54 protein-coding genes and 1 pseudogene (1 of these 55 cut by a window edge) are annotated in these 56,047 nt (G+C 59.4%); 32 read left to right on the top strand and 23 right to left on the bottom strand.

The window, feature by feature from the left end; genetic code table 11:
- Together KGB03_RS16450 and KGB03_RS16445 are read right to left on the bottom strand one after the other, a co-directional pair.
- Positions 1-770, bottom strand: the 5' end (the start) of a protein-coding gene (locus tag KGB03_RS16450; protein WP_223527637.1) for an ABC transporter substrate-binding protein. 856 nt of this gene lie to the left of the window's left edge; 770 of the gene's 1,626 nt are visible here — the first part of the coding sequence; it begins with the start codon at positions 768-770; its stop codon lies beyond the left edge, outside the window.
- Between the two features lie 647 nt (positions 771-1,417).
- Complete coding sequence (locus KGB03_RS16445; protein WP_223527635.1) at positions 1,418-2,134, bottom strand: SIMPL domain-containing protein; 717 nt, start codon at positions 2,132-2,134, stop codon at positions 1,418-1,420.
- 377 nt (positions 2,135-2,511) lie between these two features.
- On the opposite strand from KGB03_RS16445, the gene KGB03_RS16440 reads away from it, so the two are divergent.
- The 3 genes from KGB03_RS16440 (at position 2,512) to KGB03_RS16430 (ending at position 6,152) form a co-directional block, all read left to right on the top strand.
- Positions 2,512-3,774, top strand: coding sequence for an ATP-binding protein (locus tag KGB03_RS16440; RefSeq protein ID WP_111450428.1), 1,263 nt, complete (start codon positions 2,512-2,514; stop codon positions 3,772-3,774).
- A complete protein-coding gene (locus KGB03_RS16435; RefSeq protein ID WP_007942792.1) occupies positions 3,767-4,327 on the top strand; it encodes a response regulator transcription factor in 561 nt (186 codons plus the stop codon). The genes KGB03_RS16440 and KGB03_RS16435 overlap by 8 nt, the downstream gene beginning before the upstream one ends.
- A 97-nt stretch (positions 4,328-4,424) precedes the next feature.
- Positions 4,425-6,152 (top strand): ABC transporter ATP-binding protein/permease, encoded by a 1,728-nt coding sequence (locus tag KGB03_RS16430; RefSeq protein ID WP_111450427.1) that lies wholly within the window; start codon positions 4,425-4,427, stop codon positions 6,150-6,152.
- 94 nt (positions 6,153-6,246) lie between these two features.
- Here the strand turns inward: KGB03_RS16430 and KGB03_RS16425 are convergent, their stop codons facing one another.
- Positions 6,247-6,597 (bottom strand): hypothetical protein, encoded by a 351-nt coding sequence (locus tag KGB03_RS16425; protein WP_218538040.1) that lies wholly within the window; start codon positions 6,595-6,597, stop codon positions 6,247-6,249.
- Positions 6,598-6,836: 239 nt separating this feature from the next.
- On the opposite strand from KGB03_RS16425, the gene KGB03_RS16420 reads away from it, so the two are divergent.
- Positions 6,837-7,586, top strand: coding sequence for a FadR/GntR family transcriptional regulator (locus KGB03_RS16420; RefSeq protein ID WP_046045828.1), 750 nt, complete (start codon positions 6,837-6,839; stop codon positions 7,584-7,586).
- Positions 7,587-7,760: 174 nt separating this feature from the next.
- On the opposite strand, the gene KGB03_RS16415 is transcribed toward KGB03_RS16420, so the two are convergent.
- Together KGB03_RS16415 and KGB03_RS16410 are read right to left on the bottom strand one after the other, a co-directional pair.
- Entirely contained in the window at positions 7,761-7,952 is a 192-nt protein-coding gene (locus tag KGB03_RS16415; RefSeq protein WP_046045829.1) for a hypothetical protein, read from the bottom strand.
- Between the two features lie 14 nt (positions 7,953-7,966).
- Positions 7,967-9,283 (bottom strand): phospholipase, encoded by a 1,317-nt coding sequence (locus KGB03_RS16410; RefSeq protein ID WP_223527628.1) that lies wholly within the window; start codon positions 9,281-9,283, stop codon positions 7,967-7,969.
- A gap of 240 nt (positions 9,284-9,523) precedes the next feature.
- Between KGB03_RS16410 and kdgD the strand changes: the two genes are divergently transcribed.
- The 5 genes from kdgD (at position 9,524) to KGB03_RS16385 (ending at position 16,171) form a co-directional block, all read left to right on the top strand.
- Positions 9,524-10,435, top strand: a complete 912-nt coding sequence (kdgD, locus tag KGB03_RS16405) for a 5-dehydro-4-deoxyglucarate dehydratase (protein ID WP_046045831.1) — start codon at positions 9,524-9,526, stop codon at positions 10,433-10,435.
- A 61-nt stretch (positions 10,436-10,496) separates the two neighbouring features.
- Positions 10,497-11,942, top strand: a complete 1,446-nt coding sequence (locus KGB03_RS16400) for an aldehyde dehydrogenase family protein (RefSeq protein ID WP_218538038.1) — start codon at positions 10,497-10,499, stop codon at positions 11,940-11,942.
- 168 nt (positions 11,943-12,110) lie between these two features.
- A complete protein-coding gene (locus KGB03_RS16395; protein WP_111450421.1) occupies positions 12,111-13,478 on the top strand; it encodes an MFS transporter in 1,368 nt (455 codons plus the stop codon).
- An 11-nt stretch (positions 13,479-13,489) separates the two neighbouring features.
- Positions 13,490-15,043: a galactarate dehydratase gene (garD, locus tag KGB03_RS16390; RefSeq protein WP_192410148.1), complete on the top strand. Its 1,554-nt coding sequence runs from the start codon at positions 13,490-13,492 to the stop codon at positions 15,041-15,043.
- Between the two features lie 186 nt (positions 15,044-15,229).
- Entirely contained in the window at positions 15,230-16,171 is a 942-nt protein-coding gene (locus KGB03_RS16385; protein WP_218538037.1) for an AEC family transporter, read from the top strand.
- 129 nt (positions 16,172-16,300) lie between these two features.
- Here KGB03_RS16385 and KGB03_RS16380 read toward each other — a convergent pair whose 3' ends face one another.
- From KGB03_RS16380 to gatC, 6 genes are all read right to left on the bottom strand, one after another.
- Entirely contained in the window at positions 16,301-16,681 is a 381-nt protein-coding gene (locus tag KGB03_RS16380) for a carboxymuconolactone decarboxylase family protein (RefSeq protein WP_008148900.1), read from the bottom strand.
- A complete protein-coding gene (locus KGB03_RS16375) occupies positions 16,678-17,739 on the bottom strand; it encodes a calcium/sodium antiporter (protein WP_111450417.1) in 1,062 nt (353 codons plus the stop codon). The genes KGB03_RS16380 and KGB03_RS16375 overlap by 4 nt, the downstream gene beginning before the upstream one ends.
- A 50-nt stretch (positions 17,740-17,789) precedes the next feature.
- Positions 17,790-18,164, bottom strand: a complete 375-nt coding sequence (locus tag KGB03_RS16370) for a septal ring lytic transglycosylase RlpA family protein (RefSeq protein WP_223527626.1) — start codon at positions 18,162-18,164, stop codon at positions 17,790-17,792.
- A gap of 149 nt (positions 18,165-18,313) precedes the next feature.
- Positions 18,314-19,759, bottom strand: coding sequence for an Asp-tRNA(Asn)/Glu-tRNA(Gln) amidotransferase subunit GatB (gene gatB / locus KGB03_RS16365; protein WP_223527624.1), 1,446 nt, complete (start codon positions 19,757-19,759; stop codon positions 18,314-18,316).
- 10 nt (positions 19,760-19,769) lie between these two features.
- Positions 19,770-21,221, bottom strand: a complete 1,452-nt coding sequence (gene gatA / locus KGB03_RS16360) for an Asp-tRNA(Asn)/Glu-tRNA(Gln) amidotransferase subunit GatA (protein WP_111450414.1) — start codon at positions 21,219-21,221, stop codon at positions 19,770-19,772.
- Between the two features lie 16 nt (positions 21,222-21,237).
- A complete protein-coding gene (gatC, locus tag KGB03_RS16355) occupies positions 21,238-21,525 on the bottom strand; it encodes an Asp-tRNA(Asn)/Glu-tRNA(Gln) amidotransferase subunit GatC (RefSeq protein ID WP_008026876.1) in 288 nt (95 codons plus the stop codon).
- Between the two features lie 214 nt (positions 21,526-21,739).
- On the opposite strand from gatC, the gene mreB reads away from it, so the two are divergent.
- The 8 genes from mreB (at position 21,740) to tldD (ending at position 32,990) form a co-directional block, all read left to right on the top strand.
- Positions 21,740-22,777 carry a rod shape-determining protein MreB gene (mreB, locus tag KGB03_RS16350; RefSeq protein WP_002555108.1) on the top strand — a complete coding sequence of 346 codons (1,038 nt, stop codon included), beginning with the start codon at positions 21,740-21,742 and terminating at the stop codon, positions 22,775-22,777.
- Positions 22,778-22,919: 142 nt separating this feature from the next.
- Complete coding sequence (gene mreC, locus KGB03_RS16345) at positions 22,920-24,077, top strand: rod shape-determining protein MreC (protein ID WP_192410374.1); 1,158 nt, start codon at positions 22,920-22,922, stop codon at positions 24,075-24,077.
- Positions 24,077-24,568: a rod shape-determining protein MreD gene (mreD, locus tag KGB03_RS16340; protein ID WP_111450412.1), complete on the top strand. Its 492-nt coding sequence runs from the start codon at positions 24,077-24,079 to the stop codon at positions 24,566-24,568. The genes mreC and mreD overlap by 1 nt, the downstream gene beginning before the upstream one ends.
- Positions 24,569-24,611: 43 nt before the next feature.
- Entirely contained in the window at positions 24,612-25,208 is a 597-nt protein-coding gene (locus KGB03_RS16335) for a Maf family protein (RefSeq protein ID WP_223527622.1), read from the top strand.
- A 57-nt stretch (positions 25,209-25,265) separates the two neighbouring features.
- A complete protein-coding gene (rng, locus tag KGB03_RS16330) occupies positions 25,266-26,723 on the top strand; it encodes a ribonuclease G (protein ID WP_033058026.1) in 1,458 nt (485 codons plus the stop codon).
- A 75-nt stretch (positions 26,724-26,798) separates the two neighbouring features.
- The gene (locus KGB03_RS16325; RefSeq protein WP_223527619.1) at positions 26,799-30,602 is read left to right on the top strand and encodes a YhdP family protein; all 3,804 of its coding nucleotides are present in this window, start codon (positions 26,799-26,801) and stop codon (positions 30,600-30,602) included.
- A 78-nt stretch (positions 30,603-30,680) separates the two neighbouring features.
- Positions 30,681-31,529 carry a carbon-nitrogen hydrolase family protein gene (locus tag KGB03_RS16320; protein WP_111450510.1) on the top strand — a complete coding sequence of 283 codons (849 nt, stop codon included), beginning with the start codon at positions 30,681-30,683 and terminating at the stop codon, positions 31,527-31,529.
- A gap of 18 nt (positions 31,530-31,547) precedes the next feature.
- Positions 31,548-32,990, top strand: a complete 1,443-nt coding sequence (gene tldD, locus KGB03_RS16315; RefSeq protein WP_008148876.1) for a metalloprotease TldD — start codon at positions 31,548-31,550, stop codon at positions 32,988-32,990.
- 48 nt (positions 32,991-33,038) lie between these two features.
- Here the strand turns inward: tldD and yjgA are convergent, their stop codons facing one another.
- Complete coding sequence (gene yjgA / locus KGB03_RS16310) at positions 33,039-33,563, bottom strand: ribosome biogenesis factor YjgA (RefSeq protein WP_192410153.1); 525 nt, start codon at positions 33,561-33,563, stop codon at positions 33,039-33,041.
- Between the two features lie 108 nt (positions 33,564-33,671).
- On the opposite strand from yjgA, the gene pmbA reads away from it, so the two are divergent.
- The gene (pmbA, locus tag KGB03_RS16305) at positions 33,672-35,018 is read left to right on the top strand and encodes a metalloprotease PmbA (protein ID WP_111450409.1); all 1,347 of its coding nucleotides are present in this window, start codon (positions 33,672-33,674) and stop codon (positions 35,016-35,018) included.
- Between the two features lie 214 nt (positions 35,019-35,232).
- Positions 35,233-35,415, top strand: a pseudogene (locus tag KGB03_RS16300) (ZIP family metal transporter); the annotation flags it as partial.
- 52 nt (positions 35,416-35,467) lie between these two features.
- On the opposite strand, the gene KGB03_RS16295 reads toward KGB03_RS16300, so the two are convergent.
- The 10 genes from KGB03_RS16295 to KGB03_RS16250 all read right to left on the bottom strand — a co-directional run bounded on the left by KGB03_RS16295 (position 35,468) and on the right by KGB03_RS16250 (position 42,495).
- Entirely contained in the window at positions 35,468-35,743 is a 276-nt protein-coding gene (locus KGB03_RS16295) for an HPr family phosphocarrier protein (RefSeq protein WP_111450408.1), read from the bottom strand.
- A 15-nt stretch (positions 35,744-35,758) separates the two neighbouring features.
- On the bottom strand, positions 35,759-36,616 hold the full coding sequence (gene rapZ / locus KGB03_RS16290) for an RNase adapter RapZ (protein WP_192410155.1): 858 nt from the start codon (positions 36,614-36,616) through the stop codon (positions 35,759-35,761).
- Between the two features lie 2 nt (positions 36,617-36,618).
- Positions 36,619-37,083, bottom strand: a complete 465-nt coding sequence (gene ptsN / locus KGB03_RS16285) for a PTS IIA-like nitrogen regulatory protein PtsN (protein ID WP_111450406.1) — start codon at positions 37,081-37,083, stop codon at positions 36,619-36,621.
- A gap of 12 nt (positions 37,084-37,095) precedes the next feature.
- A complete protein-coding gene (gene hpf / locus KGB03_RS16280) occupies positions 37,096-37,404 on the bottom strand; it encodes a ribosome hibernation-promoting factor, HPF/YfiA family (protein WP_007941242.1) in 309 nt (102 codons plus the stop codon).
- A 74-nt stretch (positions 37,405-37,478) separates the two neighbouring features.
- The gene (locus tag KGB03_RS16275; protein ID WP_218538033.1) at positions 37,479-38,972 is read right to left on the bottom strand and encodes an RNA polymerase factor sigma-54; all 1,494 of its coding nucleotides are present in this window, start codon (positions 38,970-38,972) and stop codon (positions 37,479-37,481) included.
- Between the two features lie 184 nt (positions 38,973-39,156).
- Entirely contained in the window at positions 39,157-39,882 is a 726-nt protein-coding gene (gene lptB / locus KGB03_RS16270; protein ID WP_008150757.1) for an LPS export ABC transporter ATP-binding protein, read from the bottom strand.
- Complete coding sequence (gene lptA / locus KGB03_RS16265) at positions 39,882-40,430, bottom strand: lipopolysaccharide transport periplasmic protein LptA (protein WP_111450405.1); 549 nt, start codon at positions 40,428-40,430, stop codon at positions 39,882-39,884. Before lptA ends, lptB begins: the two co-directional genes overlap by 1 nt.
- Entirely contained in the window at positions 40,417-40,989 is a 573-nt protein-coding gene (gene lptC, locus KGB03_RS16260; protein WP_218538032.1) for an LPS export ABC transporter periplasmic protein LptC, read from the bottom strand. Before lptC ends, lptA begins: the two co-directional genes overlap by 14 nt.
- Before the next feature lie 7 nt (positions 40,990-40,996).
- A complete protein-coding gene (locus KGB03_RS16255) occupies positions 40,997-41,521 on the bottom strand; it encodes a KdsC family phosphatase (protein ID WP_033057989.1) in 525 nt (174 codons plus the stop codon).
- Positions 41,521-42,495, bottom strand: coding sequence for a KpsF/GutQ family sugar-phosphate isomerase (locus KGB03_RS16250; RefSeq protein WP_218538031.1), 975 nt, complete (start codon positions 42,493-42,495; stop codon positions 41,521-41,523). The genes KGB03_RS16255 and KGB03_RS16250 overlap by 1 nt, the downstream gene beginning before the upstream one ends.
- Positions 42,496-42,771: 276 nt before the next feature.
- Between KGB03_RS16250 and KGB03_RS16245 the strand changes: the two genes are divergently transcribed.
- The 10 genes from KGB03_RS16245 (at position 42,772) to hisC (ending at position 50,738) form a co-directional block, all read left to right on the top strand.
- Positions 42,772-43,581, top strand: a complete 810-nt coding sequence (locus tag KGB03_RS16245; RefSeq protein ID WP_192410157.1) for an ATP-binding cassette domain-containing protein — start codon at positions 42,772-42,774, stop codon at positions 43,579-43,581.
- A complete protein-coding gene (gene mlaE / locus KGB03_RS16240; RefSeq protein WP_192410158.1) occupies positions 43,581-44,378 on the top strand; it encodes a lipid asymmetry maintenance ABC transporter permease subunit MlaE in 798 nt (265 codons plus the stop codon). The genes KGB03_RS16245 and mlaE overlap by 1 nt, the downstream gene beginning before the upstream one ends.
- Positions 44,378-44,845, top strand: a complete 468-nt coding sequence (gene mlaD, locus KGB03_RS16235; RefSeq protein ID WP_111450402.1) for an outer membrane lipid asymmetry maintenance protein MlaD — start codon at positions 44,378-44,380, stop codon at positions 44,843-44,845. The genes mlaE and mlaD overlap by 1 nt, the downstream gene beginning before the upstream one ends.
- 11 nt (positions 44,846-44,856) lie before the next feature.
- On the top strand, positions 44,857-45,513 hold the full coding sequence (locus KGB03_RS16230) for a phospholipid-binding protein MlaC (RefSeq protein WP_223527616.1): 657 nt from the start codon (positions 44,857-44,859) through the stop codon (positions 45,511-45,513).
- Entirely contained in the window at positions 45,510-45,815 is a 306-nt protein-coding gene (locus KGB03_RS16225; RefSeq protein ID WP_008150739.1) for a lipid asymmetry maintenance protein MlaB, read from the top strand. The genes KGB03_RS16230 and KGB03_RS16225 overlap by 4 nt, the downstream gene beginning before the upstream one ends.
- A 113-nt stretch (positions 45,816-45,928) precedes the next feature.
- On the top strand, positions 45,929-46,168 hold the full coding sequence (locus KGB03_RS16220) for a BolA family protein (protein ID WP_007912386.1): 240 nt from the start codon (positions 45,929-45,931) through the stop codon (positions 46,166-46,168).
- 22 nt (positions 46,169-46,190) lie between these two features.
- Positions 46,191-47,456, top strand: coding sequence for a UDP-N-acetylglucosamine 1-carboxyvinyltransferase (gene murA / locus KGB03_RS16215; protein ID WP_111450400.1), 1,266 nt, complete (start codon positions 46,191-46,193; stop codon positions 47,454-47,456).
- 128 nt (positions 47,457-47,584) lie between these two features.
- The gene (gene hisG, locus KGB03_RS16210) at positions 47,585-48,220 is read left to right on the top strand and encodes an ATP phosphoribosyltransferase (RefSeq protein WP_007901570.1); all 636 of its coding nucleotides are present in this window, start codon (positions 47,585-47,587) and stop codon (positions 48,218-48,220) included.
- A gap of 125 nt (positions 48,221-48,345) precedes the next feature.
- Positions 48,346-49,683 carry a histidinol dehydrogenase gene (hisD, locus tag KGB03_RS16205; protein ID WP_218538028.1) on the top strand — a complete coding sequence of 446 codons (1,338 nt, stop codon included), beginning with the start codon at positions 48,346-48,348 and terminating at the stop codon, positions 49,681-49,683.
- A gap of 2 nt (positions 49,684-49,685) precedes the next feature.
- Positions 49,686-50,738: a histidinol-phosphate transaminase gene (gene hisC, locus KGB03_RS16200; RefSeq protein WP_223527613.1), complete on the top strand. Its 1,053-nt coding sequence runs from the start codon at positions 49,686-49,688 to the stop codon at positions 50,736-50,738.
- A gap of 60 nt (positions 50,739-50,798) precedes the next feature.
- Here the strand turns inward: hisC and algW are convergent, their stop codons facing one another.
- Positions 50,799-51,959 (bottom strand): Do family serine endopeptidase AlgW, encoded by a 1,161-nt coding sequence (algW, locus tag KGB03_RS16195; protein ID WP_192410161.1) that lies wholly within the window; start codon positions 51,957-51,959, stop codon positions 50,799-50,801.
- A gap of 102 nt (positions 51,960-52,061) precedes the next feature.
- On the opposite strand from algW, the gene KGB03_RS16190 reads away from it, so the two are divergent.
- From KGB03_RS16190 to cysN, 3 genes are all read left to right on the top strand, one after another.
- Complete coding sequence (locus tag KGB03_RS16190) at positions 52,062-52,820, top strand: Nif3-like dinuclear metal center hexameric protein (protein WP_218538026.1); 759 nt, start codon at positions 52,062-52,064, stop codon at positions 52,818-52,820.
- 248 nt (positions 52,821-53,068) lie between these two features.
- The gene (gene cysD / locus KGB03_RS16185) at positions 53,069-53,986 is read left to right on the top strand and encodes a sulfate adenylyltransferase subunit CysD (RefSeq protein WP_030128620.1); all 918 of its coding nucleotides are present in this window, start codon (positions 53,069-53,071) and stop codon (positions 53,984-53,986) included.
- Positions 53,987-53,995: 9 nt separating this feature from the next.
- Positions 53,996-55,894 carry a sulfate adenylyltransferase subunit CysN gene (gene cysN, locus KGB03_RS16180; RefSeq protein WP_046045871.1) on the top strand — a complete coding sequence of 633 codons (1,899 nt, stop codon included), beginning with the start codon at positions 53,996-53,998 and terminating at the stop codon, positions 55,892-55,894.
- The last annotated feature ends 153 nt before the right edge of the window (positions 55,895-56,047 follow it).

Raw genomic sequence — 56,047 nt, 5'->3', positions numbered from 1 at the left:
TTCTTCAGCTTTTGGATACGCACCGACGGGTCGGTGGTGATGGCGAAGATCAGGTTGTCGATCTTGACGTCGTCAGGCTTCCAGTAGTCCTTGTTCCCGGTGTAGCGGATGTTGGAGTCTTTCTGGTAGCTCTTGAACACGAACGGACCCGTGCCGACCGGCTTCTGGTTGATGTCGGCGGCTTTGCCTTCTTTCAGCAGCTGCGCGGCGTACTCGGCGGACTGGACGGACGCGAAACTCATGGCCATGTTCTGGATGAACGCGGCGTCGACTTCTTTCAGGGTGAACTTGACAGTTTTGTCGTCGACTTTATCGATCTTGGTGATGTTGGTGTCCATCCCCATGTCGGTGAAGTACGGGAATTCGGTTGGGTACGCCTTACGGAACGGATCATCCTTGTTAATCATGCGATTAAAGGTGAACAGCACGTCGTCGGCGTTGAACTCACGAGTCGGCTTGAAGTACGGGGTGGTGTGGAACTTCACGCCGTCGCGCAGGTGGAAGGTGTAAGTCAGGCCATCATCGGAGATGTCCCATTTGGTCGCCAAACCAGGAATAACGGCGGTGCCGCCGCGCTGGAACTGGGTCAGGCGGTTGAACATGGTTTCTGCAGAGGCGTCGAAGTCGGTTCCGGTGGTGTACTGACCAGGATCAAAACCGGCCGGGCTCCCTTCGGAGCAAAACACCAGGTTAGTCGCCGCTTGGGCGAAAGGTGCGCTAGCTAACAAGCCTGCGCCGACTAAAAACGGAATGACCGCGTGTTTAAGCATGGTGGCCTCATGATTTGTTGTCATTTTTGGAATTAGAGGACGACCTCGTGAGTCGACCTGCGGATACTTATGCAGGGGCCATACCCAATGCAAGATCCGGAGCGACCACAGGCGTTAAACAGTGGCACGAACGTACCTTAATGTCGCATTTGTATAAATTCGCGCGCATTTGACCGTTTGCGCAGGTTTTTTTTAGTGCAAATCGCGCACCTGTGCGGTGCGATCTGGACGTTTTTCGCACTCGATTGGAGCGCGGTGTTACTTATTTATACCCATCATTGAGGGGTGTGAATGGGGAGTGCGGGCGTGAATGAGATTGAGTTCTGGTTTGGTGGCCAGGTGGTTGTTGTTTAAAGGGTTGTTGTGTCTGTGGGGACAGATTGTTTCGTTACTGTTTGTCAGTGGACATCTGTGGGGGATGCCTGGCTTTGGGATTCGGTGGGGCTGCGTGGGCGTGTTGGTAGTACCGGGGGTACAACCTTTGCTGCTTGCGGTAGCGCTTTGGCTTTTTCCAAATGTTGAACGTCCCGTAACGAGCATTTTCTGACCCGATTGATCATTCCCGCGTTCCGGTTTTTGGTTTTGGTCGGGCATAAAAAAACGGCGATCACTTCGGTGATCGCCGTTTTTGTGTATGGGTTATCGAATCAAGGCATCAACACTTCAATCGAACCATCCGCTGTCATGCTGACCTGGCTCGTTCCAGCTTCGACTTCCGGTGTCACCGGCGCACTGTCCATGCTCGCCGCTTTCATCATCATCGGCGCGCGCATGTACGGTTGTGGATAACCGTTGCTGTTCAGGTTCAGGTTGACGATTTTGTAGCCCTTGCCACCCAGCGCGTCGGTGGCCAGTTGCGCACGGGCCTTGAAGGCAGTCACGGCGTCTTTGAGCAGCGCATCTTCGCTGGCCTTGCGGGTTGGGGTGGCGATGGCGAAGTCCATGCCACCCATTTTCAGGTCGGTGAGCAGTTCGCCGGTCAGTTTCGACAGCGCCGCAAAGTCGGAGCTTTCCAGGCGCAGTTCGGCGCGTTCGCGCCAGCCGGTGATTTTCTGGCCCTTGGTATCGTAGATCGGGTAACTGTTGCGGCTGCCCTGGCGCAGGGTGACTTCCTTGACCTGTTTGGCCTGGGCCAGCGCTTTGTTCATGGTGGTGCTGACGTCGGCGGCGAGTTTGGCCGGATCGGTGTTTTGCTCTTCTGTATAGAGGGTCACGATCATCAAGTCGCGGGCCACTTCTTGACTGACTTCGGCACGCAGGGCGATCTGGTTGTAATGAAGTTCGTCGGTAGCCAGGGCCGGGAGGCTGGCGACGGTGCCAACACTAAGGGCAAGAAGAGCGGCGCTGCGGCGGAATGTGTGCATGAAAGCTCCTTGGGCGATGCGCAGGGGTAATGTCCGGGCCTGCGTGAAACCATCAGACTCTAGCTTTAATGATCCGGTTCGCACAGTTACAACTTCTATACAGATCGATCACAGGTGACCCTGTGGTGAGGGGATTTATCGGAACGCCGCACCGCCCCGTTCGGCTGCGAAGCAGTCGTAAATATCGCCCTGAAGTAGGCAGGCAGGATTCGGTTGTGAATTTTGGGGCGGCTTCGCCACCCAACGGGGATAAATCCCCTCGCCACAAAGACCTTCAGCCATTCACAAGTGTGGCGGTTTGCCGCACTTTTGCCTGTCAGCCCCCGTGCTTGGTTATACTCCGTGCGATCCGCCTGGAGCGCTCATCAGGAGAGCTCATGCTCGCCCCCGTTCAAATCACTTCCGCAACTCGCCAGAATCTCTGGCGGCTGACGTTCATCCGCACATTGGTGTTGGCCGCTCAGGCCGGTTCCGTGGGCCTGGCCTACTGGCTCGACTTGCTGCCGCTGCCCTGGTTTCAACTGGCCGCGACCCTCGGTTGCTCGATGTTGCTGTGCGCGTTCACGGCCATTCGCTTGCGCACCACATGGCCGGTTACCGAACTCGAATACGCCGTGCAACTGGCCTGCGACCTGTTTATCCACAGTGCCTTGCTGTACTTCTCCGGCGGCTCGACCAACCCCTTCGTCTCTTATTACCTGGTACCGCTGACCATCGCCGCCGTGACGTTGCCGTGGCGTTATTCAGTGATTCTGTCCGGTATCGCGTTGACGATGTACACCCTGCTGCTGGCCCGCTTCTATCCGCTGCAAACCTTCCCGATCGCTCGGGAAAACCTGCAGGTATACGGGATGTGGCTGAGTTTCGCCCTGGCCGCGGCGGTCATCACCTTCTTCGCTGCACGCATGGCCGAAGAGCTGCGCCGTCAGGAAGAACTGCGTGCCATCCGTCGCGAAGAGGGCCTGCGCGATCAGCAACTGCTGGCCGTCGCCACCCAGGCCGCCGGTGCTGCCCATGAGCTGGGCACGCCGCTGGCGACCATGAGCGTGTTGCTCAAGGAAATGCGTCAGGACCATCACGACCCGATGTTGCAGGACGACCTGAGCGTGCTGCAGGATCAGGTCAAACTTTGCAAAGAAACCTTGCAGCAACTGGTGCGCGCCGCCGAGGCCAATCGCCGATTGGCCGTGGAGATGCAGGACGTCACCGATTGGCTCGACGAAGCCTTGAACCGCTGGCACCTGATGCGCCCGGAAGCCAGTTACCGCTTTCAGCGCTTGGGCCAAGGCGCCGTGCCGCGCATGGCGCCGCCGCCGGACCTGACCCAGGCGCTGCTGAATTTGCTCAACAACGCCGCCGACGCTTGCCCCGAAGGGCTGCAAGTGACGCTGGACTGGAATGCCGAGGACTTGACCATCAGCATCCGCGACCACGGTGCCGGTGTACCGCTGGCCATCGCCGAGCAGATCGGCAAGCCATTTTTTACCACCAAGGGCAAAGGTTTCGGCCTGGGCCTGTTTTTGAGCAAGGCCAGCGTGACACGCGCCGGCGGCTCAGTGAAACTCTACAGTCATGAGGAAGGCGGCACGCTCACCGAGCTGCGCCTGCCCCGTGTCGCCCGAGGAGACGAACATGAGTGACGAGATCCAAGTCGAAGGCGAAGAACTGCCGCATTTGCTGCTGGTAGACGACGACGCAACGTTTACCCGGGTGATGGCCCGTGCCATGGCCCGCCGCGGCTTTCGCGTCAGCACCGCCGGTTCCGCCGAAGAAGGCCTGACCATCGCTCAGGCGGACCTGCCAGACTACGCCGCGCTGGACCTGAAAATGGACGGCGATTCCGGCCTGGTACTGTTGCCCAAGCTCCTTGAGCTGGACCCGGAAATGCGCGTGGTAATCCTCACCGGTTACTCGAGCATCGCCACCGCCGTCGAAGCGATCAAACGCGGCGCCTGCAATTACCTGTGCAAACCGGCGGACGCCGATGACGTGCTGGCCGCGTTGCTCTCCGAGCATGCCGACCTTGACACGCTGGTGCCGGAAAACCCGATGTCGGTCGATCGCCTGCAGTGGGAACACATCCAGCGCGTGCTGACCGAGCACGAAGGCAACATTTCCGCCACTGCCCGGGCCCTGGGCATGCACCGCCGCACGCTGCAGCGCAAACTGCAGAAGCGTCCCGTTCGTCGCTGAACCTGCGCTGAATGAATGCAGGCCGCTCCTCGCGGGGAACCGAACCGATCATCTATGATCGGTTCGTGTGTGTTCTTTTCTTTATCGAGCCTTATCCATGAATCAGAACGCTGAATATTCCGCGGTCAACGATGCTGTGCGCGGGCAGTTTTTTCGCAAAGTCTGGGCGATGACCACGCCTTATTGGCGCAGCGAAGAGAAGGGCAAGGCCTGGACGTTGCTCATTGCCGTGATCGCACTGTCGTTGTTCAGCGTGGCGATTTCGGTGTGGGTCAACAGTTGGTACAAGGATTTTTACAACGCCCTGCAAAAGAAGGACGAAGCGGCCTTCTGGCAGTTGATCCTGTATTTCTGCGGCATTGCGGCGGTGGCGATTCTCGGCGCGGTGTATCGGCTCTACCTGACCCAGATGCTGACCATCCGCTGGCGGGCCTGGCTCACCGAGAAGCACTTCACCCGCTGGCTCGACAACAAGAATTACTACCAGCTGGAGCAGGGCGGTTACACCGATAACCCGGACCAGCGCATTTCCGAAGACCTCAATAAATTCACCACCAACACCTTGCTCCTGGGCCTTGGTTTGATCCGCAACATCGTCAGCCTGGTGTCGTTCTCGATTATTCTGTGGGGCGTCTCAGGCAGCATTGAAGTGTTTGGCTATACGATTCCCGGCTACATGTTCTGGTGTGCACTGGTTTACGCCGCCGTCGGCAGTTGGCTGACGCATGTGATCGGTCGTCGCTTGATCGGCCTCAACAATAACCAGCAACGTTTCGAAGCCGACTTGCGTTTCTCCATGGTGCGGGTCCGCGAAAATGCCGAAAGCATTGCGCTGTACAACGGCGAGCCCAACGAGAATCGTCGCTTGAGCAGCCGTTTCGGGCTGGTCTGGCACAACTTCTGGGACATCATGAAAGTGTCCAAGCGCCTGACCTTCTTCACCTCCGGTTACGGCCAGATCGCGATCATCTTCCCGTTCATGGTCGCCGCGCCGCGTTACTTCGCCGGCAAGATCGAGCTCGGTGAGCTGATGCAAATCAACTCCGCGTTCGGCAACGTCCAGGAGAACTTCAGCTGGTTCATCAGCGCGTACCAGGATCTCGCCGAGTGGCGTGCCACGTGTGATCGTCTGCTGAGTTTCCGCCAGGCCATGACCGACAACGAAGAGCGGGCACCGGCCATCGATGTGCAGAACCAGGGCTCGGCGTTGAAGGTGCATAACCTTGGCCTTGACCTCGCTGACGGTCGTCACTTGCTGACCAACGCCGACATGACCGTGGAGGAGGGCGAGCGCGTCATGCTCAGTGGCCGCTCCGGCAGCGGCAAGTCGACCTTGCTGCGGGCGATGGGGCATTTGTGGCCGGCTGGCCACGGCAGTATTCGTCTGCCCGCGGCGCGCTATTTGTTCCTGCCGCAAAAACCCTATCTGCCGATTGGCACGTTGCGTGAAGCGCTGAGTTATCCACAGCCGGGCGATACGTATTTGCACGAGCGCTACGTTCACGTACTGGAGGCGTGCCGTTTGCCGCACCTCGTTGCTCGTCTGGACGAAGCCAATCACTGGCAGCGCATGTTGTCGCCGGGTGAGCAGCAACGTCTGGCCTTCGCTCGTGCGCTGCTTTACGCACCGCAATGGCTGTACATGGACGAAGCGACCTCGGCGATGGACGAGGAGGACGAAGCGTCGCTGTATCAGAGCTTGATCGATGAGATTCCGGGATTGAGCATCGTCAGCGTCGGGCATCGCAGCAGCCTGAAGCGCTTCCATCCACGGCATGTTCGTATCGAGAATGGCCATCTGGTGGATCAAACAGTGACCGCCTGAACACTTCTGTTGGTTTTACGATTAACCAAAACTCACATCGTTGTCAGCACCAGCTCAGATAGAGAATTCTCTATCTGAGCCGGTATTGGCTTGGTCAAGGGTTGATTTTCAGACCACGGATAGCTGATACGCCTAACGACACGGTGCCTCTCTTGACTTCATATAAAACTTTCACGGACTTATCCAGGTGATCTTGAAAAACCTGTTTGAGAACTTCGATGGTGATGGTTTTTCCAACGTTTTCGTTGGTGATTACGTGTTCAAAATGCTCGCTGTCGTCAGGGTAGGGAAACTCTAAACTCAACCTGATCAGGTCTCCGGCAGTCATATCTCGGTATGACGGAATTAAAACACCAACAGATTTTCCAACTTCGCTTAAGTAGAGGTCAGAACTTTGGGTTTCTCTAATGCCAGGTCTTTCAAAAATTAGTTGTTGGCTTTTCATGGCTTAAGTCCTTTGGATTCTGCACACCTGATTGAGAAGTGATTGACGTCTAGAAGAGTCGGCGGCTTAACTCCTGATAAGTAGATCTTCCGCATGCACAAGCGGCTACTGTCATAAATGACAGTTCAGACAAGTGGTAGTTTGAAGGTTGGCTGCTGTCTTATGTTGCCGGGGTGATCGTACAACCGCGTTGAGCTATGATGCGGTTTCAGCCGCAACTTTCGAGAAAGACGTTCACCATGGAAAACCCGATCGACGCACCACGCCTCCCTCGCAAGCGCCGCAGCCTCGCTCAGGAACTGGTGACGGTGCTGTCCGAGCAGATCCGCGATGGTCACCTCAAGCGTGGCGACAAGTTGCCCACCGAGTCGGCGATCATGGATGCCCATGGCGTCAGCCGCACCGTGGTGCGTGAAGCGATTTCCCGTTTGCAGGCGGCAGGCCAGGTTGAAACCCGCCACGGCATCGGTACCTTCGTGCTCGACACCCCGAGCCCGAGCGGTTTCCGTATCGACCCGGCGACCGTGGTCACGCTGCGGGATGTACTGGCGATTCTGGAACTGCGCATCAGCCTTGAAGTGGAATCCGCCGGCCTCGCCGCGCAACGCCGCAGCCCCGAGCAACTGGCATTGATGCGAGCGGCGCTGGATGCATTGAATGAAAGTGTTTCCCATGCCAGCGATGCGGTGGCGTCCGACTTCCAGTTCCACCTGCAAATCGCCCTGGCGACCGGCAACCGCTATTTCACCGATATCATGACCCACCTGGGCACCAGCATCATTCCGCGCACGCGCCTCAACTCCGCGCGCCTGGCCCATGACGACCAACAGCACTACATGAATCGCCTGAGTCGTGAGCACGAAGAGATTTACGACGCGATTGCGCGTCAGGATTCGGATGCGGCGCGGGCGGCGATGCGGTTGCATCTGACGAACAGTCGCGAGCGGCTGCGTCATGCGCATGAAGAGGCTGAAGCTCAGCGAGGATAAGTTTTCTGTCTGCGGATGATTTATTGCCTGACAGACCGCTTTCGTCGGAACGCCGCCCGGACCAAGCCCGCTCCCACACTAGATCGTCTGTGAACACAAAATGAGTGAACACTAGACATCAAATGTGGGAGCGGGCTTGCTCGCGAAGGGGCCAGCAGCCGTTACGCTATGGCTTCAGCCTGACCTGAGAATCGAGCGATCCACCCTCACGGCCCACTCAGAAACCCCAGCCTTGGCATCGAATGCCACATGCCCATGCTCATCCACCACCGCCCGAGCAATCGGCACTCCCTTGGCCAACAACTCCAACGGCGCACCCTTCAGTGATTGGCCCGAGGCCAGTTCCAGTTTCAATTTGATAGTCATCATCGATCTCCTTATCAGGCAACGTTGCCGGTGGGTTTGTAATCCTTGAGCAGCAAATAAGTGCTCCAGCCCCACCAGTCATCCACGGTGGCGGTGTCGTTCAGGTTGTTGACGTCCTTGCGTCGCAGCACCTTGTTGCCCTCGACCCTGAACAGCGGTGAGAAGTTGGTCGCCAGGTTCAGTACGGCTTGCAGATCAGGCAGCTTTTTCAAGGCGCTGAAATTGGCGGCCGACGGGGCGATTCCGCTGAGATAAGCCGCGAACACTTCATCCGCAGACACCTGAACCGCCTGATTCACCTGGGTGCGATTGGCGCTGGAAAGGTCGTCGAAGTAGCGTTTGTCCCCATACGCGCGCCATTGATCGCCGTTGCCATTGCGCACGTTGAGGCCGAATTTGCTGTCTTCGTCGTGCATGAACCGCGTGATCAACGAACCCAGATCGCTCGGCGTGACCACCGCTGCCAATTGTTTGCGCGGCACTCGCAGGTGGCCGGTGGAAAACAGGTCGGTCAGGTAGTGATCGGCAAAAGCGTTCATCGCATAGGCCAGCTCCAACTGCTTTTCATCGCCGCTGGTGTGGGCCAGCACCGCTTGTTGCACCGCCGCGGTGTGCCCGGCGATATAGGCCAGCAGCGCCCATTCGGCGAAGTGATCGGCATTGTTGGCGGCCAGTTTCAGGTAGCGGCCAAATGGGAACAACGCCGAAACGACACTGCCGCCGCCGGTGATCTTGTTCCACTCTTCCGACAACGTATCACCGAGGGCGTCATAAGCCTCGTGAGGTTGTTTACCGTCCTTGATCGCCTGCTTGATCGCGGCGATTTCCTTTTGCATCACACCGAGGATCAACTTGGCCTCAGCGTTAGCAGCCGGCAGCACGGCCAGCGAGTTGAAGGCGTTGGTAAAGCGCTGGATTCGGTCAGGGCCTGTCGCACCTTCGCTGATCGGTTGATCGGGAATTCCATAGAAATCACCCCCCAGCGCGATGACCTGGCCATAGGTCAGCGCCAGCCCATTGGGCAGATGCAGTTCCACCTGCGAAGCGGGAATAGCCGGTGCATCCTTGATGAAGCGCAGCAGCGTGCTGTCGCCGATGGCGGTGTGTTCGCCACCCTCGAACCTCAGCTGTGGCTTGCCTTTCAGGGCATTGCCGGAGGCTGTGGGCAAAGGCGCGGGAAGAGGAGTCGTAAAGCTGTGATGATCAGCAATCTGCAAGATCACATGTGGGTTATTCCCGATGAGAGGAATGCCATGCTCGGTAAAAAGATCATCCAGTTCGGCAATGACCTGTTTTGGTTTTTCCTTCGGTTGTGCGTGTAGACCTGACATTTCTATCTCCTTGATATGTCGTCGGTACGATCAAAAAATAACTGTATGCATATACAGTCATCTGGATCATAGGTGAGAAATTTCCTACGTCAAGAAAATACCTTTCCGACTCAAATTCTGCGGTTGGCGATGAAATGCAGTTGACGGTTATTATTTAAGTTGTACGATGACCTACAACTTCGGCGAAGGCTGAACGGTTTTCTCACACACACATACGTCGCTACCCAGGGTGTTCGAATAATGAATCCACAAGAACTGAAGTCCATCCTCTCTTCCGGTCTGCTGTCTTTCCCGGTTACCGATTTCAATGCTCAGGGCGATTTCCATCGCGCGGGCTACATCAAACGTCTCGAATGGCTGGCCCCATACGGTGCCTCGGCATTGTTCGCCGCGGGCGGCACCGGTGAGTTCTTCTCTCTGGCGGCCAGCGAATATTCGGAAATCATCAAGACTGCCGTCGACACCTGCGAAACCAGCGTGCCGATTCTGGCCGGCGTTGGCGGTTCGACTCGTCAAGCCATCGAATACGCACAGGAAGCCGAGCGTCTGGGCGCCAAAGGCCTGTTGCTGTTGCCGCACTACCTGACCGAAGCCAGCCAGGACGGCGTTGCCGCCCACGTTGAAGCCGTGTGCAAATCGGTGAAAATCGGCGTGGTGGTTTACAACCGCAACGTCTGCCGCCTGACCGCGCCGTTGCTGGAACGTCTGGCCGAGCGTTGCCCGAACCTGATCGGCTACAAGGATGGCCTGGGCGATATCGAGTTGATGGTGTCGATCCGTCGCCGCCTCGGTGATCGCTTCAGCTACCTGGGCGGTTTGCCGACCGCCGAAGTCTACGCCGCAGCCTACAAGGCACTGGGCGTACCGGTTTACTCCTCGGCGGTGTTCAACTTCATCCCGAAAACCGCGATGGATTTCTACCACGCCATTGCCCGCGAAGATCACGCCACCGTCGGCAAGATCATCGACGACTTCTTCCTGCCGTACCTGGACATCCGTAACCGCAAAGCCGGCTACGCGGTGAGCATCGTCAAGGCCGGGGCAAAAATTGTCGGCTATGACGCAGGTCCTGTGCGTGCGCCGCTGACCGATCTGACGGGCGAAGAGTACGAAATGCTCGCCGCGCTGATCGACAAGCAAGGTGCGCAGTAACACATCCGATTAAACAAGGCCGCTGAGTATTCAGCGGCCTTTTGCGTGAGGAGAACATTCCGTGGCAAATGCAAAGCGTTTTGATAACTACATCAATGGTGAATGGGTTGCGGGTAGCGAATACTCCAACAACATCAACCCGTCCGAACTGACCGACACCATCGGCGAGTACGCCAAGGCTGATCTGGCTCAGGTTCACGCCGCCATCGACGCCGCTCGCGCCGCGTTCCCGGCCTGGTCCACGTCGGGCATTCAGGCACGTCACGATTCGCTGGATAAAGTCGGCAGCGAAATCCTCGCCCGTCGCGAAGAGCTCGGCACCTTGCTGGCCCGGGAAGAGGGCAAGACCCTGCCTGAAGCTATCGGCGAAGTGACCCGCGCCGGCAACATCTTCAAGTTCTTCGCCGGTGAATGCCTGCGTCTGTCCGGCGACTATCTGCCGTCGGTACGTCCGGGTGTGAACGTCGAAGTGACTCGCGAAGCGCTGGGTGTGGTCGGTCTGATCACACCATGGAACTTCCCGATCGCAATTCCTGCGTGGAAAATCGCCCCGGCGCTGGCCTACGGCAACTGCGTCGTGCTGAAACCGGCGGATCTGGTGCCGGGTTGCGCTTGGGCGCTGGCCGAAATCATCTCCCGCGCAGGCTTCCCGGCCGGTGTGTTCAACCTGGTGATGGGCAGCGGTCGAGTGGTTGGCGATGCGCTGGTGCAGAGCCCGAAAGTCGACGGCATCAGCTTCACCGGTTCCGTGGGCGTCGGTCGTCAGATCGCGGTCAACTGCGTGTCGCGCCAGGCCAAGGTTCAGCTGGAAATGGGCGGCAAGAACCCGCAGATCATTCTCGACGACGCCGACCTCAAGCAAGCGGTCGAGCTGTCGGTACAGAGCGCGTTCTACTCCACCGGCCAGCGTTGCACTGCTTCGAGCCGCTTTATTGTCACCGCCGGGATTCACGACAAGTTCGTTGAAGCCGTGGCTGAGCGCATGAAGTCGATCAAGGTCGGTCACGCGTTGAAAGCCGGCACCGACATTGGTCCGGTGGTCTCGCAAGCGCAGCTTGAACAGGACATGAAGTACATCGACATCGGCCAGTCCGAAGGTGCACGTCTGGTCAGCGGCGGTGGTCTGGTGACTTGCGACACCGAAGGCTACTACCTCGCGCCAACCCTGTTTGCCGACAGCGAAGCGGCGATGCGCATCAGCCGCGAAGAGATCTTCGGCCCGGTGGCCAACGTGGTTCGCGTAGCGGATTACGAGGCTGCGCTGGCCATGGCCAACGACACCGAATTCGGTCTGTCGGCGGGCATCGCCACCACGTCGCTGAAGTACGCCAACCACTTCAAGCGCCACTCCCAGGCCGGGATGGTGATGGTCAACCTGCCGACGGCGGGCGTGGATTACCACGTTCCATTCGGTGGGCGTAAAGGTTCATCCTATGGATCACGTGAGCAAGGTCGCTACGCGCAAGAGTTCTACACCGTGGTGAAGACCTCTTATATCGGTTCCTGATACACCGCAATACCTGTGGGAGCTAGCCTGTCGGGTCGCCGCATCGCAGCGATGGCATCACCGCGGTATGACTGACATACCGAGGTGCCCGCATCGCCGGCAGGCCAGCTCCCACAAAAACAACACCGTTATTACCCGCATAAAAATAATCAGTGGGAGTACATCTACATGCAAGCGACCAAGCCGACCCACGTCCGCTATTTGATTTTGCTCATGCTTTTTCTGGTGACCACGATCAACTACGCCGACCGGGCTACCATCGCCATCGCGGGCTCCAGCCTGCAAAAAGACCTCGGCATCGACGCGGTCACTCTCGGTTATATCTTCTCCGCATTCGGTTGGGCCTACGTGGCCGGGCAAATTCCAGGTGGCTGGCTGCTGGACCGTTTCGGCTCGAAAAAAGTGTATGCGCTCAGCATCTTCACCTGGTCGCTGTTCACCGTGCTGCAGGGCTATGTCGGTGAGTTCGGCATGTCCACGGCGGTGGTTGCGCTGTTCATGCTGCGCTTCCTGGTGGGCCTGGCCGAAGCGCCATCCTTCCCCGGTAACGCGCGCATCGTAGCCGCCTGGTTCCCGACGGCTGAACGCGGCACCGCCTCGGCGATCTTCAACTCGGCGCAATACTTCGCCACGGTACTGTTTGCGCCGCTGATGGGTTGGATCGTCTACAGCTTCGGCTGGCAGCACGTGTTTATCGTCATGGGTGTGATCGGCATCATCTTCTCGGGGATCTGGCTGAAGGTTATCCACAGCCCGCGTCAGCATCCGATGATCAATGACGCCGAGTTCAAGCACATCGCCGACAACGGCGGCATGGTCGACATGGACCAGGACAAGGGCAAAGGCAAAAAAGTCGACGGTCCAAAGTGGGACTACATCCGCCAGTTGCTGACCAACCGCATGATGCTCGGCGTGTACCTGGGCCAATACTGCATCAACGGCATCACCTACTTCTTCCTGACCTGGTTCCCGGTGTACCTGGTGCAAGAACGCGGCATGACCATCCTCAAAGCCGGTTTCATCGCCTCGTTGCCGGCGATCTGCGGCTTCATCGGTGGTGTGCTCGGCGGGGTGATTTCCGACTACCTGCTGCGCAAAGGCCACTCGCTGACCTTCGCCCGCAAGGCACCCATCATTGCTGGCTTGCTGGTCTCCAGCAGCATCGTCGCGTGTAACTACGTGGACATCGAATGGATGGTGGTTGGTTTCATGGCCTTGGCGTTCTTTGGCAAAGGCGTCGGCGCATTGGGTTGGGCCGTGGTGTCCGACACCTCGCCGAAACAGATCGCCGGTTTGAGTGGCGGCCTGTTCAACATGTTCGGCAACATCGCCTCGATCACCACCCCGATCGTCATCGGCTACATCATCAGCTCCACCGGTTCGTTCAAATGGGCGCTGGTGTTTGTCGGTTGCAACGCCCTGGTCGCGGTGTTCAGCTATCTGGTGATCGTCGGTCCGATCAAACGTGTGGTACTCAAGGAACCGCCCGTCAGCGGTCCTGAAGCCAATAACAAATTGTCTCAAGCGCATTCCTGAGGAGCGGCGTCATGCAGTTGATTGAACATTCCGACTCGCCGCGCTACATCCGCCTGCACGAGCGGGACAACGTAGTGATCGTGGTCAATGACCAAGGCGTGCCGGCCGGCACCGAGTTTCCGGACGGCCTGGTCACCGTGGATTTCGTGCCACAGAGCCACAAGGTCACCCTGGAAGACATTCCCGTGGGTGGCCAGGTGATTCGTTACGGACAGACCATCGGCTACGCGTTGCAGCCGATTCCGCGCGGCAGTTGGGTCAAGGAAGATCAACTGCGCATGCCCACCGCGCCACCGCTGGACAGCTTGCCGCTGTCCACCGAAGTGCCGGCGGCGCAGGCACCGCTGGAAGGCTTCACGTTCGAGGGTTATCGCAACGCCGATGGCACCGTCGGCACGCGCAATATTCTCGGGATTACCACGACGGTTCAGTGCGTCACTGGCGTTCTGGACCATGCGGTCAAACGCATCAAGGACGAGTTGCTGCCCAAGTATCCGCACGTCGATGACGTGGTCGCGCTGACTCACAGCTACGGCTGTGGTGTAGCGATTACCGCGACTGACGCGTACATCCCGATCCGTACCGTGCGCAACCTGGCGCGTAACCCGAACCTGGGTGGCGAAGCGTTGGTGGTCAGTCTGGGCTGCGAGAAACTGCAGGCCGGGCAGGTGATGCACGAGAACGACAGCTCGGTGGATTTGAGCGATCCGTGGTTGTACCGCTTGCAGGATTCGAGTCACGGTTTCACCGAGATGATCGAGCAGATCATGGCGTTGGCCGAGACCCGTTTGAAGAAGCTCGATCAACGTCGCCGAGAAACCGTGCCGGCGTCCGAGCTGATTCTGGGCATGCAGTGCGGCGGCAGCGATGCGTTTTCCGGGATCACCGCCAACCCGGCGCTGGGTTATGCCTCGGACCTGTTATTGCGGGCCGGTGCGACGGTGATGTTTTCCGAAGTCACCGAAGTGCGCGATGCGATTTACCTGCTGACTTCCCGTGCGGAAACCGAGGAAGTCGCTCAGGAACTGGTGCGCGAGATGGACTGGTACGACCGTTACCTGGCCAAGGGCGAAGCGGATCGCAGCGCCAACACCACGCCGGGCAACAAGAAGGGTGGGTTGTCGAACATTGTCGAGAAGTCGTTGGGCTCGATCGTCAAATCCGGCAGCAGCGCGATCAACGGGGTGCTGGGCCCAGGCGAGCGCTTCAAGCGCAAAGGCCTGATTTTCTGTGCGACCCCGGCCAGTGACTTTGTCTGCGGGACGTTGCAATTGGCGGCGGGAATGAACCTGCATGTGTTCACTACCGGGCGTGGTACGCCATATGGTTTGGCGATGGCGCCGGTGGTGAAGGTGTCGACCCGGACCGAGCTGGCGCAGCGTTGGCCGGACCTGATCGACATCGATGCCGGGCGGATTGCGACCGGGCGGGCCTCGATTGAGGACCTTGGCTGGGAGTTGTTCCATTACTACCTGGATGTGGCCAGCGGCAAGAAGCAAACCTGGGCCGAGAAGCACAAGCTGCATAACGACATCACCTTGTTCAACCCTGCACCCATCACCTGAGACCGCGTCGCCTGTTTCGCGAGCAAGCCCGCTCCCACAGTGATCGTCAGTGTTCACGCAATTTGTGCAACAAAGAAGATCCCCTGTGGGAGCGGGCTTGCTCGCGAAGACGGTCTACCAGACGCCGGGGGACTTGGTGGCTTATCATTAGCCCCCTAACGACGCTCACCCAAGGTTATCCCCGGCATGCTGGCTATCTTCCTCGAAACCCTGAACATCACCGCGCCGGTGTTTGCCATGCTGTTTCTGGGGGTGCTGCTCAAGCGCATCGACTGGATCAACGACAACTTCATCCACACTGCGTCGGCCCTGGTGTTTAACGTCACCATGCCGGCGTTGCTGTTTCTGGGCATCCTGCATGCCGACCTGCACGCCGCGTTGCAACCGGCGCTGCTGATCTACTTCTCGCTCGCCACTCTGGTGTGTTTCGCCATCGCCTGGGGCTGGGCGATCTGGAAGTGTCCGCGGGAGGACCGGGGGATTTACACCCAGGGCGCCTTTCGCGGCAATAACGGGGTGATTGGCCTCGCACTGGCTGCGAGCATGTACGGCGACTACGGGATTTCCCTCGGAGCGATTCTCGCGGCGTTGGTGATCCTGTTTTACAACACGCTCTCGACCATTGTGCTGGCGGTGTACAGCCCGGTAATCAAGTCCGACCCCTGGAGCATCTGCAAAAGCGTGATGGCCAATCCGCTGATCATCAGCGTGTTTGCCGCGGCGCCGTTTGCCTACTTCAAGATCAGCTTGCCAGGATGGCTGGAGACGTCCGGCCAATACCTGGCGCAAACCACCCTGCCGTTGGCGTTGATCTGCATCGGCGGCACGCTGTCGCTGGCGGCACTGCGTAAAAGCGGCAGCATGGCGCTCAGCTCAAGCCTGGTGAAGATGATCGGCCTGCCGGTTCTGGCGACGCTGGGTGCATGGCTCTGGGGCTTTCGTGGTGCGGAGTTGGGGATTTTGTTTCTGTACTTCGGCAGCCCGACCGCCGCGGCCAGTTTTGTCATGGCCCGTCAGGCCAATGGCAATCATGAACTGGCGGCGGCGATCATCGTGATCACCACGTTGATGGCGGCGGTCACCACCAACATCGGGATCTTCCTGTTGCAGTGGGGCGGGTGGATTTAGCCTCGGGTTTTGCGGTGGTTTATAGGGCCTCTTCGCGAGCAAGCCCGCTCCCACATTTGGAATGCATTCCCCTGTGGGAGCGGGCTTGCTCGCGAAAGCAATCTCACTGTCACTGCCAAAGCCAGGCTGTTACTCGGGCTTCTGATAAGTATCAATTACTTCCTGTGCCGCCCGAAACGCATCGATTGCCGCCGGCACACCGGCATACACCGCGCAATGCAGCAGCGCTTCACGAATCTCTTCCACGGTGCAGCCATTGTTCAGCGCACCACGTACGTGGCCTTTCAATTCCTGCGGGCACTTCAACGCGGTCAGCGCGGCGAGGGTGATCAGGCTACGGGTTTTCAATGGCAAACCTTCGCGGTTCCAGACGCCGCCCCAGGCGTGCTCGTTGACGAAATCCTGCAGCGGTTGAGTGAACTCGGTGGCATTGCCCAGCGCGCGGTCGACGAAGGCGTCGCCCATTACTTGGCGGCGGACTTCAACCCCAGGTTTTTTATCATCGGTCATGGCAATTCCTTATTGTGGTGTTGGCGACGCCAGGCGCGCAGCGACGTGAGCAGCAAAAACGCCATCAGCGCCGGCAGGACAAAAAACAGCATCAGGTGTTCAAGCTTGTCGGCCAGCGGCATGCCGGTGGTGAATGACACCACGTGCAGACCGTAAGCCAGATACAAACCCAAAAACAGCAGACCTTCGGCGCGGGTCACCCGGTAACCGGAATAGAACACCGGCAGGCACAGCACTGCGACGCCGAGCATGACCGGCAAGTCGAAATCCAGGGCGTTGGGCGACACCGACAACGGCGACGGCGCGACCAACGCGGTGAAGCCCAGCACGCCCAAGAGGTTGAACAGGTTGCTGCCGATCACGTTGCCCACGGCGATGTCGCGCTGACCGCGCAACGCGGCGATCAACGAGGTGGCCAGTTCCGGCAGGGATGTGCCGACAGCGACGATGGTCAAGCCGATGATCCGCTCCGACAACCCCAGATCAGTCGCGACCGAAACCGCCGCGCCCAACAGCAGGTGCCCGGCGTAGACCAGCATCGCCAAACCCACGACGATCATCAGCAGGCTGCTGATCCATGGTGCTTGCGGGACTTCGTGGGTCGTCGATTGCGGGCGGGTCGAGTGCCGCGACTGGCGCAGCAGCAGGCCCAGATACAGCGCCAGCGCCGCCAGCAGCATCACGCCATCGGTGCGGGTCAGTTCTTCGTTCCACGCCAATACGAACACCAACAGGCTGGCGCCGATCATCAGCGGGATATCCAGGCGCACCAGTTGCCGTGAAACCCGCAGCGGGATGATCAGCGCCGAGAGCCCGAGGGTGACGAGGATGTTGAAGATACCACTGCCGATCACGCTGCCGACGGCGATGTCGGCGTTCTGCGTCAGGGTCGCTTGCAGGCTGACCGCCATCTGCGGTGCGCTGCTGCCGAGGGCGACGATGGTCAGGCCGATAATCAGCGGTCGTACATGCAAGCGTGCGGCGAGGCGCACGGCGGCGCGCACCATCAGCTCGGCGCCGGCGATCAGCAACAGCAAGCCGCTGAGCAATTCAATCACGCTGATCAGGGGTAAATCGGCAAGTCCGAAAATGGTCGGCGCTCCATCGGTCAGTCGTCAAGGGCTTGCACGCGAACCCGTGCAGTGCCGCTTCTGAGCATACCCAGTTGTTCGGCGGCCTCGTGTGAAACATCGATCAGACGCCCACGGGTATGTGGCCCGCGATCGTTGATGCGAACCACACAGGATTTGTCGTTGTTCAGATTGGTGACCTTCACCCGCGTGCCAAAGGGCAACTGGCGATGGGCGGCGGTCAGGGCGTTCTTGTTGAAACGCTCGCCACTGGCGGTGCGTTTACCTTGGTGTTTGGCGCCGTAATACGAGGCAATGCCGGTTTTGTCATAGCCGTGCGGATCGATGACATCGTTGCTGGCGCAACCGGCCAGCAGGGAGAGCAGGGCGCAGGCACTGAGGAAGCGTTTCATTCGAAGGTTTCCACATACAAATGTGGGAGCGGGCTTGCTCGCGAAGGGGGCATCACATCCAACATCAATGTTGACTGATACACCGCTTTCGCGAGCAAGCCCGCTCCCACAGGGGGTAGAGCCAGTTTTCAGTGCTGGCTCCATGCTCATCAGCCTTCGAGCTTGCTTTTCAGCAGTTCGTTAACCTGTTGCGGGTTGGCCTTGCCTTTGGAGGCTTTCATGGCCTGGCCGACGAAGAAGCCGAACATCTTGCCGCGTTTGGCTTCGTCTGCCGCGCGGTACTGTTCAACCTGTTCGGCGTTGGCCGCGAGCATTTCGTCCAACACTGCCGAGATCGCACCGGTGTCGGTCACTTGCTTCAGGCCGCGCTTGTCGATGATCTCGTCCGCGCTGCCTTCTCCATTGGCCATGGCTTCAAACACCACTTTGGCGATTTTGCCGGAGATGGTGTTGTCGGTGATGCGCAGCAGCATGCCGCCCAGTTGTTCGGCCGAGACCGGCGACTGATCGATGTCCAGGCCCTGTTTGTTCAACAGGCTGCCCAATTCAACCATCACCCAGTTGGCCGCCAGCTTGGCGTCGCCGCCAATGCTCACGACTTTCTCGAAGTAATCGGCTTGCTCGCGGCTGGTGGCCAGGACGCTGGCGTCGTAGACCGACAGACCGAACTGCGCCTGGAAGCGCTCGCGTTTCTGCGGTGGCAATTCCGGCAGGGTAGCGCGCACGTCGTCGAGGAACGAGTCTTCGATGACCACCGGCAGCAGGTCCGGATCGGGGAAGTAACGGTAGTCGTTGGCTTCCTCTTTGCTGCGCATCGGACGGGTTTCGTCCTTGTTCGGATCGTACAGACGGGTCTGCTGGATCACCCGGCCGCCGTCTTCGATCAGCTCGATCTGACGTTGCACTTCGGTGTTGATCGCCTTCTCGATGAAACGGAACGAGTTGACGTTCTTGATCTCGCAGCGAGTGCCGAATTCAACCTGGCCTTTCGGACGGATCGACACGTTGCAGTCGCAACGCAGCGAGCCTTCGGCCATGTTGCCGTCGCAGATGCCGAGGTAGCGGACCAGCGCGTGGATAGCCTTGACGTAAGCCACGGCTTCCTTGGCACTGCGCATGTCCGGCTCGGACACGATTTCCAGCAGCGGCGTGCCGGCACGGTTCAGGTCGATGCCGGTGGCGCCGCTGAATTCTTCGTGCAGGCTTTTACCGGCGTCTTCTTCCAGGTGCGCGCGGGTGATGCCGACGCGCTTGACCGTGCCGTCTTCCAGCGCGATGTCCAGGTGGCCTTTGCCAACGATCGGCAATTCCATCTGGCTGATCTGGTAGCCCTTGGGCAGGTCCGGGTAGAAATAGTTTTTACGGGCGAACACGTTGTGCTGGCCGATCTCGGCATCAATCGCCAGACCGAACATTACCGCCATGCGCACCGCTTCCTGGTTCAGCACCGGCAATACGCCAGGCATACCGAGGTCAACCAGGCTGGCCTGGGTATTCGGCTCGGAACCAAAGGTGGTGGAGCTACCGGAAAAGATTTTCGACCGGGTGGTGAGCTGGGTGTGAATCTCCAGCCCGATCACGACTTCCCATTGCATGTGTTTCTCCTCAGAAGCCGGTTGGGGTGCGGGTGTGCCAGTCAGTGTTCAACTGATACTGGTGCGCAACGTTGAGCAAACGGCCTTCCTGGAAATACGGGGCGAGCAATTGCACGCCGACCGGCAGACCATCGACAAAACCGGCTGGCATGGACAAGCCCGGCAGACCGGCGAGGTTGGCGGTGATGGTGTAGACGTCTTCCAGGTACGCAGCAACCGGGTCGCTGCTCTTGGCGCCAAGCTTCCAGGCCGGGTTTGGCGTGGTTGGGCCGAGGATGATGTCGACCTCATTAAAGGCTGCCATGAAGTCGTTCTTGATCAGGCGACGAATTTTCTGCGCCTTCAGGTAGTAGGCGTCGTAGTAACCGGCCGACAGCGCGTAGGCACCGACCATGATCCGGCGCTGCACTTCCGGGCCGAAACCTTCGCCACGGGAACGCTTGTACAGGTCGATCAGGTTTTTCGGGTCTTCGCAGCGATAGCCGAAACGTACGCCATCGAAACGCGACAGGTTGGAAGACGCCTCTGCCGGGGCGATCACGTAGTACGCAGGGATCGCGTGCTGCATGTTCGGCAGGCTGATTTCCTTGACCACGGCACCGAGCTTTTCCAGCTCCTTGACGCTGTTGTGGATCAGCTCGGCAATGCGCGGGTCGAGACCGGCGCTGAAATATTCCTTAGGAACGCCGATGCGCAGGCCTTGCAGCGAACCGTTGAGGCCGGCGCTGTAATCCGGCACGGGCTCGTCGATGCTGGTGGAGTCTTGCGGGTCGAAACCGGCCATGCCTTGCAGCAGGATCGCGCAGTCTTCGGCAGTGCGGGCCAATGGGCCGCCCTGATCGAGACTGGATGCGTAGGCGATCATGCCCCAGCGCGAAACGCGACCGTACGTCGGTTTCAGGCCGGTCAGGTTGGTCAGCGCGGCGGGCTGACGAATCGAACCGCCGGTGTCGGTGCCCGTTGCCGCTGGCAACAGACGAGCGGCAACCGCAGCAGCCGATCCACCAGACGAGCCGCCGGGCACGTATTCCAGGTTCCACGGGTTTTTCACTGCGCCGTAGTAGCTCGACTCGTTGGCCGACCCCATGGCGAATTCGTCCATGTTGGTCTTGCCCAGGGTCACGGCCCCGGCAGCAGCCAGTTTGGCGACCACGGTGGCGTCGTACGGTGCTTTAAAGTTGTCGAGCATCTTCGAGCCGCAACTGGTGCGGATGCCCTGGGTGCAGAACAGGTCTTTATGGGCGATCGGCGCACCGAGCAGGGCGCCGCTCTCACCATTGGCCCGGCGTGCGTCAGCGGCTTTCGCCTGCTGGAGCGCCAGGTCTTCGGTGAGGCTGATGAAACTGTTGAGCTGCGGATCGAGCTGGGCGATACGCGCCAGCAGGGTTTTGGTCAGCTCTTCGGAAGAAAACTTTTTATCGGCGAGACCGCGGGCGATCTCGGCCAGAGTCAATTGATGCATTGCAGGCTCTTTCCCTTTAGTCGATGACTTTCGGAACCAGGTACAGGCCGTTTTCGACCGCTGGTGCGATGGACTGATAGGCCTCGCGATGATTGGTCTCGGTCACGACGTCTGCGCGCAGGCGCTGGCTGGCTTCCAGTGGGTGGGCGAGCGGCTCGATACCGTCGGTATTGACCGCCTGCATTTCGTCGACCAGTCCCAGAATGCTGTTCAGGGCCGAAGTGATGTGTGGAAGATCGGCATCATTAAGGCCCAGACAGGCCAGATGAGCGATTTTTTCCACGTCGGAGCGTTCAAGCGTCATGGGATTCTCCAGTGGAAGGAAAACAGAACGGATGCTATCCGTGTGTTAGATTGTCGGAACACTACCGCATTTCTACGGTCATAAGGCCGCGATTGTGGGGGTTGGTGCACAGAAAAGCGGCCAATTTAACATATTGGCGCCTTGCCCAAAATCCCTGTCGTTGTTAGAGTTTGCCGCACTTTTTTACCCACGCGTTGCCTAGGGTCCTTTCCCCATGTTCAAGAAACTGCGTGGCATGTTTTCCAGCGATCTCTCCATTGACCTGGGCACTGCCAACACCCTTATTTACGTGCGCGAGCGCGGTATCGTCCTGAATGAGCCCTCGGTTGTGGCTATTCGGACACACGGTAACCAGAAAAGTGTCGTTGCTGTCGGCACCGAGGCCAAGCGCATGCTCGGCCGTACGCCGGGCAACATTGCTGCCATTCGTCCGATGAAGGATGGCGTGATCGCCGACTTCAGCGTTTGCGAAAAGATGCTGCAATACTTTATCAACAAGGTTCACGAAAACAGCTTCCTGCAGCCTAGTCCTCGTGTGTTGATCTGCGTTCCATGCAAATCCACCCAGGTTGAGCGTCGTGCCATCCGTGAGTCGGCCCTCGGTGCCGGTGCCCGTGAAGTGTTCCTGATCGAAGAGCCAATGGCGGCTGCGATCGGTGCCGGCCTGCCGGTTGAAGAAGCTCGCGGCTCGATGGTTGTCGATATCGGTGGTGGTACCACTGAAATCGCGCTGATCTCCCTGAACGGTGTGGTTTACGCTGAATCCGTGCGGGTTGGCGGCGACCGCTTCGACGAAGCGATCATCACTTACGTGCGTCGCAACTACGGCAGCCTGATCGGCGAATCCACTGCCGAGCGCATCAAGCAGGAAATCGGTACTGCCTACCCGGGCGGCGAAGTGCGTGAAGTCGACGTTCGTGGCCGTAACCTGGCCGAAGGCGTTCCGCGCGCATTCACCCTGAACTCCAATGAAGTGCTGGAAGCTCTGCAAGAGTCCCTGGCCACCATCGTTCAGGCTGTGAAAAGTGCACTGGAGCAATCGCCTCCGGAACTGGCTTCCGACATCGCCGAGCGTGGCCTGGTACTGACCGGTGGTGGCGCCTTGCTGCGTGACCTCGACAAGTTGCTGGCCCAGGAAACCGGTCTGCCGGTAATCGTTGCCGAAGACCCGCTGACCTGCGTTGCTCGCGGCGGTGGCCGTGCGTTGGAAATGATGGATAAACACACCATGGACCTGCTCTCCAGCGAGTGATCTCGCCGGTTGCATCTATGCTGTTGGCGCGCAGGCAGCACTTTGCAGTGCTGCCTGTTGGCGTTTATCTTCTGTCAGTCTGCATCCAGGCCGGTTTGATGCCGTATGAATAAAGAGAACATTTGCCTGGGAGGAGCGGCTTATTAAACCGCTTTTCACCAAAGGGCCTTCACTGGGCGTGCGCTTGTTGGTGCTGGTCGTGCTATCGGTCGCGCTGATGGTGGTCGATGCCCGCTTCACACTGCTCAAGCCAGTGCGTAGCCAAATGTCGCTGGTGCTGATGCAGTCTTACTGGATCACCGACCTGCCGCAGCGGCTATGGCAGGGTGTGGCCAGCCAATTTGGCAGCCGTACCGAGCTCGTCGCCGAAAACGAAAAACTCAAAACCGAAAACCTGCTGTTGCAGGGCCGCATGCAAAAGCTTGCCGCCCTCACCGAGCAGAACGTTCGGCTGCGCGAGTTGCTCAACTCCTCGGCGCTGGTCAACGAGAAAGTCGAAGTGGCCGAGCTGATAGGCATGGACCCCAATCCCTTCACCCACCGCATCATCATCAATAAAGGTGAGCGCGACGGTGTGATCCTCGGTCAGCCGGTGCTCGATGCCCGTGGCTTGATGGGCCAGGTGGTCGAGTTGATGCCGTATACCTCTCGTGTGCTGTTGTTGACCGACACCACTCACAGCATTCCGGTGCAGGTGAACCGCAACGGCCTGCGGGCGATTGCCAGCGGCACCGGCAACCCGGAACGCCTGGAGTTGCGTCACGTAGCCGATACCGCCGATATCAAGGAAGGCGATCTGCTGGTCAGCTCGGGTCTGGGGCAGCGGTTCCCGGCGGGTTACCCGGTAGCGACGGTCAAGGAAGTGATTCACGATTCCGGTCAGCCGTTCGCGATTGTGCGCGCCGTGCCGACCGCCGCCTTGAACCGCAGCCGTTACCTGTTGCTGGTGTTCACCGACGGCCGCACAGCCGAAGAGCGCGCCAACGAAGCTGCCCAGGCTCAAGAAGCCTTGGACCAGCACGGTGGTGGCCCGATCATTCCAGCGACAGTACCGAAAACAGGCATCGTCCCGGCTGCTGTTGCTGCACCCGTGACTCCGGTTGCACCGACGGTTGCCCCTGCTGCCACAACCCCGCCCAAGCCTGCGGTAACTCATCCTGCTGCTGCGAAACCTGCCGCCAGCAAGCCGCCCGCGGCGCAACCTGCTGCCGCTAAACCGCCGGCCACGCAACCTGCTGCCGTGAAGCCTGCTGCCAAGCCGCCTGTCTCTGCGCCGGCTACCACTGGGGGACGAGAATAATGGTTGGTGCTACTGCCTCCCGAAACGGCTGGATGGTCTGGCTGACATTCGCCATAGGCATGCTGCTCAGCGTTTCGCCGCTGCCACAATTCATGGAAATCCTGCGTCCACTGTGGCTGGCCTTGCTGCTGGCATTCTGGGCGTTAGCCATGCCGCAGCAAGTCGGGATGGTCACCGCGTGGTGCCTGGGCCTGGCCGAAGACGTGCTCTACGGCACGCTGCTGGGGCAGAACGCATTGATCCTGACGCTGATCACGTACCTGGTGCTGGCGCTGCAACAGCGTCTGCGCATGTTTCCGATGTGGCAACAGAGCCTGGTGATCCTGGTGATCTTTGGCCTCGCGCAGCTTGTTCAACTATGGCTCAGCGCCCTGACCGGCAATCGTCAGCCGACACTGGCGCTGGTCTTGCCGGCACTGGTCAGCGCATTGCTCTGGCCATGGATCAGCTACGGTTTGCGCGGCTTGCGTCGACGCTACAAAATCAATTAATTCGGTCAGGCATTTGCCCGCACCTCGACAGGGAGATGTCTTGATGAAACAGCTGTACCTCGCCTCAGGCTCGCCGCGTCGACGTGAACTGCTCACGCAGATCGGCGTGCCGTTCACCGCCATCAGCGCGGACATCGATGAAACCCCTTTAAACAATGAATCCCCGTCGGCCTATGTCGAACGCCTGGCGCGCGGCAAAGCCGAGGCCGGACGCGGCGCGGTCGTGTCCGACGCAGACTCTTGCGTGCTGGGTGCCGATACCGCCGTGGTGCTGGACGGGAAAATTCTCGGCAAGCCGGTGGACGAAGCCGAGGCGTGCGCCATGCTTATGATGTTGTCCGGGTGTGAACATGAAGTCCTGACGGCGATTGCGGTACTCGACGGTGAGCGTTGCGAGTCTCGGGTGGTGAGCAGTCTGGTGCGCTTTCGCCACATCAGTCGCGAAGAAGCGGTGGCCTACTGGGCCAGCGGTGAGCCGCAGGACAAGGCCGGCGGCTATGGCATTCAAGGGCTCGGCGCGGTGTTTGTCGCCGGACTCAATGGCAGTTACTCGGCGGTGGTCGGGTTACCGCTGTGCGAAACCGCTGAGCTGCTCGGCCATTTCGGCATACCCTGTTGGCAAACCCTTAACGCGCGTTGAGCGTCGTACTGACAAGATGCGGCCATTATCGTGAACATGCCTGAACGAGACCCTGCCATGAGTGAAGAGATCCTGATCAACATCACGCCGATGGAATCGCGCGTGGCGGTGGTTGAAAACGGTGTTCTGCAAGAGGTCCACGTCGAGCGCACGCAAAAGCGCGGGATCGTCGGCAACATCTATAAAGGCAAGGTCGTGCGGGTATTGCCCGGCATGCAGGCGGCCTTCGTCGACATCGGCCTGGACCGCGCCGCGTTCATTCATGCCTCGGAAATCTCCCTGCGCGAAGGCCCGGCGGTCGAGAGCATCAGCGCGCTGGTTCACGAAGGTCAGAGCCTGGTGGTGCAAGTCACCAAGGACCCGATCGGCTCAAAAGGCGCACGCCTGACGACTCAGTTGTCGATTCCATCGCGTTATCTGGTGTACATGCCGCGCACCGCACACGTTGGCATTTCGTTGAAGATCGAAGACGAAGCCGAGCGCGAACGTCTCAAACAAGTGGTCACTGATTGCGTGGCCAAAGAAGGCATTCAAGAGGCGGGTGGCTTCATCCTGCGTACCGCTGCCGAAGGTGCCGGTGCCGATGAAATCCTCATGGACATTCGCTACCTGCGTCGTCTCTGGGATCAGATCAACGAGCAGATCAAAACCATCAGCGCGCCGAGTGTGATCTACGAAGACCTTGGCCTGGCACTGCGAACCTTGCGGGACCTGGTGAGCCCGAAGATCGAGAAGATCCGGATCGACTCCCGGGAAACCTTCCAGAAAACCACGCAGTTCGTCGCCGAGCTGATGCCGGAAATCGCCGATCGTCTTGAGCATTACCCGGGCGAGCGGCCTATCTTCGATCTGTACGGCGTCGAAGACGAAATCCAGAAAGCCCTGGAACGTAAAGTCCCGCTGAAATCCGGCGGTTACCTGGTGGTCGATCCGGCGGAAGCCATGAGCACCATCGACGTCAACACCGGGGCGTTCGTCGGTCATCGCAACCTCGAAGAAACCATTTTCAAGACCAACCTCGAAGCCGCGACCGCCATTGCTCGCCAGCTGCGCCTGCGCAACCTGGGCGGGATCATCATCATCGACTTCATCGACATGGAAGATGAAGAGCACCAGCGTCAGGTGCTGCGCACGCTCGAGAAGCAACTGGAGCGCGATCACGCCAAGACCAATATCATCGGCATCACCGAATTGGGCCTGGTGCAGATGACTCGCAAGCGCACCCGCGAAAGTCTTGAACAAGTACTGTGCGAACCGTGCAGCAGCTGTCAGGGGCGCGGCAAGCTCAAGACGCCGGAAACCGTTTGCTACGAGATTTTCCGCGAAATCCTCCGAGAAGCTCGCGCCTATCAGGCCGAAGGCTATCGTGTATTGGCAAACCAGAAAGTGGTCGACCGATTGCTCGATGAAGAATCGGGCAACGTCGCCGAGCTCGAAGGTTTTATCGGACGCACCATCCGATTCCAGGTGGAAACCATGTATTCCCAGGAACAATACGACGTGGTGCTGCTCTGAATCGGTATGTTTCAACCCTGTTAGAACGGCTGGCCTCAGCTTTTTGCAGTATTTTTGCCATGGGAGCCAACTGACATGGAACGTCTGACACGCATTTTGGCCGCACTGACCCGCTGGGGGCTGGGGCTGTGTGCGTTGGTGTTGGTGTTGTTGGCGTTATACGTCAGCCTCGGCCGAGAGCTGACCCCGCTGGTAGCCGAGTACCGTGCCGAAGTCGAAGCCAAAGCCAGTGCTGCCTTGGGTATGCCGCTGAATATCGGTGAACTGGAAGGTAACTGGAGCGGATTTGCTCCAATCATGCTGGCTCACGACGTGATGGTCGGCGAGGGCGCCAATGCCTTGCGTCTGGATCAGGTGCGCGCAGTGCCGGATCTTTGGGCCAGTCTGATGGCGCGTGAAGTGCGCATCGCTCACCTGGAACTCAGCGGCCTGAAGATCAGCCTCAAGGAGAGCGAGGACGGCCATTGGGCGCTGGAAGGTTTGCCGGTGCAGCAGGATCAGCCGCTGGATCCTGAGCAATTGCTCAATCGCATGCAGATGGTTCAGCAACTGTCGGTACTCGATAGCCAAGTCACTTTGCAGCCACTGCAAGAGCAGCCGCTGACCCTGACTTACGTCGGCTTGAATCTGAAAACCGGGGCCTCCCGTCAGCGACTCGACGCCCGTTTGACCCTGCCCGATGGACAACCGGTGGCCCTCAGTCTGCGTACCCGCCTGCGTGCCAGCGAATGGAAAGACGGCGAGGCTGAAGCTTATTTGAGCCTGCCGCAAAGCGACTGGTCGAAATGGTTGCCTGAGCGCCTGACCCAACAATGGAATTTTTCCGAGCTCAAGGCTGGCGGCGAGCTGTGGGTGAACTGGAACAAGGGCGACCTGCAGAGTGCTGCGATTCGCTTGAACGCGCCGCAACTCAAGGGTGCGTACGCCGAGCGCAAGCCGATCCAGATCAACAATCTGGCGCTCAATGGCTATTTCCAGCGCAGTTCCGAAGGCGCCCTGATCACCCTGGATTCGCTGGCCATGAGCCTTGGCGAGACCCGCTGGGAATCGCATCTGCAACTCAAACAAAACGCGGCGACCGACAAGACTGAAGAGCTTTGGCATCTGCAAGCCGACCGTCTCGACCTCACCCCGATCACCCCGATACTCAATGCCTTGGGGCCGCTGCCCGAAGGCGTTGCTACGGCCGTCGATCGACTCAAAGTGACCGGTGGCCTGCGCAATGTGCTGATCGATTTCCGGCCTAATGCCACCGACGACAGCAAGTTCAGCTTTGCCGCCAATCTGGATCGGGTCGGCTTCGATGCCTATCACGGCGCTCCGGCGGCGCGAAATGTCAGTGGCAGCATCAGCGGTGATCTGGGCGGTGGTGAGCTGCGCATGGACAGCAAGGATTTTTCCCTGCACCTGGACCCGATCTTCGCCAAGCCATGGCAGTACATTCAGGCCAATGCCCGGCTGACCTGGAAACTCGATAAAGAAGCCTTCACTTTGATCGCGCCGTACCTGAAGGTGCTGGGCGAGGAGGGCAAGATTGCTGGCGACTTCCTGATCCGACTGCATTTCGACCACACCCAGGAAGACTACATGGACCTACGGGTCGGTCTGGTGGACGGCGACGGTCGTTACACCGCCAAGTATTTGCCGACAATGCTCAGCCCGGGGCTGGACGAGTGGCTGCGTACGGCGATTCTCAAAGGTGCGGTGGACGAAGGCTTCTTCCAGTACCAGGGTTCGCTGAACCATGGGGCCGACGAGACAGCCCGCAGCATCAGCCTGTTCTTCAAGGTTCACGATGCCGAACTGGCCTTCCAGCCAGGCTGGCCACATGTCAGTAATGTCACCGGTGACGTGTTTGTTGAAGACAGCGGTGTACGGATCCTGGCCAGCAAGGGTCAACTGCTCAATACCCAGGTCAGCGACATTTACGTCAATATTCCCCATGTGCCAGCGGGGCAAAGCGTCCATCTGTTCCTTGACGGCGGATTCGCCGGCGGGTTGGGCGATGGCCTGAAGATTCTCCAGGAAGCGCCGATCGGCACCGCCGCCACCTTTGCCGATTGGGAAGGCGAGGGCGATCTGCGGGGCAAACTGAAACTGGACATTCCATTGGTCAAAGGCGAGCAGCCCAAGATCCTCGTCGACTTCAATACCGCCAAGGCTCGTCTGAAACTGGCCGAGCCAACGCTGGAGCTGACTCAGCTCAAGGGCGATTTCCGTTTCGACAGCACCAAGGGGTTGAGCGGGCAAAACATCACCGCGCGCGCCTTTGATAAACCGGTTACCGCACAGATTTTCGCCGATGGCGGCCCCGGCAACCTCAAGACTCGCGTCGTCGGCTCCGGCCTGGTCGAGGTCAAGAAACTGACTGACTGGCTGAATGTTACTCAGCCGTTGCCAGTGTCCGGTGTGATCCCTTATCAGCTGCAACTGAACCTTTATGGGGCCGACAGTCAATTGATGGTCAGCTCCAACCTCAAGGGTGTAGCAATCGATTTGCCGGCACCGTTCGGCATGGCGGCCGACGTTGGCCGCGACACCACGTTCCGCATGACCCTGCAGGGGCCCGAGCGGCGCTACTGGGTCAACTACGGTGAGCTGGCGAACTTCACGTTTGCGGCGCCGCCCGGTAACTTTGCCGACGGTCGTGGCGAGTTGTTCCTGGGGGGCGGCAATGCCGTGCTACCCGGTGCCAAAGGCCTGCGGGTACGCGGTGTGCTGTCGGAACTGGATGTCGGCCCCTGGAAGGACCTGGTAGACAAGTACGCCGGCCAGGATCCGGGCGGCAACGCCAAGCAGTTGCTCAGCAGCGCGGACCTCCAGGTCGGCAAACTCAGCGGTGTCGGCACCACGCTCGATCAGGCCTCGGTGCAGTTGAACCGCAAGCCTGCTGCATGGGCCTTGCAACTCGACAGTCAGCAGGTCAAGGGCAATGCCAGCATCCCCGATGCGAAAGCCGCTCCGATTGCGATCAATCTGCAATACGTGCGTTTGCCGGCGCCAGACCCGACGGTCCTGGCCGACGAAAACTCGCCGGATCCGCTGGCCTCGGTGGATCCGACGAAGATCCCGGCACTGGATATCACCATCAATCAGCTGTTCCAGGGCAAGGACCTCGTCGGGGCCTGGTATCTGAAAGTCCGTCCGACCGCCAAGGGCATTGCGCTTAATATGCTGGATCTGGGCCTCAAGGGCATTCTCCTGCAGGGCAACGGCGGTTGGGAAGGTGTGCCCGGTTCCAGCAGCAGTTGGTACAAGGGCCGGATCAGCGGCAAGAATCTCGCCGATGTACTGAAGGGCTGGGGCTTTGCGCCGAGTGTCACCAGTGAAAATTTTCATATGGATGTCGATGGTCGCTGGCCGGGTTCTCCGGCCTGGCTGGCCAGCAAGCGGTTCTCCGGCACCCTTGATGCGTCGCTCAATAAAGGCCAGTTTGTTGAAGTCGAGGGCAGCGCCCAGGCCCTGCGGGTATTTGGCCTGCTCAACTTCAACTCCATCGGTCGCCGTCTGCGTCTGGACTTCTCTGACTTGTTTGGCAAGGGCCTGAGTTATGACCGGGTCAAGGGTTTGTTGGTCGCGACCAACGGCGTTTACGTGACCAAGGAGCCGATCCAGATGACCGGCCCGTCGAGCAATGTTGAGCTCAACGGCACTCTGAACCTGGTGGGTGACCAGATCGATGCCAAGTTGCTGGTGACGTTGCCTGTGACCAACAACCTGCCGATTGCCGCGCTGATCGTCGGTGCTCCGGCTATTGGCGGCGCGCTGTTCCTGATCGATAAGCTGATCGGTGACCGTGTGGCGCGTTACGCCAGCGTCCAATACACCGTCAAGGGGCCGTGGAAAGAGCCGAAAATCACCTTCGACAAGCCTTTTTGACAACGCCACGCCTCAGGCCGATGGAGTAGCATGGCCGTAAGTCCCCTGTGTACGTTGATTCCAGATCAGGAAAAGGCCATGTCTTTTGCGGTAATTCAAATGGTCAGCCAGAGCGATGTGCTGGTCAATCTGGCCCAGGCCCGTCGGCTGCTTGAGCAAGCGGCAGCCGGTGGTGCGCAGCTGGCTGTGCTTCCAGAAAACTTCGCCGCCATGGGCCGTCGCGACATCGCCGACATCGGCCGCGCCGAGGCGTTGGGCGAAGGCCCAATCCTGCCATGGTTGAAACAGACCGCCCGCGACCTCAAGTTATGGATAGTGGCCGGCACGTTGCCGTTGCCACCGGTGGATCAGCCGACGGCCAAAGTGCATGCCTGCTCGCTGCTGGTGGATGACCACGGCGAAACCGTTGCACGGTATGACAAGTTGCACCTCTTCGACGTCGATGTGGCGGACAATCGCGGGCGTTATCGCGAATCCGATGACTATGCTTATGGCAGTGGGGTCGTTGTGGCGGACACGCCCGTCGGTCGAGTCGGATTGACGGTGTGTTACGACCTGCGCTTCCCGGAGCTGTACAGTGAATTACGCGCTGCCGGTGCCGAGTTGATTACCGCGCCGTCGGCCTTTACCGCGGTGACCGGTGCGGCGCATTGGGAGGTGTTGATTCGCGCGCGGGCCATCGAAACCCAATGTTATGTGCTCGCGGCTGCCCAGGGTGGGACGCATCCGGGGCCGCGAGAAACCTTTGGCCATGCCGCGATTATCGACCCGTGGGGACGTGTGCTGGCGCAACAGGATCAAGGCGAGGCCGTGCTGCTGGCCGAACGCGATAGCAGCGAACAGGCGTCCATCAGGGCGCGGATGCCGGTGTCCAGTCACCGGCGCTTTTTCTCGCAGGGCGCACAGCGACCTGCCTCAGAACGATGAATTTAAGGCGTAAAGCATATGAGCGAGTTGTTGTCCTCAGTCAGTGAACACCTCCTGGCGCCCGGCGGCGTAACAATCGAGAGCCTGCAAGGTGTGCTCGGCGATCTGGCCGGCCCGGGCATCGATGCCGCCGACCTGTATTTCCAGGGGCAGATTTCCGAGTCCTGGGCGCTGGAGGACGGGATCGTCAAGGAAGGCAGCTTCAATCTCGACCAAGGTGTGGGCGTGCGAGCGCAATCGGGTGAGAAAACCGGTTTTGCCTACAGCAATGCCATTACCCTTGAAGCCCTCGGCGCCGCGGCCCGCGCTGCACGCTCGATCTCCCGCGCTGGTCAGAACGGCACGGTGCAAGCCTTCACGACGCAGGATGTCGCCCAGTTGTACGGGCCGGACAACCCGTTGGAAGTGATGACCCGTGCCGAGAAGGTCGAACTGCTCAAGCGTATCGACGTCGCGACTCGCGCCCTCGACCCGCGTATCCAGCAAGTCACCGTGAGCATGGCCGGCGTATGGGAACGAATCCTCGTGGCCTCCACTGACGGCGGCCTGGCCGCCGATGTACGGCCGCTGGTACGTTTTAACGTCAGCGTGATCGTCGAGCAGAACGGTCGCCGTGAACGCGGCGGTCATGGCGGTGGCGGTCGTACCGATTACCGTTATTTCCTCAGCGATGACCGCGCCATGAGCTACGCCCGTGAAGCGCTGCGTCAGGCGTTGGTGAATCTGGAAGCCATTCCTGCGCCGGCCGGTACGTTGCCGGTGGTATTGGGTTCCGGCTGGTCCGGCGTGCTGTTGCACGAAGCGGTCGGTCACGGTCTGGAAGGCGACTTCAACCGCAAGGGCAGTTCGGCCTACAGCGGGCGCATGGGCGAGATGGTTGCGTCCAAGCTTTGCACCATCGTCGATGATGGCACGCTGGCCGGTCGTCGCGGTTCCCTGAGCGTCGATGATGAAGGCACCCCGACCGAGTGCACGACACTGATCGAAAACGGCGTACTCAAAGGCTACATGCAGGACAAACTCAACGCCCGTCTGATGGGCGTGGCCCGTACTGGTAACGGTCGTCGCGAATCCTACGCGCACCTGCCAATGCCGCGCATGACCAACACCTACATGCTGGCGGGCGAAAGCGACCCGGCAGAAATCATCGCCTCGGTGAAACGCGGCATCTACTGCGCCAACCTCGGCGGCGGTCAGGTGGACATCACCAGTGGCAAGTTCGTGTTCTCCACCAGCGAGGCGTACCTGATCGAAGACGGCAAGATTACGGCCCCGGTCAAAGGCGCGACGTTGATCGGCAACGGGCCGGAAGCCATGAGCAAGGTGTCGATGGTCGGTAATGATCTGGCGCTGGACAGCGGCGTGGGGACGTGTGGCAAGGATGGGCAGTCGGTGCCGGTGGGTGTCGGCCAGCCAACGCTGAAAATCGATGCGATCACTGTGGGTGGCACAGGATCTTGAGTGATGGAGCTTCGGGTGAACCGCGTAGCGACTCACCCGATTCTAGATTTAACGCAAACCGCGTTGAGTCTCGTCCAGCTCACGGATGTACTTGAAGATTTTACGGCTCGATGCCGGTGGCTTGTTGGTCGCCAGTTCGTGCTGGGCCTGACGGATCAGGGAGCGCAATTGTTGGCGATCAGCCTCCGGGAAGTCGACCACGAACTTCTCCAGGACCGCATCGTCTCCCGCGATCAAGCGATCGCGCCAGCGTTCCAGGCCATGGAAACGTTCGTTGTACTGCCGAGTGGAGGCATCGAGTTGATCGAGCAGCGTCAGAATGGCGTCAGTGTCCTGATCGCGCATCAGTTTGCCGATGAAGCCAAGGTGCCGTTTACGCGCGATATTCGCGGTGTGCTTGGGCGCATCAGCCAGTGCCCGGCGCATAGCGTCGGTCAACGGCAGTTTTGCCAGCAAGTCAGGCTTGAGCGTTGTAAGGCGCTCGCCGAGGTCAACCAGAGCATGAAGCTCGCGTTTAACCTGGGATTTGCTTTTTTCTCCCGTATCGAGGGAGTCGTCGTAAGAATCAACCATGGTGGCCGTCCGCAAAGAAACGCCGCCATGATAACCAGTCGGGGGCCGCTTGTCCGGCCCGGTCGCTCGAAGGCCCTAGCCGAAAGCAGAATTTGAGTGGAGAACAGCATGAGTGCAGTTGAAAGCGTCGGCCCACAAGCGTTGCCGGCACTGCAAGAACAAGTCGAGCAGATCATCGCTGAAGCCAAGCGCCAGGGCGCCAGTGCCTGTGAAGTGGCGGTGTCCCTGGAGCAGGGCCTTTCCACCTCCGTGCGTCAGCGTGAAGTCGAAACCGTCGAATTCAACCGCGATCAGGGTTTCGGCATCACCTTGTACGTTGGTCAGCGCAAGGGCTCGGCCAGCACGTCCGCCAGCGGTCCGGAGGCGATTCGCGAAACCGTCGCCGCCGCGCTGGCCATCGCCAAGCACACGTCTGAAGACGAAGCTTCGGGCCTGGCGGACGCTGCGCTGATGGCCAAGGATCTGCAGGATTTCGACCTGTTCCACGAATGGGACATTACCCCGGAACAAGCCATCGAGCAGGCCCTGGCCTGTGAAGCGGCGGCGTTTGCCACCGACAGCCGGATCAAGAACGCCGATGGCACCACCCTCAGCACCCATCAGGGCTGCCGTGTCTACGGTAACAGCCACGGTTTTATCGGCAGTTACGCGTCGACCCGGCACAGCTTGAGCTGCGTGATGATCGCCGAGGCCGATGGCCAGATGCAGCGCGATTACTGGTACGACGTGAACCGCCAGGGCAACTTGCTGGCCGATCCGGTGAGCATCGGCCAGCGTGCCGCGCAACGGGCGGCGAGCCGTCTGGGGGCGCGTCCGGTGCCGACCTGCGAAGTGCCGGTGCTGTTTTCCGCGGAACTGGCCGGTGGATTGTTCGGCAGTTTCCTCTCGGCGATTTCCGGCGGCAGCCTGTATCGCAAATCCTCGTTCCTTGAAGGCACGCTGGGGCAGAAACTGTTCCCGGAATGGCTGACCATCGATGAGCGCCCGCACCTGATGCGCGCGCTGGGCAGTTCGGCGTTCGATGGCGATGGTCTGGCCACTTACGCCAAACCATTCGTCGAAAAAGGCGAGTTGGTCTCATACATCCTCGGCACGTACTCCGGCCGTAAGCTCGGGATGCCGAGCACCGCCAACGCTGGCGGTGTGCACAACCTGTTCGTCACCCATGGTGACGAAGACCAGGCAGCCTTGCTACGCCGCATGGGTCGCGGCCTGCTGGTGACTGAATTGATGGGCCAGGGCCTGAACATGGTCACTGGCGATTACTCCCGCGGCGCGGCGGGGTACTGGGTCGAGAATGGCGAAATCCAGTTTGCGGTCCAGGAAGTGACCATCGCCGGCAACATGCGCGACATGTTCAAACAGATCGTTGCGGTCGGTAATGACCTGGAGCTGCGCAGCAACATTCGCACAGGTTCGGTGCTGATCGAGCGGATGACGGTGGCGGGTAGCTAAACCCTTACCGCTAAGCAAAAAAGGCGCGTCACCCACCAGGTGGCGCGCCTTTTTTAATGCGCCATGCACCATCCCTGTAGGAGCACGGCTTGCCGGCGATGGCGTCCCTGAGGTCGTTCTACAGCGTGATTGATTGGCCTGAAGTCGCTACGCGCTATCAGGCTGCGCTGGTTTAAGACTTCTGCCAAAACCATCCAGGGCTGGCTATGGGCACTGGCTGGTGAGCCTGGCTGAATTGTTGCTGCCCTTGGGGTTGGCGCTGGTGGCCGGGGCAATGTTGCTGGTGGTCACCCAAGTCATTCCCGAGTCGCGCCGCAATGGTCACGACAAGCTTGCAAGTCTTGGGCTGCTGATCGGGTTTTGCTTGATGATGGTGATGGATACGGCGTTGGCTTAGCGACTGAACACGAACTTTGTAGCAGCCTTCGGCAGCTGCTACAGGGCGAGTGTTACTCGCCTTCGCCGAAGTAGTCATTGATCAAATTCACCAATGCCTGCAGCGCCTCATCAGCCTGTTCGCCTTCGGTGCTCAGGTAGATTTTGGTGCCCTTGCCCGCAGCGAGCATCATCATTGCCATGATGCTTTTACCGTCGACCGTGGATTCCGGCGTGCGTCCTACTCTGATCGTGCAATCCTTGAACTCACCGGCGACGCCAACGAATTTTGCAGAAGCGCGGGCATGCAGGCCCAGCTTGTTGATGATTTCAATTTCCAGAGCAGGCATCGCGGTGTGAATCCTTTAGCTGAGGTCGCGGTGGCGAACCTGGACGTTCTTCAGGGATTTTTGCAGGGCCTGGCCCAGACGTTCGGTCAGGTAGACGGAGCGGTGATGGCCGCCGGTGCAGCCAATGGCAATGGTGACATAAGCGCGGTTGCTGGCGGCAAAACGGGGTAGCCATTTTAACAAGTAGGTGGAGATGTCCTGGAACATCTCTTCGACGTCCGGCTGTGCCGCCAGGTAATCGGCAACCGGTTGGTCGAGCCCGGATTGATCGCGCAACTCTGGCTTCCAGTAAGGGTTCGGCAGGCAGCGCACGTCGAACACCAGATCAGCGTCCACCGGCATGCCACGCTTGAAACCGAAAGACTCCACCAGGAACGCCGTACCGGATTCCGGCTGGTTCAACAGCCGCAGCTTGATGGTATCTCGCAGCTGATACAGGTTCAGGTTGGTGGTGTTTACTTTGAGATCGGCGAGGTCGGCAATCGGCCCGAGCAGGGCGGTCTCATCGTTGATGGCCTCGGCCAGCGAGCGATTGGCATTGCTCAGCGGGTGACGACGGCGGGTTTCCGAGAAACGTTTGAGCAAGGTTTCTTCGTCGGCGTCCAGATAAAGCACATCACACTGGATATGCCGGCTGCGCACTTCTTCCAGCAGTTCGGGAAACCGCGACAAGTGACTCGGCAAGTTACGCGCATCGATCGATACGGCAACCAGCGGTTGTGCCAGCTCAGTGTGGATCAACGCACGTTCGGCCAGTTCCGGCAGCAGACCGGCGGGCAGGTTGTCGATGCAGTAGTAGCCGTTGTCCTCGAGAACATCGAGTGCGGTACTTTTACCTGAGCCGGAGCGGCCACTGACGATGATCAAGCGCATGATTAATGACCGTTTTGCTCGTCCAGGACAACCTGATACAAGGCTTCATTGCTCGAGGCACTGCGCAGTTTTTCGCGCACTTCCTTGCGGTCGAGCATGCTGGCGATCTGGCGCAGTAACTCCAGGTGCGCATCGGTAGCGGCTTGCGGGACCAGCAGAACGAACAGCAGGTCAACCGGGGCGCCGTCGATGGCGTCGAAATCGATGGGTGCATCAAGGTGCATCAGGGCACTGATGGGCGAGGTGCAGCCCTTCAGGCGGCAATGGGGAATGGCGATGCCGTTGCCAAAACCGGTTGAGCCGAGCTTTTCACGGGCAATCAGAGCCTCGAAGACATCTTGCATCTCCAGATCCGGCACTTCTTTGTGGATAAGGTTGGCAATTTGCTCAAGGGCTTTCTTTTTACTGCCGCCCGGCACGTTCACGAGGGAACGGCCGGGGGTCAGGATGCTTTCAAGTCGGATCATGGGTTGGGAGTGTTAACGACCGGTCGCGCCCTGGAGGAGGCTTTGGGTCTTTTCCTTATGCTTTTTGAGTTGTTTATCCAGCTTGTCAGTCAGTGCGTCGATCGCCGCGTACATATCGGTATGCTCCGCGTTTGCGACCACTTCATTGCCGGGAATATGCAGCGTGGCTTCGATTTTCTGCTTGAGCTTTTCGACCGTCATCGTGACCTGCACGTTGGTGATCTTGTCGAAATGCCTCTCTAATCGTTCGAGTTTTTCGCCGATGTAGGTGCGAAGAGGTTCGGTCACTTCCAGTTGGTGTCCACTGATGTTGACTTGCATACAGCTTCTCCTTCGTTGCCAGTGCATAAAGCGGCAGGCAGAAATGCCTGCCACTGGAACGCTGTGGCGTGGCTCTACATCAACCGCTTGCGTTCGCTCGAAGGCGCGATCCCGAGGGATTCGCGGTACTTGGCGACGGTGCGGCGAGCCACCTGAATGCCTTGTGCCTCCAGTAAACCAGCGATCTTGCTGTCACTCAACGGCTTTTTCTGATTTTCCGCGGCAACCAGTTTTTTGATGATCGCGCGGATCGCCGTGGATGAGCATTCCCCGCCCTCGGAGGTGCTGACGTGGCTGGAAAAAAAGTATTTCAGTTCATATATGCCCCGTGGGGTATGCATGAATTTCTGCGTGGTCACCCGTGAAATCGTCGACTCGTGCATGCCCACCGCTTCAGCGATGTCATGCAGGACCAGCGGTTTCATGGCTTCGTCGCCGTATTCAAGAAAACCACGCTGATGCTCGACGATCTGAGTGGCTACTTTCATCAGGGTCTCGTTGCGGCTTTGCAGGCTCTTGATGAACCAGCGGGCCTCTTGCAACTGATTGCGCATGAAGGTGTTGTCGGCGCTGGTGTCGGCGCGGCGCACGAAACCGGCGTATTGAGCGTTGACCCGCAGTCGTGGCACGGATTCCTGGTTCAGCTCCACCAGCCAGCGCTCGTTGTCCTTGCGTACGATCACATCGGGAACGACGTATTCGGCTTCGCTGGACTCGATTTGCGAGCCTGGGCGCGGGTTGAGGCTCTGCACCAGTTCAATCACCTGGCGCAGTTCGTCTTCCTTGAGCTTCATGCGACGCATCAGCTGGCTGTAATCGCGGCTGCCGAGCAGGTCGATGTAATCGGTGACCAGGCGTTTGGCCTCGACCAGCCAAGGCGTCTTGGCGGGTAGCTGGCGCAATTGCAGCAGCAGGCATTCGCCCAGGTTGCGGGCGCCGATGCCAGCGGGTTCGAATTGCTGGATGCGGTGCAGGACGGCTTCGATTTCGTCCAGTTCGATGTCCAGTTCCGGGTCGAAGGCTTCGAGAATCTCCTCGAGGGTTTCGTCCAGATAGCCCTGATTGTTGATGCAGTCGATCAGGGTCACGGCGATCAGGCGATCGGTGTCGGACATCGGGGCCAGGTTCAGTTGCCACAGCAGGTGGCTTTGCAGGCTTTCGCCGGCCGATGTCCGGGTGGTGAAGTCCCACTCGTCGTCATCGTTGCTTGGCAGGCTGCTGGCGCTGGTCTGGTAGACGTCTTCCCACGCGGTATCGACGGGCAGTTCGTTGGGGATGCGCTCGTTCCAGTCGCCTTCCTCGAGGTTATCAACCGTCGGGGCGGTTTCCTGGTAGGAGGGTTCCTGAATGTCGGTGTTGGGTTGCTGTTCGGCTTTGTCGGCCAAGGGGTCGGCGTTATCGAAGTCGTCGCCTTCTTCCTGGCGTTCGAGCATCGGATTGGACTCCAGGGCCTCCTGGATTTCCTGTTGCAGGTCCAGGGTCGACAATTGGAGCAGGCGGATGGCCTGTTGCAGCTGCGGTGTCATCGTCAGCTGCTGGCCCATTCTCAAGACTAGCGATGGTTTCATGGCAGGGGCTTAACACCTTATTCGCCGGCGCACATGCGCCATCCACTACAGGGCGCCGGAGCGCCAAACATAAGCAAATTATATGCCCGAAACTGCAGCGTTTGCCTAGAGCGCTGTAACAATAAAAAAATGTTGATTTTTTATCGAGACGAGCGCCCGGGCAACCAGCCAGACACCTCAGTGCTTACAGGCGGAACTCATGGCCCAGATACACTTCCTTGACCAGGTCGTTGGCCAGGATGGTGGCAGAGTCACCTTCGGCGATCAGCTGGCCATCGTTGACGATGTAGGCGGTTTCGCAGATATCCAGGGTTTCACGGACGTTGTGGTCAGTGATCAGCACACCAATGCCCTTGGCCTTGAGGTGATAGATGATCTGCTTGATGTCGCCCACCGAAATCGGGTCCACGCCGGCGAACGGTTCGTCGAGCAGGATGAATTTCGGGTTGGTAGCCAGTGCCCGGGCGATTTCCACACGGCGGCGTTCACCACCGGACAGGCTCATCCCGAGGTTGTCGCGGATGTGGCTGATGTGGAATTCCTGTAGCAGGCTTTCCAGCTCTTGGCGACGACCGGCCTTGTCGAGTTCCTTGCGGGTCTCGAGGATCGCCATGATGTTGTCGGCTACCGAGAGTTTGCGGAAGATCGACGCTTCTTGCGGAAGATAGCCGATGCCGGCCTTCGCACGACCATGCATAGGCTGGTGGCTGACATCAAGGTCGTCAATCAGTACGCGGCCCTGATCGGCCTGTACCAGGCCGACAATCATGTAAAAGCAGGTGGTCTTGCCGGCGCCGTTTGGGCCTAGGAGACCGACGATCTGACCGCTGTCGATCGACAGGCTGACGTCACGCACGACCTGGCGGCTCTTGTAGCTCTTGGCCAGATGCTGAGCTTTCAGAGTTGCCATTACTGGGCCTTTTGCTCGTCGGTTTTCTTCTTCGGCTGGATCACCATGTCGATGCGCGGACGCGACTCGGTGACCTTGTTGCCCGTCGCGCGACCGGCGCTGGCCAGCTTTTTGACCGTGTCATAGACGATTTTCTCGCCTTGGGTGACGTTGTTGTCCTTGTCGACCACTTTTGCCTTGTCTATCAGCACGACGCGGTTTTGCGCTGCGTGGTACTGGATGGTCACGCCCCAGCCCTGAACGGGTTTGGTGTCGCCTGCAGTTTGCAGTTGCTCGAAATAGGCGAGGTTGCCCACCGAAGTCACCACGTCAATGTCGCCGGTCGGCGTGCGGGTGATGGTCACGGTGTTGCCTTTAACGATCATCGAGCCCTGAGTGATGATCACGTCACCTTTATAGGTGGCAACGCCATTCTTGTCGTCCAGCTGGGCATCGTCGGCCTGAATGCGGATAGGCTGCGTTTGATCGGTCGGCAGTGCCCAGGCGCTCACGCTTCCCAGTGCTGCGCTCAGACCGAGCAAAATAGGGAGGGTTTTAACGAGCCTCATACTGTCCTCTTACGTTCGATAGCAGGTGTATCCTGCTTTCTTTCAAATACGCTTTCATTCCCTTGCCAGTCGACACACCACCAGCGCCGTCGATTCTAACGGGTTGCTCGGTCTGCGCATATTGCTGCTGCGGGAACACTGTCATGCGGGTGGTGGTAATCAGGGTCTTGCGGTTTTTCTCGTCGAAGCGCGTGATGCGCACCGAGTCAATCAGTTCGACCTGAGTGCCGTCGGGATTCACTTCGCCGTGCTCGCTCTGGACGTGCCACGGAAACTCGGTGCCGCGGAACATGTTCAGGTCGGGATTGGTCAGCAGCGTCACTTCGGTGGCTTTCAGGTGTTCAACCTTGTCGGACGTCATTTCGTATTGCAGTCTGCCATCCGGCAGATATTGCACGCTGTGGGCGTTGGTCGCGTAATAGTCGATCGCGGTTTCATCGATCTTTGCCACTGGCTTATCGAGGAAGCGTTCCGGGCTGATGTTCCAGTAGCCGACCGCTGCGAATATCGCGGCGATGCAACCGAACACCAGGAATTTGCGAATCTTTTTGCTCAGCATAGTTGGCTCACAGGTACGCGGCGTTTGCCGCATCAAGGCGGCCCTGCGCGCGCAGGATCAATTCGCAGAATTCGCGAGCGGCACCCTCGCCCCCGCGGGCCTGGGTGATGCCGTGGGCGTGTTCACGGACGAAACTGGCGGCGTTTGCCACCGCCATGCCCAGGCCGACGCGGCGAATCACCGGCAGGTCCGGCAGGTCGTCACCGAGATAGGCGACTTGCTCATAGCTTAGGTTGAGTTGGGCGAGAAGCTCGTCGAGCACCACCAGTTTGTCCTCGCGCCCTTGGTACACGTGTGGAATGCCGAGGTTCTTCGCGCGTCGCTCGACCACCGGGGTCTTGCGGCCACTGATGATAGCGGTCTGCACGCCGGCTGCCATCAACATCTTGATGCCTTGGCCGTCGAGGGTGTTGAACGTCTTGAATTCGCTGCCGTCTTCGAGGAAGTACAGGCGTCCGTCGGTCAGTACGCCATCGACGTCAAAAACCGCCAGTTTGATGTTCTTGCCGCGTTGCAGCAGGTCGGTGCTCATTACATTACTCCTGCACGCAGCAGATCGGACAGGTTGAAGGCGCCGATCGGACGGTCCTCCTTGTCCACCACTACCAGCGCGTTGATTCGATGGTCTTCCATGATTTTCAGGGCCTCGGCCGCGAGCATATCGGCCCGGGCGGTCTTGCCGTGTACGGTCATGACCTCGTCTATGGTCGTATGGTGGATGTCGATGGTCCGGTCAAGGGTGCGGCGCAAGTCGCCGTCGGTGAAGATCCCGGCCAGTTTGCCATTGGCCTCCACAATCGCGGTCATGCCCAGGCCCTTGCGGGTCATTTCCATCAAGGCGTCCTTGAGTAGCGTGCCACGTTGCACCTGGGGCAGTTCTGCTCCGGCGTGCATGACGGTTTCCACTTTCAGCAGCAGGCGTCGGCCAAGCGCGCCGCCGGGGTGGGAAAAGGCGAAATCTTCAGCGGTAAAACCGCGGGCTTCCAGCAACGCAACGGCCAGGGCATCGCCCATGACCAAGGCGGCAGTGGTCGACGAGGTCGGTGCCAGGTTGAGCGGACAGGCTTCGTGCTCGACGTGCACGTTGAGGTTGACCTCGGCAGCCTTCGCCAGAGGTGAATCAGGGTTGCCGGTCATGCTGATCAATTGAATGCCCAGGCGCTTGATCAGCGGCAGCAGGGTGACGATTTCATTGGTAGAGCCGGAGTTCGACAGCGCCAGGATGATGTCGTCGCGGGTGATCATGCCCATATCGCCGTGGCTGGCTTCGGCCGGGTGCACGAAAAAGGCTGTGGTGCCGGTGCTGGCCAGGGTGGCGGCGATCTTGTTGCCGATGTGCCCCGATTTGCCCATGCCGACCACGACCACGCGCCCTTTGCTGGCCAGAATCATTTCGCAAGCGCGTACGAAATCCGCGTCGATACGGGGCAACAAGCCTTGTACGGCTTCCAGTTCGAGGCGGATGGTGCGTTGTGCTGATTGAATCAGGTCGCTGGATTGGCTCATGTCAGAAATCGTATAGCCTGATGAAAAGGCGGCGATTATAACGGTAATGATCGAAACCCTCACGCAAGTTCGTCGCGCTTTGTCATTCCCGGTTACCGAATACCCCTAAATAGAAGCTTTTACCTCGTCATGTTGCTCAACATGGCCCGGCTTGGGCCTTGGGCGCTTGGCCTTTGCAGTGATATAGTTCGCCGCCAGTTCGGCCTGCCCGGGAGGTATGTGCTTTCGCCAGAAAGTCAGGCGTCCGAGTGAGAGGCTGCATCGCAAGGAGATTAGATGAGTGCCGATAAAGCCTACGCGATCGAGCTGAAGGGACTGACCTTCAAGCGCGGAACGCGCAGCATTTTCAATAACGTCGATATACGTATCCCGCGCGGCAAGGTCACCGGCATCATGGGGCCTTCCGGGTGTGGCAAGACTACGCTGTTGCGGCTGATGGGCGCACAGTTGCGGCCTACCAAAGGCGAAGTCTGGGTCAATGGACAGAACCTGCCGAAACTGTCGCGCGGTGATCTGTTCGATGCGCGAAAGCACATGGGCGTGCTGTTTCAGAGTGGTGCACTGTTCACCGATCTCGATGTGTTCGAGAACGTGGCCTTTCCGCTACGCGTTCATACTGAACTTCCGGAAGAAATGATCCGGGACATCGTCCTGCTCAAATTGCAGGCCGTGGGCTTGCGTGGTGCCATCGACCTGATGCCTGACGAGTTGTCCGGCGGCATGAAACGTCGCGTCGCTTTGGCGCGGGCGATTGCCCTCGATCCGCAGATCCTCATGTATGACGAGCCCTTCGTCGGCCAGGACCCCATCGCCATGGGGGTGCTGGTGCGTCTGATCCGTCTGCTCAACGATGCGCTGGGCATCACCAGTATCGTGGTCTCCCACGACCTGGCCGAGACCGCGAGCATCGCCGATTACATCTATGTCGTCGGCGAAGGCCAGGTGTTGGGGCAGGGCACTCCCGAGGAGCTGATGAACTCGCAGGAGCCACGCATCCGTCAATTCATGACAGGCGAGCCCGACGGTCCGGTTGCCTATCACTTTCCAGCGACGGATTACCGCGCAGATCTTCTGGGGCAGCGTTGATGCGCAAGATTTCACTAGTAGAACGGGTTCGCCGGTTCGGACACTCTGGCATCGACGCGCTGGGGGTGTTCGGCCGTTCGGCAATATTCCTGTTTCATGCCTTGTTCGGTCGTGGCGGCATTGGCGGCGGTTTTGGCTTGCTGATCAAGCAACTGCATTCGGTGGGCGTAATGTCCCTGGTGATCATCGTGGTCTCCGGGGTGTTCATCGGCATGGTGTTGGCGCTGCAAGGCTTCAATATTCTATCCAGCTATGGTTCGGAGCAGGCAGTCGGCCAGATGGTTGCGCTGACGCTGTTGCGTGAACTGGGGCCCGTGGTCACGGCATTGCTGTTCGCCGGGCGCGCCGGTTCGGCATTGACTGCCGAAATCGGCAACATGAAGTCCACCGAGCAGTTGTCCAGTCTGGAAATGATTGGTGTCGACCCGCTCAAATACATCATTGCCCCGCGCCTGTGGGCCGGCTTCATTTCCCTGCCGGTGCTGGCGATGATCTTCAGCGTGGTGGGCATCTGGGGTGGTTCGTGGGTGGCCGTCGACTGGCTGGGTGTCTATGAAGGTTCCTACTGGTCCAACATGCAGAACAGCGTGACCTTTGCAGACGATGTGCTCAACGGCATCATCAAAAGCATCGTTTTCGCCTTTGTCGTGACCTGGATCGCCGTATTCCAAGGCTATGACTGCGAGCCCACTTCCGAGGGGATCAGTCGTGCCACTACCAAAACCGTGGTGTATGCCTCTTTGGCTGTACTCGGCCTGGACTTTATTCTGACCGCCTTGATGTTTGGAGATTTCTGATGCAAAACCGCACCCTGGAAATCGGTGTCGGCCTTTTCTTGCTGGCTGGCATCCTGGCTTTGCTGTTGCTGGCGTTGCGGGTGAGTGGCCTGTCCCCGAGCGCAACCACTGACACTTATAAACTTTATGCGTATTTCGACAATATCGCCGGTTTGACTGTCAGAGCTAAAGTGACCATGGCCGGTGTGACCATCGGCAAGGTCACGGCGATCGATCTGGACCGCGACAGTTTCACCGGTCGAGTGACCATGCAGCTGGAAAAACGCGTAGATAACCTGCCGACTGACTCCACTGCATCTATCCTGACCGCTGGCCTGTTGGGCGAGAAGTACATCGGTCTCAGCGTGGGCGGCGAAGAAAGCTTGCTCAAGGATGGCTCAACCATCCACGACACGCAGTCGTCGCTGGTACTCGAAGACCTGATCGGTAAATTTCTGCTCAATACCGTTAGTAAAGACGCCAAATGAGGAGCTTTTGAATGATCTCTACCTTGCGACGTGGCCTGTTGGTATTACTCGCGGCCCTGCCGTTGATGGCTAACGCCGTGGCGGCGCCCTCAGCGCACGATATCGTGCAGGACACCACCAATCGGCTACTTGCCGATCTGTCGGCCAATAAAGAGAAGTACAAGCAAGACCCGCAAGACTTCTATACGGCGCTGAACACCATCGTCGGACCTGTTGTGGATGCCGAGGGCATTTCCAAGAGCATCATGACGGTCAAATATTCGCGCAAAGCCACGCCTGCGCAAATGAAGACCTTTGAAGAAAACTTCAAAAAGGGCCTGTTCCAGTTCTATGGCAACGCTTTGCTCGAGTACAACAATCAGGGGATCGTCGTCGACCCTGCCAAGGATGAGTCGGGAGACCGTACAAGCGTTGCCATGACGGTCAAAGGCGCCAACGGCGCGATCTATCCTGTGTCTTACACACTCGAAAAGATCAATGACGAGTGGAAGCTGCGTAACGTGATCATCAACGGCATTAACATCGGCAAGCTGTTCCGTGATCAGTTCGCTGATGCCATGCAGCGCAATGGCAACGACCTGGACAAGACCATCAATGGTTGGGCCGGAGAAGTGGCCAAAGCCAAGGAAGCCAGCCAGAAGCAAACACCCGAGAAGCAAGCTCAATGAGTGTGTCGGCCATTCGCATGAGCGAATCCGGCGAGCTGACGCTCAGCGGCATGCTGGATTACCGCACCGGCCCCGGTTTGCGCAAGCAGGGGCAGGCGCTGATCAAATCCAGTAAGGCCGCTGCACTGGTGGTCGATTGCTCGGCAGTGTTGAAGTCCAGCAGTGTCGGCTTGTCACTGTTGCTGTGCTTCATGCGTGATGCAGAGGCGGCCGGCAAGGCGCTGAGCATCCGCGGGATGCCAGAAGACATGCGCGAAATCGCTCAGGTCAGCGAATTGACCGAGCTGTTGGCGCATCCATAACCGCATCTATTAAGAAGCCCCCCGTCAGAGTCCTGCTTCGCGGGGTTCGCAGGCGCGGGGCTTTTTTGTATGATGTCCGACCCGCGCGCACAGGGCGCCGATTGAGGTTGAGCATGCAGGCCGTAGAAGTGAAGAGCTTCCTTGAAGGAAAGCTGCCAGGAACCCTAGTAGAAGTCGAGGGCGAAGGCTGCAACTTTCAGCTGAACGTGATTAGCGATGAACTGGCGGCGTTGAGCCCGGTGAAGCGTCAGCAGCAGATCTATGCCCATTTGAACCCATGGATCACCGATGGCAGCATCCATGCGGTCACTATGAAATTTTTCAGCAGCGCGGCCTGGGCCGAGCGCACCTGAGCCCAAGGGCGTCGAGATTCTTATGGATAAATTGATAATTACCGGTGGCGTTCGTCTTGATGGCGAAATCCGCATCTCCGGGGCAAAGAACTCTGCCCTGCCGATCCTGGCTGCAACCTTGCTGTGCGATGGCCCGGTGACTGTTGCCAACCTGCCGCACCTGCACGACATCACCACCATGATCGAGCTGTTCGGTCGTATGGGCATCGAGCCGGTGATCGACGAGAAACTCAGCGTCGAAATCGACCCGCGCACCATCAAGACCCTGATCGCTCCGTACGAACTGGTGAAAACCATGCGTGCGTCGATCCTGGTGCTGGGCCCGATGGTTGCCCGTTTCGGTGAAGCCGAAGTCGCACTGCCTGGCGGTTGCGCCATTGGTTCGCGTCCGGTTGACCTGCACATTCGTGGCCTCGAAGCCATGGGCGCGGTCATCGACGTCGAAGGCGGCTACATCAAGGCCAAGGCACCTGAAGGTGGCCTGCGCGGTGCGCACTTCTTCTTCGACACCGTCAGTGTGACCGGTACCGAAAACATCATGATGGCGGCCGCTCTGGCCAAGGGCCGCAGCGTTCTGGCAAACGCCGCTCGCGAGCCTGAAGTCATCGACCTGGCGAACTTCCTGATCGCCATGGGCGCCAAGATCACTGGCGCCGGCACTGACACCATCACCATCGATGGCGTCGAGCGTCTGCACCCGACCACTTACAAAGTGATGCCTGACCGTATCGAGACCGGCACCTACCTGGTCGCCGCTGCTGTGACTGGCGGTCGTGTGAAGGTCAAGGACACCGATCCGACCATCCTCGAAGCCGTTCTTGAGAAACTCAAGGAATCGGGTGCCGAAATCACCTGCGGCGAGGACTGGATCGAGCTGAACATGCACGGCAAGCGGCCAAAAGCCGTTAACGTGCGTACCGCTCCGTACCCGGCGTTCCCGACCGACATGCAGGCGCAGTTCATCTCCCTCAACGCCATTGCCGAAGGCACCGGTGCCGTGATCGAGACGATCTTCGAAAACCGCTTCATGCACGTGTACGAGCTGCACCGCATGGGCGCCAAGATCCAGGTTGAAGGCAACACCGCCATCGTCACTGGCACCGAAACGCTGAAGGGGGCGCCAGTCATGGCCACCGACCTGCGTGCTTCGGCCAGCCTGGTGATCTCGGCGCTGATCGCCGAAGGCGACACCCTGATCGATCGCATTTACCACATCGACCGTGGTTACGAGTGCATCGAAGAGAAACTGCAGATGCTCGGCGCGAAGATCCGCCGCGTACCGGGCTAGTTTCTGCTGCATGGGCGCAAGGACGCGCCCGTTGAATTCGTTTCAAGTCGAGCCGGTTACCGGCTCGATGTGTTTCCGGCGCCATTTGCGACCGGGCATGAGTACCTTGATAAGGACTGACGTTTCCCATGTTGACCATCGCACTGTCCAAGGGCCGTATCCTTGACGACACCCTGCCGCTTCTGGCTGAAGCGGGCATCGTGCCGACCGAGAATCCGGACAAGAGCCGCAAGCTGATCATCCCCACGACCCAGGCCGATGTACGTCTGCTGATCGTGCGCGCCACCGATGTGCCGACTTACGTCGAACATGGTGCCGCTGACCTGGGCGTCGCCGGTAAAGATGTGCTGATGGAATATGGCGGCCAGGGTTTGTACGAGCCGTTGGACCTGCGAATTGCCCTGTGCAAGCTGATGACGGCCGGCCGTGTCGGCGATGTCGAGCCCAAGGGCCGCCTGCGTGTGGCGACCAAATTCGTCAATGTTGCCAAGCGCTACTACGCCGAACAGGGCCGTCAGGTCGACATCATCAAGCTCTATGGCTCGATGGAACTGGCGCCGCTGATCGGTCTGGCAGACAAGATCATCGACGTGGTCGACACCGGCAACACCCTGCGCGCCAATGGCCTGGAACCCCAGGATTTCATTGCCGACATCAGCTCCCGGCTGATCGTGAACAAAGCTTCGATGAAAATGCAGCACGCCCGTATCCAGGCGTTGATCGACACCCTGCGCAAGGCAGTGGAGTCTCGACACCGCGGCTGATTTACCTGCGCGACGTTAAGTCGCGCCCGTCTATCCGCCTCATAGCCAGAATTCTCAGGTGCCCAAGCGGATCGATGGTAGCTTCGGGTACCTGAGTTTTTTGCCATTCCTATGAGGCTCTCGCTATGACCGCACCGACTGCAATTCGCCGACTCAATGCTGCTGATCCGGATTTCGCACATCATCTGGATCATCTGCTGAGCTGGGAAAGTGTGTCTGACGACTCGGTCAATCAGCGGGTGCTGGACATCATCAAGGCCGTGCGCGAGCGTGGCGATGCGGCGCTGGTGGAATTCACCCAGAAGTTCGACGGCCTGCAGGTCGCGTCCATGGCGGACTTGATTCTGCCTCGTGAGCGCCTGGAACTGGCCCTGACCCGAATCACCGTGCCACAGCGTGAAGCGCTGGAAAAAGCCGCGTCCCGAGTACGCAGCTACCACGAGAAACAGAAACAGGATTCCTGGAGCTACACCGAAGCCGACGGCACGGTGCTGGGCCAGAAGGTCACGCCGCTGGATCGCGCCGGCCTGTACGTACCGGGCGGTAAGGCGTCTTATCCGTCCTCGGTACTGATGAATGCAATTCCGGCCAAGGTGGCCGGCGTGACTGAAGTGGTCATGGTAGTGCCGACGCCGCGTGGCGAAATCAACGAGCTGGTGCTGGCCGCAGCCTGCATCGCCGGTGTCGACCGCGTGTTCACCATCGGCGGCGCTCAAGCGGTTGCTGCGCTGGCTTACGGCACCGAAAGCGTGCCGAAGGTCGACAAGGTGGTCGGTCCGGGCAACATCTATGTCGCCACCGCCAAGCGCCACGTGTTCGGCCAGGTCGGCATCGACATGATCGCCGGCCCATCCGAAATCCTCGTGGTCTGCGACGGCCAGACGGATCCGGACTGGATCGCCATGGACCTGTTCTCCCAGGCTGAGCACGACGAAGACGCCCAGGCGATTCTGGTCAGCCCGGACGCCGAGTTCCTCGACAAGGTCGCCGCCAGCATCGCCAAACTGCTGCCGACCATGGAGCGCGCCGAGATCATCGAAACGTCGATCAATGGCCGTGGTGCCCTGATCAAGGTCCGCGACATGGACCAAGCCATCGAAGTGGCCAACCGCATCGCACCGGAACACCTTGAGTTGTCCGTTGCTGATCCGCAGGCCTGGCTGCCGAAGATTCGCCACGCTGGCGCGATCTTCATGGGCCGTCACACCTCTGAAGCCTTGGGCGACTACTGCGCCGGCCCGAACCACGTGTTGCCTACCTCCGGCACCGCGCGTTTCTCCTCGCCGCTGGGTGTGTACGACTTCCAGAAGCGCTCGTCGATCATCTACTGCTCCGAGCAGGGGGCGTCGGAACTGGGCAAAACCGCTTCCGTGCTGGCCCGTGGCGAGTCGTTGACCGCTCACGCGCGCAGTGCCGAATACCGCATCGTTGACGAAGACTCTCTACAAGGGCAGGGCAACTGAGCATGAGTAAATTCTGGAGTCCCTTCGTCAAGAGCCTGGTGCCTTACGTGCCGGGCGAGCAGCCGAAACTGGCGAAACTGGTGAAGCTCAACACCAACGAAAACCCGTACGGACCATCGCCAAAAGCCTTGGCGGCGATGCAGACCGAACTGAACGACAATTTGCGTCTGTACCCGGACCCGAACAGCGATCTGCTGAAGAACGCGGTGGCCAGGTACTACGGCGTGCAGAGCAATCAGGTGTTCCTCGGCAACGGTTCCGACGAAGTCCTGGCGCACATTTTTCACGGCTTGCTGCAACACGATAATCCAGTGCTGTTCCCGGATATCAGCTACAGCTTCTATCCGGTTTACTGCGGGTTGTATGGCATCGCCTTCGACGCGGTGGCGCTGGACGAGCAGTTCCAGATCAACCCGGCGGACTACGCCAAGCCGAACGGCGGGATCATCTTCCCGAATCCGAACGCACCGACCGGCTGCCTGTTGGCGCTGGATGCGGTGGAGAAAATCCTCAAGGCCAGCCCGGATTCGGTGGTCGTGGTGGATGAGGCTTACATCGATTTCGGCGGTGAGACGGCGATCAGCCTGGTGGATCGTTATCCGAACCTGCTGGTGACCCAGACCCTGTCCAAGTCCCGTTCACTGGCGGGCCTGAGGGTGGGGCTGGCGGTGGGGCACCCAGACCTGATCGAGGCGCTGGAGCGGATCAAGAACAGCTTCAACTCCTATCCGCTGGATCGTCTGGCGAATGTCGGTGCAGCCGCAGCGTTCGAAGATCGTGAGTACTTCGACAAGACTTGCCGGTTGGTCATCGAGAATCGTGAAAAGGTCGTTGCGCAACTGCAAGCGAAAGGCTTTGAAGTGTTGCCGTCGGCGGCGAACTTCATCTTCGCCCGTCATCCGCAACACGATGCGGCAGGGCTGGCGGCGAAGTTGCGTGAGCAAGGCGTGATCGTTCGGCACTTCAAGCAGGAACGGATTGCCCAGTTCCTGCGGATCTCGATTGGCACACCGGAGCAGAATCAGGCGTTGATCGACAGCCTCGGCGACCTCTGACTCAACACTGACCCTGTGGGAGCGAGCAGGCTCGCTCCCACAGGGTTTGGTATCGACTGCTTACTCTTCTTCTTTTTCCTTGATCGGCGCAGGCGGCGGACGCAGACCGATTTCTGCCGTGAGCTTCAGCTCTTTGCCATTGCGCATCACCTGAATCGTCACCTTGTCGGTCGGCTTGATGCGCGCCACCTGGTTCATTGACTTGCGACCATCGCCCGCCGGTTCGCCGTCGATGCTGAGGATCACGTCACCCAGTTGCAGGCCGGCCTTCTGTGCCGGGCCGTCACGGAAAATCCCCGCGACCACAATGCCCGGCCGCCCCGACAGGCCAAACGATTCCGCCAGTTCCTGGCTCAACGGCTGCACTTCGATACCGAGCCAGCCGCGAATCACCTGGCCGTGCTCGATAATCGACTTCATCACTTCCATGGCCAGCTTCACCGGGATTGCGAAACCGATGCCCTGCGAACCGCCGGACTTGGAGAAGATCGCCGTGTTGATGCCGGTCAGGTTGCCGTTGGCATCCACCAGCGCACCGCCGGAGTTGCCGGGGTTGATCGCAGCGTCGGTCTGGATGAAGTCTTCGTAGTTGTTCAAGCCCAGCTGATTGCGCCCGGTGGCGCTGATGATGCCCATGGTCACAGTCTGGCCGACACCGAACGGGTTGCCGATGGCCAGGGCCACGTCGCCGATGCGGATGTTGTCGGAGCGCCCGACGGTGATCGATGGAAGATTCTTCAAGTCGATCTTCAGGACCGCGAGGTCGGTTTCCGGGTCGCTGCCGATCACTCGGGCCAGGGTTTCACGCCCGTCCTTGAGCGCTACCACAATCTGGTCGGCGCCGCTGGTCACGTGGTTGTTGGTCAGCAGGTAACCTTCCGGGCTCATGATCACGCCCGAGCCGAGGCTCGATTCCATGCGCTTCTGCTTGGGCGAGTTGTCGCCGAAGAAACGACGGAACTGCGGATCTTCGAACAGCGGATGGTTCGGCTTGTTGATGACTTTGGTGGTGTACAGGTTGACCACCGAAGGTGCGGCCGTGGTCACTGCGTCGGCATAGGACACCGGACCTTGTTGCATGGTGGTGGTTTGCGGGGCTTGCTGCATGTTGACGTCGAGGCTTGGGAGCCCGACCCACTGCGGGTAACGCTGGATGATTAACAGGGCAATAAGCACGCCGGCCAACAGCGGCCAGCCGGAAAAACGCAGCGCTTTGAGCATTAAGCACGTCCTGAGAGGTTGCAGGCGGTATGAGACCGCCCATAATGTCGCGCATTATACGAGGCGAAGCGTGCCTCTGAACGGGATATTTAGGAGTCTTTTATGGCCGTCGCCTTGAGCACCCTGGTCGAAGAAGCCGACCGTTACCTTAACAGTGCAAAGATTGCCGATTACTGCCCCAACGGGTTGCAGGTCGAAGGCCGGCCGCAGGTCATGCGCATCGTCAGTGGCGTCACCGCCAGCCAGGCGTTGCTCGACGCCGCTGTGGAAGCCAGCGCCGACCTGGTACTGGTGCATCACGGCTATTTCTGGAAAGGCGAGAGTCCGTGCATCACCGGCATGAAGCAGCGTCGGTTGAAAACCCTGCTCAAGCACGATATCAGCCTGTTGTCCTACCATCTGCCGCTGGATCTGCACCCGGAAGTCGGCAATAACGTTCAGCTGGCACGTCAGCTCGATATCACAGTGGAAGGCCCATTGGATCCGGACAATCTCAAAGTTGTCGGGCTGGTCGGTTCATTGAACGAGCCGGTGACGGCCCGCGATTTTGCCCGCCGCGTACAAGAAGTCATGGGCCGCGAGCCGTTGCTGATCGAAGGCAGCGAGATGATTCGCCGCGTTGGCTGGTGCACCGGTGGCGGTCAAGGGTACATCGATCAGGCCGTGCTGGCTGGCGTCGACTTGTACCTCAGCGGTGAGGCGTCCGAGCAGACCTTCCACAGCGCCCGGGAAAACGACATCAGCTTCATCGCCGCCGGCCATCACGCCACCGAGCGTTATGGCGTGCAGGCGTTGGGCGATTATCTGGCGCGGCGCTTTGCCCTCGAGCACATCTTCATCGATTGCCCGAATCCGATCTGAATCACCCATACCCACTGTGGGAGCGTGCCTGCTCGCGATAGCTGCGTCACATTCGATATTGATGTGACTGACACACCGCTATCGCGAGCAGGCTCACTCCCACAGGACCCAGTACACCCGAACAGGCAGGTATATTCATATACCCTTTCGATCTAGCTTGCGTCCTGATTAGAAGAGGTCGCTGTGCTAGGATTCCTCGCTCGAACACGGCCCGCTGGCCGTCCATAAGATCGTTTTCGTGAGTAGCCATGGTCGACAAACTGACGCATCTGAAACAGCTGGAGGCCGAAAGCATCCACATCATCCGCGAGGTCGCCGCCGAGTTCGATAACCCGGTGATGCTGTACTCCGTCGGTAAAGACTCCGCCGTGATGCTGCACCTTGCGCGCAAGGCATTCTTCCCGGGCAAACTGCCGTTCCCGGTGATGCACGTCGACACCCGGTGGAAGTTCAAGGAAATGTACGCGTTCCGCGACCGCATGGTCGAAGAGCTCGGCCTTGACCTGCTGGTGCACGTGAATCCCGAGGGTGTTGCGCAGGGTATCAACCCGCTCACCCACGGCAGCGCCAAGCACACCGATATCATGAAAACCGAAGGCCTCAAGCAGGCCCTCGACAAGTACGGTTTCGATGCCGCTTTCGGTGGTGCCCGTCGTGACGAAGAGAAATCCCGTGCCAAAGAGCGCGTGTATTCCTTCCGCGATACCAAGCACCGCTGGGACCCGAAAAACCAGCGGCCCGAGTTGTGGAACGTTTACAACGGCAAGGTCAACAAGGGCGAATCGATCCGTGTTTTCCCGTTGTCGAACTGGACCGAACTGGACATCTGGCAGTACATCTACCTCGAAGGCATCCCGATTGTGCCGCTGTATTTCGCCGCCGAGCGCGACGTTATCGAGATGAATGGCACCTGGATCATGATCGACGACGAACGCCTGCTCAATCACCTGAGCGATGAAGACAAAGCGCGCATCGTCAAGAAGAAGGTCCGCTTCCGTACACTCGGCGACTACCCGTTGACCGGTGCGGTCGAGTCCGAGGCCACCAGCCTGACCGACATCATTCAGGAAATGCTCCTGACGCGAACTTCCGAACGCCAGGGCCGGGTCATCGATCACGATGGCGCAGGCTCGATGGAAGAAAAGAAACGTCAGGGTTATTTCTAAGGGGTTGTCATGTCGCACGCATCTGATTTGATCAGCGAGGACATCCTCGCCTACCTGGGCCAGCACGAACGCAAGGAAATGCTGCGCTTTCTGACCTGTGGCAACGTCGACGACGGCAAGAGCACCCTGATCGGGCGCCTGCTGCACGACTCCAAAATGATCTACGAAGATCACCTGGAAGCCATTACCCGCGACTCGAAAAAAGTCGGCACCACTGGCGACGACATCGACCTGGCATTGCTGGTCGACGGCCTGCAGGCCGAGCGTGAGCAGGGCATCACCATCGATGTCGCTTACCGCTACTTCTCCACCGCCAAACGCAAATTCATCATTGCCGACACCCCTGGCCATGAGCAGTACACCCGCAACATGGCCACCGGTGCGTCCACCTGTGACCTGGCGATCATCCTGGTCGACGCCCGTTACGGCGTGCAGACCCAGACCCGTCGCCACAGCTTCATTGCCTCGTTGCTGGGCATCAAACACATTGTTGTCGCCATCAACAAAATGGACCTCAACGGTTTCGACGAAACCGTCTTCGAGTCGATCAAGGCCGATTACCTGAAGTTCGCCGAAGGCATCGCGTTCAAGCCGACCACCATGGCCTTCGTGCCGATGTCGGCGCTGAAAGGCGACAACGTGGTGAACAAGTCCGAGCGCTCGCCGTGGTACACCGGCCAGTCGCTGATGGAAATCCTTGAAACCGTCGAGATCGCCAACGACCGCAACTACACCGACCTGCGTTTCCCGGTGCAGTACGTCAACCGTCCGAACCTGAACTTCCGTGGTTTCGCCGGTACGCTGGCCAGCGGCGTCGTGCACAAGGGCGACGAAGTCGTGGTGCTGCCGTCGGGCAAGAGCAGCCGTGTGAAATCCATCGTCACCTTCGAAGGTGAGCTGGAGCACGCCGGTCCTGGTCAAGCGGTGACGCTGACCATGGAAGACGAGATCGACATCTCCCGCGGCGACTTGCTGGTGCACGCCGACAACCAGCCGCAAGTGACCGATGCCTTCGACGCCATGCTGGTGTGGATGGCCGAAGAGCCGATGCTGCCGGGCAAGAAATACGACATCAAGCGCGCCACCACCTACGTACCGGGTTCGATCACCAGCATCGTCAACCGCGTTGACGTGAACACCCTGGAAGAAGGTCCGGCCAGTTCGTTGCACTTGAACGAGATCGGTCGGGTCAAGATCAGCCTCGACGCGGCCATCGCGCTGGACGGTTACGCGAGCAACCGCACCACCGGTTCGTTCATCGTCATCGATCGTTTGACCAATGGCACCGTTGCGGCCGGCATGATCATCGCTCAGCCGTTGAGCCATGGCACCAGCACGCATCACGGCAAACTGGCGCACGTTGCCACCGAAGAACGCGCCCAACGCTTCGGCCAGCAACCGGCCACCGTGTTGTTCAGCGGCTTGTCGGGCGCCGGCAAAAGCACTTTGGCTTACGCCGTTGAACGCAAGCTGTTCGACATGGGCCGCGCGGTGTTTGTACTCGATGGCCAGAACCTGCGTCACGACCTGAACAAAGGTCTGCCACAGGATCGCGCCGGGCGTACCGAGAACTGGCGTCGTGCGGCGCACGTTGCGCGTCAGTTCAACGAAGCCGGTCTGCTGACGCTGGCGGCCTTCGTTGCGCCGAGTGCCGAAGGCCGTGAGCAAGCCCGGGAGCTGATCGGCAAGGAACGTCTGCTGACGGTCTACGTCCAGGCTTCGCCGACGGTCTGTGCCGAGCGTGACCCACAAGGCCTGTACGCGGCGGCCGGGGATAACATCCCGGGCGATTCCTTCCCGTACGACGTGCCACTGGACGCCGACCTTGTGGTCGACACCCAGTCGCTGTCGCTGGAAGAAAGCGTCAAGCAAGTGCTGGATCTGCTGCGCAAGCGTGGCGCGATCTAAGCGTTAGCCGTTAATGAAAAACCCGCCGATGAGTGATCATCGGCGGGTTTTTTTATGCTTGGTGATTTCCAAATGTGGGAGCGGGCTTGCTCGCGAAAGCGGTGTATCAGTCGACATCAATGTTGAATGTCAGTCCGCTTTCGCGAGCAAGCC

Source organism: Pseudomonas sp. BF-B-26, assembly GCF_019956495.1.
Taxonomy (GTDB): Bacteria; Pseudomonadota; Gammaproteobacteria; order Pseudomonadales; family Pseudomonadaceae; genus Aquipseudomonas.
The sequence above is the reverse complement of the archived record's forward strand: the minus strand, read 5'-3'. Positions and strand labels throughout refer to the sequence as shown.

Excerpts from the sequence above, each read along its gene's own strand:
- KGB03_RS16230 (WP_223527616.1), top strand. The coding sequence starts at position 44,857 with ATGATCTCTACCTTGCGACGTGGCCTGTTGGTATTACTCGCGGCCCTG.
- gatA (WP_111450414.1), bottom strand. The coding sequence starts at position 21,221 with ATGCATCAATTGACTCTGGCCGAGATCGCCCGCGGTCTCGCCGATAAA.
- hisD (WP_218538028.1), top strand. The coding sequence starts at position 48,346 with ATGACCGCACCGACTGCAATTCGCCGACTCAATGCTGCTGATCCGGAT.
- algW (WP_192410161.1), bottom strand. The coding sequence starts at position 51,959 with ATGCTCAAAGCGCTGCGTTTTTCCGGCTGGCCGCTGTTGGCCGGCGTG.
- hisG (WP_007901570.1), top strand. The coding sequence starts at position 47,585 with ATGTTGACCATCGCACTGTCCAAGGGCCGTATCCTTGACGACACCCTG.
- KGB03_RS16335 (WP_223527622.1), top strand. The coding sequence starts at position 24,612 with ATGAAACAGCTGTACCTCGCCTCAGGCTCGCCGCGTCGACGTGAACTG.
- gatB (WP_223527624.1), bottom strand. The coding sequence starts at position 19,759 with ATGCAATGGGAAGTCGTGATCGGGCTGGAGATTCACACCCAGCTCACC.
- tldD (WP_008148876.1), top strand. The coding sequence starts at position 31,548 with ATGAGCGAGTTGTTGTCCTCAGTCAGTGAACACCTCCTGGCGCCCGGC.
- cysD (WP_030128620.1), top strand. The coding sequence starts at position 53,069 with ATGGTCGACAAACTGACGCATCTGAAACAGCTGGAGGCCGAAAGCATC.
- KGB03_RS16250 (WP_218538031.1), bottom strand. The coding sequence starts at position 42,495 with ATGAGCCAATCCAGCGACCTGATTCAATCAGCACAACGCACCATCCGC.
- mreD (WP_111450412.1), top strand. The coding sequence starts at position 24,077 with ATGGTTGGTGCTACTGCCTCCCGAAACGGCTGGATGGTCTGGCTGACA.
- hisC (WP_223527613.1), top strand. The coding sequence starts at position 49,686 with ATGAGTAAATTCTGGAGTCCCTTCGTCAAGAGCCTGGTGCCTTACGTG.
- garD (WP_192410148.1), top strand. The coding sequence starts at position 13,490 with ATGCAGTTGATTGAACATTCCGACTCGCCGCGCTACATCCGCCTGCAC.
- KGB03_RS16275 (WP_218538033.1), bottom strand. The coding sequence starts at position 38,972 with ATGAAACCATCGCTAGTCTTGAGAATGGGCCAGCAGCTGACGATGACA.
- KGB03_RS16220 (WP_007912386.1), top strand. The coding sequence starts at position 45,929 with ATGCAGGCCGTAGAAGTGAAGAGCTTCCTTGAAGGAAAGCTGCCAGGA.
- KGB03_RS16325 (WP_223527619.1), top strand. The coding sequence starts at position 26,799 with ATGGAACGTCTGACACGCATTTTGGCCGCACTGACCCGCTGGGGGCTG.
- KGB03_RS16445 (WP_223527635.1), bottom strand. The coding sequence starts at position 2,134 with ATGCACACATTCCGCCGCAGCGCCGCTCTTCTTGCCCTTAGTGTTGGC.
- murA (WP_111450400.1), top strand. The coding sequence starts at position 46,191 with ATGGATAAATTGATAATTACCGGTGGCGTTCGTCTTGATGGCGAAATC.
- mlaD (WP_111450402.1), top strand. The coding sequence starts at position 44,378 with ATGCAAAACCGCACCCTGGAAATCGGTGTCGGCCTTTTCTTGCTGGCT.
- yjgA (WP_192410153.1), bottom strand. The coding sequence starts at position 33,563 with ATGGTTGATTCTTACGACGACTCCCTCGATACGGGAGAAAAAAGCAAA.
- lptC (WP_218538032.1), bottom strand. The coding sequence starts at position 40,989 with ATGCTGAGCAAAAAGATTCGCAAATTCCTGGTGTTCGGTTGCATCGCC.
- KGB03_RS16430 (WP_111450427.1), top strand. The coding sequence starts at position 4,425 with ATGAATCAGAACGCTGAATATTCCGCGGTCAACGATGCTGTGCGCGGG.
- lptA (WP_111450405.1), bottom strand. The coding sequence starts at position 40,430 with ATGAGGCTCGTTAAAACCCTCCCTATTTTGCTCGGTCTGAGCGCAGCA.
- KGB03_RS16410 (WP_223527628.1), bottom strand. The coding sequence starts at position 9,283 with ATGTCAGGTCTACACGCACAACCGAAGGAAAAACCAAAACAGGTCATT.
- KGB03_RS16415 (WP_046045829.1), bottom strand. The coding sequence starts at position 7,952 with ATGACTATCAAATTGAAACTGGAACTGGCCTCGGGCCAATCACTGAAG.
- KGB03_RS16395 (WP_111450421.1), top strand. The coding sequence starts at position 12,111 with ATGCAAGCGACCAAGCCGACCCACGTCCGCTATTTGATTTTGCTCATG.
- pmbA (WP_111450409.1), top strand. The coding sequence starts at position 33,672 with ATGAGTGCAGTTGAAAGCGTCGGCCCACAAGCGTTGCCGGCACTGCAA.
- ptsN (WP_111450406.1), bottom strand. The coding sequence starts at position 37,083 with ATGATCCGACTTGAAAGCATCCTGACCCCCGGCCGTTCCCTCGTGAAC.
- mlaE (WP_192410158.1), top strand. The coding sequence starts at position 43,581 with ATGCGCAAGATTTCACTAGTAGAACGGGTTCGCCGGTTCGGACACTCT.
- KGB03_RS16425 (WP_218538040.1), bottom strand. The coding sequence starts at position 6,597 with ATGAAAAGCCAACAACTAATTTTTGAAAGACCTGGCATTAGAGAAACC.
- rng (WP_033058026.1), top strand. The coding sequence starts at position 25,266 with ATGAGTGAAGAGATCCTGATCAACATCACGCCGATGGAATCGCGCGTG.
- gatC (WP_008026876.1), bottom strand. The coding sequence starts at position 21,525 with ATGACGCTTGAACGCTCCGACGTGGAAAAAATCGCTCATCTGGCCTGT.
- mreB (WP_002555108.1), top strand. The coding sequence starts at position 21,740 with ATGTTCAAGAAACTGCGTGGCATGTTTTCCAGCGATCTCTCCATTGAC.
- KGB03_RS16420 (WP_046045828.1), top strand. The coding sequence starts at position 6,837 with ATGGAAAACCCGATCGACGCACCACGCCTCCCTCGCAAGCGCCGCAGC.
- kdgD (WP_046045831.1), top strand. The coding sequence starts at position 9,524 with ATGAATCCACAAGAACTGAAGTCCATCCTCTCTTCCGGTCTGCTGTCT.
- KGB03_RS16190 (WP_218538026.1), top strand. The coding sequence starts at position 52,062 with ATGGCCGTCGCCTTGAGCACCCTGGTCGAAGAAGCCGACCGTTACCTT.
- KGB03_RS16440 (WP_111450428.1), top strand. The coding sequence starts at position 2,512 with ATGCTCGCCCCCGTTCAAATCACTTCCGCAACTCGCCAGAATCTCTGG.
- rapZ (WP_192410155.1), bottom strand. The coding sequence starts at position 36,616 with ATGCGCTTGATCATCGTCAGTGGCCGCTCCGGCTCAGGTAAAAGTACC.
- KGB03_RS16255 (WP_033057989.1), bottom strand. The coding sequence starts at position 41,521 with ATGAGCACCGACCTGCTGCAACGCGGCAAGAACATCAAACTGGCGGTT.
- KGB03_RS16385 (WP_218538037.1), top strand. The coding sequence starts at position 15,230 with ATGCTGGCTATCTTCCTCGAAACCCTGAACATCACCGCGCCGGTGTTT.
- lptB (WP_008150757.1), bottom strand. The coding sequence starts at position 39,882 with ATGGCAACTCTGAAAGCTCAGCATCTGGCCAAGAGCTACAAGAGCCGC.
- KGB03_RS16225 (WP_008150739.1), top strand. The coding sequence starts at position 45,510 with ATGAGTGTGTCGGCCATTCGCATGAGCGAATCCGGCGAGCTGACGCTC.
- cysN (WP_046045871.1), top strand. The coding sequence starts at position 53,996 with ATGTCGCACGCATCTGATTTGATCAGCGAGGACATCCTCGCCTACCTG.
- KGB03_RS16380 (WP_008148900.1), bottom strand. The coding sequence starts at position 16,681 with ATGACCGATGATAAAAAACCTGGGGTTGAAGTCCGCCGCCAAGTAATG.
- KGB03_RS16295 (WP_111450408.1), bottom strand. The coding sequence starts at position 35,743 with ATGCCTGCTCTGGAAATTGAAATCATCAACAAGCTGGGCCTGCATGCC.
- hpf (WP_007941242.1), bottom strand. The coding sequence starts at position 37,404 with ATGCAAGTCAACATCAGTGGACACCAACTGGAAGTGACCGAACCTCTT.
- KGB03_RS16245 (WP_192410157.1), top strand. The coding sequence starts at position 42,772 with ATGAGTGCCGATAAAGCCTACGCGATCGAGCTGAAGGGACTGACCTTC.
- KGB03_RS16320 (WP_111450510.1), top strand. The coding sequence starts at position 30,681 with ATGTCTTTTGCGGTAATTCAAATGGTCAGCCAGAGCGATGTGCTGGTC.
- KGB03_RS16435 (WP_007942792.1), top strand. The coding sequence starts at position 3,767 with ATGAGTGACGAGATCCAAGTCGAAGGCGAAGAACTGCCGCATTTGCTG.
- KGB03_RS16370 (WP_223527626.1), bottom strand. The coding sequence starts at position 18,164 with ATGAAACGCTTCCTCAGTGCCTGCGCCCTGCTCTCCCTGCTGGCCGGT.